Here is a 52,557-nt window from a genome sequence, read left to right as displayed (position 1 = left end):
TTGGTGGTGCTGGTATAGCACGCGGGTATTTAAATCAGCCTGAATTGACGGCTGAGCGCTTTGTGGTCAACCCGTTTGCTACGGACGAAGACAAGGCACGGGGTTATACCCGGCTGTATAAAACCGGGGATTTGGTGCGCTGGCGGCCGGATGGCAAGCTGGAGTATCTGGGACGTCATGATCATCAGGTCAAGATCCGGGGCTACCGCATTGAATTAGGAGAAATTGAAGCCGCACTGGCTGCACATCCACAAGTCAAACAGGCAGTAGTGATTGACCGGGAGCAGGAAGGTCACAAAATTCTGGCGGCCTACCTGGTGAGTGAAAGAAGTGTATCCAATGACACCCTGATTGAGTACCTTTCCGACCGTCTGCCGGAGTATATGATGCCGGCCAGTTTTACCCGCCTGGAATCAATTCCGCTGACTCTGAATGGTAAGTTAGATCGCCGGTTTGAACAAGGCACTTATGCCTACCATATTCCTTATCTGGTGCAACTGAATGAAGGAGTCAAATTATCTCTGCTGGAAAGTGCAATTAACCGAGTGGTTGAGCGTCATAAGGTGTTGAAAACGGTATATCGCAGTGACGATGAAGGATACGGATATCAGCAGGCACTGGAAGATACTCTTCTTATTGAGTCACACCACTGTACGAGTGTTGAAGCCTTGCTGCATACAGTACAGGCTGAATTGAGCACATCATTTAATCTGATGACAGAACCGAGTTTGCGCCTGCGTCATTATCAGGTCGGTCACAACCACTATGTTTTGTTCATGTGGCATCACATCGCCATGGATGGCTGGTCGGTAGATATCTTTATGCATGAACTGGTGGAGGCTTACCATGCCCTGCTCGAAAAGCGTGACAGCCGTCTGCCTGAGCTGGACATCACTTATGGTGATTACGCCCACTGGCAGCGAGAATATTTGCAGGGCGAAGTAGGCGAACGTCAACGGGCATACTGGCGGCAGGTACTGGCGGAGTATGAGCCGTTACTTTTGCCAACCGATCATCCCCGTCCGGCGCAGGTAGATTATCAGGGACGAAATTTTGGCTTTACGTTAGGAAGTGAACTTACCAGTCAACTGAAAGCATTGGCAAAACAGCAGGAAACTACCTTGTTTGCTGTTTTACTGAGCGGTTTTTATCTCATGCTGGCGAGGTTATCCGGGCAAAGCAATATCGTACTGGGGACACCGACCGATAACCGCCATTATGCGCAAACTCAACCCTTAATTGGCATGTTTGTTAATTCACTGGTTCTGCGGACACAGGTGGAACAGGTCGGCAGTGTGGAACGTCTGATTGAACATGTTCATGATGTGATTGCTCAGGCCAAATCCCATCAGGATATGCCGTTTGAACAGTTGGTTGATATTCTTGAGGTTGAACGGGATGCGTCCCGTCATCCTATTTTTCAGGTCATGTTCGGGTTACAAAACTTTGGTGAAGGCCTGCCTGATGGAATGACGTTGCCATTCAGTCCGGTAAAACTGAATGACAATTTGCACAGTCCGGCTAAGTTTGACCTGAGCCTGTTTATTGCTGAGAACACATCTGGTCTGACAGGGGCGATCAATTACGCCGTCAGCCTGTTTAATGAAACGACGATAGCCCGAATGGCGGCAAGTTATCAGCAGGTACTCGCCGCATTTGTGGCAGATCCACAGCAACCCTTAAACCGTATTGATGTATTGTCTGCGCAGGAGCGTCATACCTTGCTGTATAGCTGGAACCAGACGGATAAGCCCTACCCGTCAGAGAAGACCCTACAACAACAATTTGAGGCTCAGGCGGCGGCCACACCGGATAATGCAGCACTGGAATTTGCCGGAGAAACCCTGACCTACCGTCAGCTTAATGAACGGGCCAATCAGTTAGCGGCCGTGATCCGGGCACAGTATCAGCAGCAGCGCCATACCCCGATGCCGGCAGATACGCTGGTGGCTCAGTGCTGAAAGCCGGCGGGGCTTATGTCCCGATATCTCCGCAATATCCGCCTGAGCGTATCCGGTTTATTTTGCAAGATACGGCATCACCTTGTGTTGTGACCCAAACACAATATCTGGCAACACTGGGGGAATATACCCAGACACGGGCTGAACCGCCGGCGTTGATAGCAGCGGATGATCAGGCCGTGACAGAAAACCAGCCGGCAGAAAATCCGGCTCCTGTGAATACAGCGACGGATCTGGCTTACGTCATCTATACGTCGGGCACGACCGGGCAACCGAAAGGCGTGTTGCAGACACATCATAATGTGGTGCGTTTATTTGCGGCCACTCAGGGAGAATATCAGTTTGACCAAAAGGATACCTGGGTGCTTTACCATGCTTACACCTTTGATTTCAGTGTCTGGGAATTATGGGGCGCATTGTTGTATGGCGGGCGTCTGATTATTCCAACAACAGAGTACACGAAGGATTTCGGCAGATTCAGCCGCCTCTGTTCTGATCAGAAAGTTACCGTGTTAAATCAGACGCCGGGGGCATTTTATGCCTTTATTGAAGCATCATTGAACAGGGATGCTGAATTTCCCCATCTTCGCTATGTGATTTTCGGCGGAGATAAACTGAACCCGGTTCAATTAAAACCCTGGTGGAACCGTTACGGCGATCACTCTCCGGCCCTGATTAATATGTATGGGATCACTGAAACAACCGTACATGTTACCTACCGGAAATTAACTCAGGACGACGCGATAACAGCATCCAATATTGGCCGGCCATTAGATGATATGTATGCCTATGTGTTGAATGATGCCGGTCAGCCTGTACCTATCGGTGCACCGGGAGAGTTATACATCGGCGGAGCCGGACTGGCGCGGGGGTATTTAAACCGGCCTGAACTGACCGCCGGGCGGTTTGTGACAAATCCGTTTGCTACGGACGAAGACAAGGCACGGGGTTATACCCGGCTGTATAAAACCGGCGATTTGGTGCGCTGGTTATCGGATGGCAATCTGGACTATCTGGGGCGCAACGATTTTCAGGTCAAAATCCGGGGCTACCGCATAGAACTGGGGGAAATTGAAAGTGCCCTGGCTTCCCACCCACAAGTCAAGCAGGCGGTAGTGATTGATCGCGAACATGAAGGTAATAAAGCACTGGTGGCCTATGGGGTGGCGGAAAGCGAACTTTCAGACGATGAATTATTCAGATACTTATCTGACCGCTTGCCGGAATATATGGTGCCGGCCAGTTTTACCCGTCTTGAGTCCGTGCCGCTGACGCTGAACGGCAAACTGGACCGCCGGGCTTTACCAGAGCCTGTCTGGGTAAATAGAGACAGTTATGTGGCGCCCCGCAATGCACTGGAAACCCAACTCTGTGCCATTTGGCAAGAGGTATTGGGGCTGGAACAGGTTGGCATAGAGGATAACTTCTTCCGTATCGGCGGTAACTCCCTGCCGTGAAATGGAGATTGAGATCCCATTGCATATATTGTTTAGCTACCGATCTGTGTCTTTGCTAGCAGGATGGTTGGAGGATGGGCATTCTCAATGTGAACTGCTTCATCAATTAACACCAAAATCAACAGCGACAGATAAATTGTTTATGGTTCATGCAGCTAATTGCGGTAGTGAGGTATATGCTTCTCTGGCTAATGAATTATCTGATGTCTATCACTGTATAGGTATCAATAATTATAATTTGCTAACGGAATATCACATTAGTTCACTAGAAAAAATAGCTCAAGTCTATTTAGAATTGATTTTAACTGAAACTTCTATTGATAAGCCTATCAGGATATTAGGATGGTCATTAGGAGGACAATTAGCGATGGAAATTGCATTTCAACTTGAACAGAATGGAGCAAAAGATATCGAGTTATTTTTGTTAGATACAATAATAAATACCGATGAGTTGAAAAGAGTAAAAAATCAAATGGATATGTCATATTTTATTAAGAATTTGACAAAAAAACTACAGCAAATGGGGGCTGAGGATACTTATATAAATAAAGTATTGGAAGCTATTCCTTTTGAAAATAAAATTATTAATTGCGACTTAAGTGGTAAATTAACACATACAAAAATTATTCTATTTAAAGCAGGAAAAACTGATCAAAGTTACAAAGGAGAAATTGGGGTATTGATAAATCAGTTAGTAGCCAAGATGCCGGATAATAATATTTCTGCCTGGGTTACTCATCCTTTAATGATTAAATTAATTGAACATTGCTCTCACTCAGATATCATTGAAGCTACTTCCATTATTAAAGATGGAATCATTAATAAAAATTCAGTTAAGGAAGGCGTATCAATATTTACTGAATAAGTTTCAATTAACTGTATGACTACAATTAAATGATCCTCCGGAAGCAACGGTAATCAACTTCTGGGGGATTATCAGGCCAGTTTCTCTGAATGACGCTAGCATTCCTCTATAGAAATATCATCTAACCATATGATTTTAATCTAATGTTTTTTGATTATATTAAGAATTTGTATTTGCAAATATTTTTTGATATATCTGTTCAAAAAATATCACCTTAATAATTGAATAATTATCGAGCAAAAAAAGCGAATTTTTCGTCAGCTCTTAATTCTATACCTCTTTTTATTTAGTTTTTATGCATAAGTATTGCATAAATTGAAGAAAAAACCATTTTTATAAATTGTGAAAAACATCATAAAGTAAATTTATTGTGATTTTATTGTGTTGACTTTGTTAAAGATCAGGGTAATGATTCGATTAATTGTTAACCAAAAGAGGCAATGAAAGGCATTGGAAAATTAATTTGAAGATTAAATGGAATATTGATCGAATGAATTTAATTGGAAATCAATAGAAATAATTAATAGAAAATAAGATTTTATCTATTAATTTGAAGAAATATTCTATTAAATATGAATTCATTATCGCCTTTCTTGTTCATTTTTTCGAGGTAAAACAAATGTCGAAAACGATTCAGAGAAGTTGGTTTGATCAGTATATGGTTCCTTGTTTCTCACCAGCACCCTTTATTCCGGTCAGAGCTGAAGGTTCCAGAGTGTGGGATCAGGATGGAAAAGAATACATTGATTTTGCTGGAGGTATTGCTGTTAACGTATTGGGACATGCCAATAATGAATTAAAAGAAACGTTAAGTGCCCAAATGGAAAATCTCTGGCATATCGGTAATGGTTATACAAATGAACCTGTCCTAAGGCTGGCAAAAGAGCTGGTTGAAACTACCTTTGCTGATAAGGTTTTTTTCTGTAACTCTGGTGCTGAAGCGAATGAGGCAGCGCTGAAAATTGCCAGAAAATATGCCTTAGATAAATATGGCAGCCATAAAAATGAAATTATCTCATTTGAAAACTCTTTCCACGGCAGAACATTATTTACAGTGACAGTTGGGGGACAACCCAAATACTCACAAGATTTTGCCCCGCTTCCACAACAAATTACCCATCTCCCTTATAACGATATTGAAACGATCAAAGCACATATTTCTGAAAAAACCTGTGCGGTTATTGTTGAACCCATTATTGGTGAAGGGGGAATTATCCCTGCTGATCTGACATTCCTGAAGGCTTTAAGGGAGTTGTGTGATCAACATCAGGCTCTGCTGATTTTTGACGAAATACAGACAGGAATTGGCCGCACGGGCTATCTGTATGCCTACGAAGAAGTAGGTATTGAACCAGATATATTAACCAGTGCGAAAGGGCTAGGAGGTGGTTTCCCTATCGGGGCCATGCTGGTTAAACAGCATATTGCGGAGGTTTTCCAACCGGGTTCACACGGTACAACATTCGGTGGTAACCCGTTGGCAGCCGCAATTGCTCATAAGGTATTGAGTATAGTCAATCAGCAGGAATTTCTGGCTGGTGTGCAGGCGCGCCACCATGAATTTATCCGTCAGATGTCCGCTTTGAACCAACGTTACCCGCTGTTCAGTGAAATCCGTGGCAAGGGGTTACTGCTAGGGGCAGAGCTGGAGAAAAAATATCAGGGCAAGGCGAAGACTCTGACCAATATCGCGGCGGAAGAAGGGCTAATTGCTCTGATTGCCGGGCCGGATGTGTTGCGTTTTGCCCCGGCATTAAATATTGAACAACAGGATATCAACGAAGGCTTTGCCCGGCTTGAGAGCGCCCTCAAGCGATTTGTTCAGGAATAAAAGCAGTTTTGAGGTGATACCATGATGCTATTCAGATCCGTTCAACATAAAGATTTGGGGGATATCCTCAATCTCTCATCTTGTGCTGGAGTTGGTTTAACATCGTTGCCAAACAATCAGGAATACTTGGCTTCCCGGATTTCACGCAGTATTGATTCATTTAATGATGCCCGCGGACGCTCGCAGCAGGGATTCTTGTTTACTCTGGAAGACACGGAAAAGCATCGTGTTATTGGGGTGAGTGCGCTGGAAGTTGCAGTTGGGTTAGAGGAGCCTTTCTATAATTACCGGGTACAGAAATCTGTGCGCTCATCCCGCGAATTAGGTGTTTACAACTCCTTTGAAACGCTGATTGTTGGTCAAGATTATACCGGGTGCAGTGAATTGTGTACCTTGTTCCTTGATCCTACTTATCATGGAGGACGCAATGGTGTTTTCCTTTCCAGAAGTCGGTTCTTATTTATTTCGGCTTTTCGTCATCTTTTTCCGAAATCTATTTTTGCGGAAATGCGCGGAGTGGTAAATAAACAGGGAGAATCGCCATTCTGGAATGCTCTTGGGCAACACTTTTTCAACGTCCCTTTTGCACAGGCGGACTATTTAACAGGCATTGGTGCGAAAACATTTATTGCTGAATTAATGCCGTTCCATCCGATTTATGTCCCTTTGTTGCCTGAAGAGGCTCAACGGGCTATTGGTCAAGTACATGAGAATACTGTGCCCGCCCGTATCATTTTAGAAAAAGAAGGTTTTACCTATCACGATTTGGTCGATATTTTTGACGCTGGTGCCATCTTACAGGCTGATATTGATGAGGTACGGGCGGTAAAAGCAAGCCGGCTTGTATCTGTACAAAGATGCGAAAATGTTTCCAGGCAGTGCAGCGGCAGACTATATATTGTTTCTAACCTACATTTTCAGGATTTTAAAGCGTTGCTACTGAATATCCCTGATCCTGCTGGCATTAATGCACTACATAATAATGCACTAAATAGTAATGCATTAAATAGTAATGAACTGAGGCTGACTTCCGCAGAAATGGATGCACTTCAGGTGGAGGAAGGGGAGTCAGTACGCTGTGTTGCTCTTTTTTCAGAGGAAACTTCACAATGAATTATCAGGCAAATTACATTGATGGTAATTGGATTACAGGGCAAGGTGTGCTGCTCGTCAAATATTCGCCCGTTGATCAGACAGTTTTATGGCAAGCACATAGTGCTTCTGTTAATCAAGTGGATGAAGCCTGCCAGGCAGCCCGCAGAGCGTTTCCGGTATGGGCAAAACTGGCAGTTGAAAAGCGTATTGCTATTGTTCAGACGTTTGCTGCTTTATTAGCACAGGAAAAAGAAACAATTGCCCGTGTGATCAGTGAAGAAACCAGCAAACCATTGTGGGAAACCCGGACGGAAGTGCAATCCATGATTGGTAAAGTTGCTATCTCCATTGAAGCATGGCAGCAACGAACAGGTTATTCTGAAACCACTATGCCGGATGGCAAAGCCATATTACAGCATCGTCCTCATGGTGTCATGGCAGTTTTCGGCCCTTACAATTTCCCAGGGCATTTACCTAACGGTCATATCGTTCCTGCATTAATTGCCGGTAACACATTAGTATTTAAACCAAGTGAACTGACCCCAATAACAGCAGAAAAAATCATGGACTTATGGATCAGGGCGGGCTTGCCTGCGGGAGTACTGAATCTCGTTCAGGGAGGCAAAGATACGGGTGGCGCCTTACTGGATAACCGCGAGATTGATGGTGTGTTGTTTACGGGCAGTGCAACAACTGGTTTTCATTTCCACCGTTTACTGGCCGGGCAACCGGAAAAAATGTTGGCGCTGGAGATGGGGGGCAATAATGCCTTGATCGTGGATGATTATGAGGATCTGGATGCAGCAGTGTATACCATTATTCAATCCGCATTTATTTCCGCCGGGCAACGTTGTACTTGTGCCCGCAGATTGCTGGTAAGATGTGGAGAAAAGGGAGATGCACTGATCCGGCGGTTGGTCGAAGCAACGCGTCAGGTAGTTCCATCCCGTTGGGATACCGATCCTCAACCTTTCATGGGAGGCGTTATCTCTTTGACTGCGGCAGAAAGTTTATTGGATGCTCAATCGCGATTATTAGCATTAGGAGGCAACGCGCTGCTCACTTTAACACAGCCCGATCCTCACTCTACATTTATGACCCCCGGTATTATCGATTTGACGAGGGTCAATCAGGTTCCAGATGAAGAATATTTCGGCCCCCTGTTGACGTTGCAACGCTATGACGGTTTTGAGGAAGCTATTTCCATTGCTAATAACACTCGGTTTGGTCTGGCAGCGGGATTAATATCACCTGATGAGAGTCTTTTTCAGCGTTTGTCAGAGGAAGCAAGAGCTGGAATCGTGAACTGGAATAAACCATTGACCGGTGCTTCCAGTCAGGCACCTTTTGGCGGGATTGGCGCATCAGGTAATCATCGCCCCAGTGCTTACTATGCCGCAGATTATTGTGCCTGGCCGATGGCATCTCTGGCGACAGACAAATTAGTTCTGCCTGATACCCCTGTACCAGGACTTGATTTTTTCCGCTCTTAATTTTTCTGATTAACATAATTTTCAATGAACCGCAGGAAGAGCCGAGGTCATTATGTCGGGAATTGAAGCAAACTTTGATGGTTTGGTGGGCATGACGCATCATTATGCCGGGTTGTCGATGGGTAATGAAGCCTCAATGAATCATCGTGGACAAGAGTCTAACCCCCGTAGAGCGGCACTTCAGGGGTTACTAAAAATGAAAGCATTGTCTGATATGGGATTGGTACAGGGGGTTTTACCTCCGCAACAACGTCCTAATCTACCTGTCCTGCGGCAACTTGGGTTTACAGGCAATGATGAGCAGGTATTAAATAAAGCTGCACGTTATTCACCGGTATTATTGTCCAATCTCAGTTCAGCTTCTGCCATGTGGACAGCTAATGCCGCAACTGTTTCACCTTCTGCTGATAGTGCAGATCGGCGAGTTCACTTTACGGTAGCAAATTTAAATAACAAGCTGCATCGCTCACTGGAAAGTGTCACAACATCCCTGGCATTAAAGGCGGTCTTTTCTGATCAGAACTATTTTGTCCATCATGATCCGTTACCCCAACATGCTGACTGGGGCGATGAAGGTGCAGCAAATCACAATCGTTTTTGTGGTGAGTATGATGAAGCGGGAGTGCAGTTATTTGTTTATGGGCGTAGTGCTTTTCAGAATGGGATAACACCAGAACATTATCCTGCGCGGCAGACATTGGAAGCAAGTCAGGCCATCGCACGATTACATCAGCTTGAAGAGGCACACACTGTCTTTGCTCAGCAGAATCCTATTGCTATTGACAGCGGAGTCTTCCATAACGATGTGATTGCTGTCAGTAACCGGAATGTTTTTTTCTACCATGAACAGGCATTTTTAAACCAGCAGTCAGTATTAGCTGAACTTGAGAAAAAACTGGCGCATCTGGGGCAAACGTTGATCACAATTGAAGTACCGGCATTGCAAGTGACCATTCAGGATGCGGTAAGATCTTATCTTTTCAACAGTCAACTCTTGAGCCAGCCTGATGGCAGTATGATGCTGATTTTGCCGGAAGAATGCCGGCAGAATGCCAATGTCTCAGCGTATTTACAGTCTCTGGTTGCGTCAGGGAATTCACCCATCAATAAACTCTATTTCTTTGATTTGCGCGAAAGTATGCGTAACGGTGGCGGGCCGGCTTGTCTTCGGCTTCGAGTTGCCATGAAAGAGAAAGAATTGGCAGCAGTCAATCCGGCTGTACTGATGACCCCAGAGCTGTATTTGCGTTTAACGGATTGGATTGAACGCCATTATCGTGATGCTTTGTATATCGATGATCTGGCTGATCCACAACTGATAACAGAAGTCTATTTTGCTCTGGATGAGTTAACTCAGATCCTCAATATCGGTTCTGTCTATGAATTTCAGCGTTAATCAGGAGGGCAAATGGATTTACTTTCTCTATTGCTTGAAAAGAAGCCACTTGGAAAAAATCTTGAGAACACGCTCAGCTTCCCGCCCTTATTAACAGCAGCATGGTTGGCAGAAGGGGTATTACAGCTAATTCCACAAGAGAGAAAAAACGATACATTGATTCTTTCCGCAGGGATACATGGTAATGAAACGGCTCCTGTGGAGATTCTGCTCCAATTATTATCACAACTGGTGCAGGGAACTTTACCATTACAGCATAATCTATTGCTGATTTTCGGTAATGTGCCCGCCATGCGTGACAATAAGCGCTATATCGACAATGATCTCAATCGCATGTTTGGTGGACGGTATCAGAATTTCCCTATCGGGATCGAATCAGAGCGGGCGGCAGAATTGGAATCTGTGATACAGCGATTCTTTCAGGAGCCTGTGGTTATGGCATCAATGCGACGCTGGCATCTTGATTTGCATACCGCCATACGTGGTTCCTTTCATGAACAATTTGCTTTATTACCTTTCCAACAGCGTGAGTATGCGGCTGATTTATTACAGTGGCTGGAGGGAAGCGATATTGATGCACTGGTTTTCCATAAAAGTGAAGGTAGTACTTTCAGTCAATTTACCAGCCAATATTTCAACATGGACAGTTGTACGATGGAAATTGGCAAGGTGTATCCTTTTGGACAGAATGATCTGACTAAATTCAAAAAAATCACGACGGCATTACATGATCTGGTAGCAGGTTCGTTCTCAGTTAAACGGGAAAAACCAACAATCAAACGTTACCGCGTTATCGATTCAATTATCAAACAAGACAGTAGCTTCCGGCTTCATATTTCAGAAGATACAAAAAACTTCACTGCACTGCCGGATGGTTTTGAAATTGCCAGTCAGGAAAATCAATCTTGGAAAATTATTTCTCCGGCAAACTTTATTTTGTTCCCTAATGCCAATGTTGCCATTGGTCTGAGAGCGGGTCTGTTATTGGAGCAAATAATGTAATCAATTTATGTAAATTCATCATAAACAGAAACCGTGGAGGTTATTGATGACGAATATGGTAAAAACACCTGTAGAACAGCCCATAGGCGCACAGAAACTTCACCGTGGATTAGGAAAACGTCATGTCCAGTTAATAGCCATTGGTGGCGCTATCGGGACTGGGCTATTCATGGGGACAGGAAAAACTATAGCTGTATCAGGCACTTCCATTATTCTAACTTACCTGTTGATCGGTTTTTTTGCTTTCATGGTTATGCGGGCAATGGGAGAACTCTTGCTCACTAAGCTGGATTACCGTACGTTCGCTGATTTTGTTGCTGATTATTTAGGGGAAAAAGCCAGTTATTTTCTCGGATGGACATATTGGATGAGCTGGATAGTGAGCTGTATTGCCGATGTTGTGGTATGTGGTGGCTATATTCAGTACTGGTTTCCTGATATTTCCCTTTGGCTTACCGCGTTGTTTATTTTGGGGTTGATGTGTTTATGCAACTTTTTTACGGTGCGCTTGTTCGGAGAGGCTGAATTCTGGTTTGCTATGATCAAAGTAGTGGCAATAATTGCACTGATTATTGTTGGGGTAGGAATGGTTGTTGTTGGCTGGACTTCACCTAATGGAGTAACAGCATCTGTTCGTCATCTGACTGAGCCAGCAGTCTTCTTGCCCAACGGTATAATCGGGTTTCTGGCAGGTTTTCAAATTGCTATTTTCTCTTTTACTGGCATTGAGCTGGTGGGGACCGTTGCGGCTGAAACGAAAGAGCCGGAAAAAATCTTACCAAAATCCATTAATAGTATTCCTATTCGTATCATTATCTTTTATGTATTTTCCATGATGTGCATCATTGCAGTCACTTCATGGCCGAATATTTCTCCAGAAGTCAGCCCATTTGTTACGTTGTTTGCATTAGCCGGATTACCAGCCGCAGCCGCAATCATCAATTTTGTGGCACTGACTTCAGCGATGTCTTCAGCAAACAGTGGATTATACGCCTGTACCCGCATGTTGTATGGCTTGTCCACGGAAAAGCTGGCGCATGGTAAATTTGGTCTGCTTTCGGTAGGTAATGCAATCCCGATTTTCAGTCTGATATTCTCTGTTGTTTGTATGGCAAGTGGTGTACTTCTGCTGTTTATTATTCCCGATATTATGAAGTTATTTACTATTGTTTCAACGGTGGCAGCCATCATGGTTGTTTATAGTTGGTGCATGATATTGCTTGCTTATCTGGCATACCGTAAGAAAAGGCCTGATTTACATCAGGTTTCTGCCTATAAAATGCCAATGGGCATTCCGATGACATGGTGTACCCTGATATTTTTTGCTTTCACAGTAGTGATTATGATCTTTGATTACGATACACGTATTGCATTGTATGGCACACCTATTTGGTTTGTGATATTGGAAATTTTATGGCGTATGCGGAAAAAAACATAAGTAATATAAAAACAGTGGAGTTTATTGATTAGCTGAGGTTGCCATTTATTTTAATTGAAATTGATTAAATCCCTTGTTTAAAAATAAAGAGTAGAATACAAATAATGGTTGTGAATATAGAAATTCGTGATATTGTGCTTTATTATTCTGCTTTTTGAATCCTCTGAGCAAGAAAATATTTGTTTTTTTGTGGCTTATATTGACGGTACATCTGTAGGTATATTGATATTTTCTTGGAAAGAATAACCTCCTAGAGTTTAAATTTTGTTGACTCATCCCGGTTGTCGTAGTTGTGGTATTTTATTGATGGAAAAGGCTGTCAATAAATCAAAAGAATACGGAAGAAATGGAAAAGTGAGCCTTTCACCTCTTAGTGGTTCAGAGTTAGCTTATTTATCTATGGGGTTTGATTATTGGGAAAATAACGAGATGATACTTGAACCTAATAAAAGTAATCTATGGGTATTGATGGATGGGGAATATACATTCAAGGACACTATATAGTAATTCAAATTGATACTAACAATAAGTTTCAGAACAATTTGGTCATGTTTTGCTGGAAAAGTATTCCCAGGTAGCCCGATTAGGCCGCTTAGAGATGACTTCTGCTATATTATTTTCCCAGACGTATAGTTTGTACGGTCCCCCATCTTTAGCCGAGACCGTACAAGACACGTAAAAATTAGGCGTTTTCTTGTTGAGTTGCCTGAATAGCAGTCAGTGCAACGGTATAAACGATGTCGTCAACCAGTGCGCCACGGGACAGGTCGTTAACAGGTTTACGCATACCTTGCAGCATTGGCCCGATAGAAACCAGATCCGCAGAGCGCTGTACCGCTTTATAAGTGGTGTTACCGGTGTTCAGATCCGGGAAGATGAACACGGTAGCTTGACCAGCAACCGGAGAGTTTGGTGCTTTGGATTTTGCTACGTCTGCCATGATAGCCGCATCGTACTGCAATGGGCCGTCAATGATCAGATCCGGGCGTTTTTCCTGTGCCAGGCGAGTTGCTTCGCGAACTTTCTCTACATCGCTGCCGGCACCAGAGTTGCCGGTGGAGTAGGAGATCATGGCAACGCGAGGCTCGATACCAAATGCTTTGGCAGAATCTGCGGACTGAATCGCAATTTCAGACAGTTGCTCAGCGGTTGGGTCCGGGTTGATTGCACAGTCACCGTAAACCAATACTTGTTCTGGCAGCAACATAAAGAATACAGAAGAGACCAGAGAGCTGTTTGGTGCAGTTTTAATTAACTGCAATGGTGGACGGATTGTGTTTGCCGTTGTGTGAACAGCACCGGAAACCAGACCATCAACTTCACCTTGTTCCAGCATCATTGTGCCCAGAACAACATTGTCTTCCAGTTGTTCACGGGCAACAACTTCGGTCATGCCTTTGTTTTTACGCAGTTCAACCAGACGTGGAACATAGCGTTCACGTACAGAAGCCGGGTTAACGATTTCTATACCAGCACCCAGTTCAACACCTTGAGCGGCTGCCACACGGCGGATTTCTTCTGGATCACCGAGCAGAATACATTCAGCGATACCACGCTCAGCACAGATAGACGCTGCTTTAACAGTACGTGGCTCGTCACCTTCCGGCAGAACGATACGTTTGCCAGCCTGACGTGCCAGTTCAGTTAACTGGTAACGGAATGCTGGTGGAGACAGGCGATTCGGGCGTTCAGAAGCGGCTGCTAGGGAATCAATCCACTCGTTGCTGATGTGCTGTGCAATGTAGTTTTGCAGTTTTTCGATACGCTCATGGTCATCCGCAGGAACTTCCAGACTGAAACTTTGCAGGTTCAGGGAAGTCTGCCAGGTATTGGTGTTCACAGTAAATACAGGCAGACCAGTGCTGAAGGCACGTTCACACAGTTCACGGATAGAGTCATCAATCTTATAACCACCAGTCAGCAGAACCGCACCAACTTCAATGCCGTTCATGGCTGCCAGACAAGCAGTGATCAGAACATCAGGACGATCTGCTGAAGTCACCAGCAGAGAGCCAGGACGGAAGTATTCCAGCATGTTTGGAATACTGCGGGCACAGAAAGTCACAGATTTAATACGACGGGTCTGGATAGCCCCTTCGTTGATAATGTCTGCTTTCAGGTGTTTTGCCATGTCAATCGCACGGGTGGCGATCAGATCGAAATTCCAGGGAATGCAGCCGAGAATTGGCAATGGGCTATTTTTGAATGCAGTTTTCGGATCAACATGAGTAACAGTGGCTTTTGTTGCTTCGTCGAAAATTTCGGACAGGTCAGGACGAGTACGGCCTTGCTCATCAACCGGGGCATTCAGCTTGTTGACAATGACACCGATAATGTTCTTGTTCTTGCTTCCACCGTATTCTGCGCGGCTTAGTTCAATCTGTTCTTTTAATTGTTCCGGGGAGTGAGTACCCAGAGCAGTAACGAAGACAATTTCAGCATTCAGTGTCTTGGCAATTTCATAGTTCAGAGACTGCGCAAATGGATGCTTACGAGTCGGAACCAAACCTTCGATCAGAACCACTTCTGCGTCTTTAGTGTTAGCGTGGTAACGAGCCACGATCTCTTCCATCAGCACATCTTTTTTATTGGTGGTCAGAAGAGATTCCACATAAGCCATTTCCAATGGCTCAGCAGCGTGAATGCTGGAATGAGAGCGAATAATTGTTGTGGTTCTGTCTTGGGAACCGCTACTGCGTTGTTGCGCGATAGGTTTAAAGACACTCAGGCGAACGCCTTTTTGCTCCATGGAGCGGATTACCCCCAGGCTGACACTGGTTAAACCAATGCTGGTGCCAGTAGGGATCAACATAATTGTACGGGACACGGAAACCTCTTTAACGGTTGCTCGTTAGTCAATCAACATGATTTAAATGCGGTAAACAACCACCAGCAATGCTGGCGGTTATAAGAAGTCATATTACTTATGCAGTCAGGCGCGCTGAGTCCTGAGCGATCACCAATTCTTCATTAGTTGGGATCACCAGAGCAGGACGGCTGTTATCAGTTGTGATCACGCCATCTTTACCGAAACGAGCAGCAAGGTTACGCTCATGGTCGTATTCAAAACCTAGCAGAGCAACTTTTTTCAGAGTCAACTCACGAACCAGAGCAGAGTTTTCACCGATGCCGCCAGTGAAGATGACCGCATCCAGACGACCTTCCATCAATGCACCGTAAGCACCGATATATTTTGCCAGACGATGGCAGTAAACATCCATTGCACGTTTTGCATCTGCTTTGGTTTCGTAGTTATCTTCTACATAACGGCAATCGCTAGTGACTTCAGTCAGACCCAGGAAACCGGATTCTTTGGTCAGCAGAGTATTGATCTGGTCAACGCTCATGCCCATTGCGTCATGCAGGTGGAATACGATAGCTGGGTCGATGTCACCGCTGCGAGTCCCCATAACCAGACCTTCCAGTGGGGTCAGTCCCATAGAAGTATCAACACACTTACCATTGACAATAGCAGAAACAGAGCCACCATTACCCAAGTGGCAGGTGATAACATTCAGTTCTTCAACTGGCTTGTTCAACATCTTAGCTGCTTCACGGGAAACATAGAAATGGCTAGTACCGTGCGCACCGTAACGGCGGATGCCATGCTCTTTGTACAGATTATATGGCAGTGCATACAGATACGCTTCTTCAGGCATAGACTGGTGGAATGCGGTATCAAATACAGCAATATTTTTCTCAACCAGATGAGGGAAGGCTTTTTTCGCTTCTGCGATACCGATCAGGTGCGCAGGGTTGTGCAGTGGTGCAAACGGGATCGCTGCTTCAATACCTTTGATAACTTCATCAGTGATGATCACAGAAGAAGTGAATTTTTCACCACCGTGAACGATACGGTGACCGATGGCTGAAATTTGCTCAGAAAGTTCTGGCTTTTCAGACAAAATCGTATTAACAATGAAGTTCAGAGCTTCACTGTGTGCTGCGCCGGCACCTAAAGCAGCTTCGTTTTTCGCTCCATCTATTTTCCATTTAATACGAGCTTCTGGCAGACCGAAACATTCAGCCAAACCAGAGAGATATTCTTCACCATTGGCAGGATCGATGATAGCGAATTTCAGAGAGGAGCTACCGCAATTAAGAACCAGTACCAGCTTACTTGACATGGAATTACCTATTATCTTGTTGTGATCTAATCTTAAAGAAGAAAAGTGTTAAAAAAATGAAGCAATTTATTAACAAACGAACCAAAATGTTGCGAAAACAGGCGGTCTTTCTGTTTTGTTGCTGCAACAACACAAAAGTCTGTGTAGGATACCGTTTGCCAGCAATAAAGACAAAATATACTTAATACTACAAAAAAGATTTTATCTTTTGTAGGGATTTTTTAAAAACTATGCTTTTAATTGATTGAGGTCATGATGAATATGACGCCACCTGTTAACCAAGGTTGGTTTAAAAGAGTCCAATTAGGGCAACAATATCTAAAAATATGGCCACTGGAAAAACAGCTTGCTCCTGTGTTTCCTGAAAACCGCGTTATTAAAGCGACTCGCTTTGGTATTCGCTTTATGCCGCCATTAGCGATCTTTACCTTAACCTGGCAAATCGCATTGGGTGGGCAATTAGGGCCATCTGTTGCAACAGCACTGTTTGCCTGTAGTCTGCCATTACAGGGGTTATGGTGGCTGGGAAAACGAGCAGCAACACCTTTGCCTGAAAGTTTGCTGAAATGGTTTTACGAAATTCGTGAGAAATTTGCTGAAGCCGGGATCGCAATGATGCCAGTAGAAAGCACGCCGACTTACTTATCACTGGCTGAATTGCTGAAACGGGCGTTCAAACAGTTGGATAACTCTTTCCTTGATGATATTTAAACCGTCAGAGTCCATTTTGACCTGACGGTGTTTGAATCAGTTGACTAATAAATTCCCCATTCAGAATTTTTTCGCTATTTTGCCTATGTGGATTTTCATTCAGGTTCTTTGCTTTTGCTTACTATCACCTGAATATTGTTGAAATATACCAGATGATTAACAGATGACTGCATTTGAAGGAGTTGGGCTTTGGTACTGAAATGTAGAGGTTTTTTATTTGATTTGGATGGCACGCTGATTGATTCATTACCTGCGGTTGAGCGGGCATGGATTCAGTTCGCTGATAAAATGGGTATCGACCGTGATGAAGTCCTGAACTATGTTCATGGTACGCCGGCGATATTATCATTACGCCATTTTATGCCTGATGCCACGGAAGAAGAGATTGAGAGTACTTTCAAGTGGATTGAAAAACTTGAAACGGAAGATACGGAAGGTATTACCGCTTTACCCGGTGCCATTGCTCTGATTGATAAACTGAATGCTCTGGATATTCCGTGGGCAATTGTGACATCGGGAACGGTTCCTCTTGCTTCTGCCCGCCATAAAGTGGCGGAGTTACCAGAACCGGCTCATTGGGTAACGGCTGAGTCCGTCAAGATCGGCAAACCAAATCCTGAACCTTATTTGTTGGGGGCGCACAAATTGGGGTTGTTGCCGGAAGAGTGTGTGATTTTTGAAGATGCAGCGGTGGGAATTCATGCCGGGTTGGATGCAGGCTGTCAAGTTGTTGTCGTTCATGACTCACCGGATATTCCACGCAGAGATGAGATTCGTATGATTATCACAAATCTGGAAGATATCGAAATTGTTAAATCTGGTGGTTATGTAACGATTTATGCTATGAATCAGGAAGTTTGTTGATCCACACCGAGGATTTTTTCTGACAAAACGGGTCTACTTACTCTATTCATACCCTATGTTGATAGGTTTTTGTTGATAATACCCGGCCTGCCTGTTGGCAGGTCGGCTTTTCTGATAGAGGCCGTATTGAATAGCGAACTGTTGTGGGTATTGACCCTGTTATTGATAGCCATTGTTCTTTTCACGACCAATAAAGTCAGAATGGATGTAGTGGCTTTACTGGTGATTATTGCTTTTGTCCTGAGTGGTACGCTTTCCTTAAATGAAGCTACAATGGGTTTCAGCGATCCCAATGTCTTATTGATTGCAGCGCTGTTTGTTATTGGCGAAGGGCTGGTAAGGACAGGTGTTGCTTATCAGATGGGAGATTGGCTGGTTCGGGTTGCAGGTAATAGCGAAACCAGAATGCTGGCTTTGTTGATGTTGTCGGTTGCAGGACTAGGGGCTTTTATGAGCTCCACAGGTGTTGTTGCTATTTTCATCCCTGTCGTTTTAAGTGTCGCGGCCAGAATGCAGACTTCACCGGGTCGGTTAATGATGCCATTAGGGTTTGCTGGCCTGATCAGTGGCATGATGACACTGGTTGCGACTCCTCCCAATATGGTGGTGAATAGTGAGTTAGTACGTGAAGGGTTACACAGCTTTGGTTTTTTCTCCATTACACCCATCGGTATTTTAGTTTTGTTGGCGGGGATCGTTTATATGCTGATTGTCCGCCGTTGGTTGGGAAGCAAAACTCCCCAGAAAACTGATAAGCGTTACCACCGTTCATTTCGTGATCTTATCCGTGACTATAAATTATCCGGGCGTGCCCGTCGTCTTGCTATCCGGCAACATTCGCCATTGATTGGTCATTCACTGGATGAGTTGGGATTGCGTGCGCGTTATGGGGCTAATGTTATCGGCATTGAGCGTTGGCGGAAATTCCGTCGGGTGATGGTCGCTGCAACCGGCGAAACGGAATTACGGCAACAGGATGTTCTGCTGGTGGATATGTCTGATAGCGATGTGGATTTGCGGCAATTTTGTAGCGAACAACAATTAGAACCTATGATATTGCGCGGGGAATATTTCTCTGATCAATCCCGCGATGTCGGCATGGCAGAAATATCTGTGATCCCTGAATCGGATTTGTTGGGACAATCGTTGCGCAGTATGAAATTCCGTACGCGCTACGGGCTTAACGTAGTCGGCATCCGACGCAGTGGTAAGGCATTGGTCGGTAAGTTGGTAGATGAGCCGCTGCTGCTTGGTGATACGTTGCTGGTCATTGGTGACTGGAAGTTAGTACGGGAACTGAAAACCAAAGCGCCTGATTTTATCGTGCTGAATTTGCCCGTTGAAGTGGAAAGCGCTGCACCGGCAGCATCTCAGGCACCTCATGCGTTGTTTTGTCTTGTTTTAATGGTGGCAATGATGTTGACCAATGAAATTCCCAATTTTATTGCCGCTTTGATTGCCTGCCTGTTAATGGGAAAATTTCGTTGTATTGATATGGAAAGTGCTTATCGTGCTATCCATTGGTCAAGTCTCATTCTGATTGTTGGTATGATGCCATTTGCATTGGCACTACAAAAAACCGGTGGGATTGATTTAATTGTCAGTGGATTAATGGATATCGCCGGTAATATGGGACCACGAGCCATGTTGATATGCCTGTTTGTGCTTTGTGCCATTGTTGGATTATTTATTTCCAATACCGCAACAGCCGTGCTGATGGCACCTATTGCTATTGCTGCCGCGAAAGAGATGTCGGTCTCTCCTCTGCCTTTTGCGATGATCATTGGAGTAGCGGCTTCAGCGGCGTTCATGACTCCGGTTTCTTCTCCCGTCAATACATTGATACTGGGGCCGGGAGGATATCGATTTGCTGATTTCTTGAAACTGGGTATACCTTTTACATTCATTGTACTGGGGATCAGTGTGGCAATTATTCCCGTTCTTTTTCCATTCTGATGTCGTATCTGGCAGCTTCGCGAAAACGTGAAGCTGCCCAGTTGTTTTTACAGGCTAATTTCATCAAGAGAAAGGTTGAAACTTGGAACAAATACGGTTATGAAATAATCCATTTCCTGACTATGACGTTTTTCCAATGTTTTCTCTAACCTGATTTTTGCTTGATTAAATTCAGAATTTCCCGCCGATAATTCTTCCAAACATTTTAAATAAGCACATAACGCATCAGCTTGTTTAATAATATTAGTTTCTTCTTCAGTATGATATTGATCGTCTAAAATAGGGCGAAAATCATTTTGTAATTCAATTGGTAACATATCTAATAATTTATGTTGGGCGATCTTTTCTATTTTTTTATATTCATGGGCAATTTGAGGATTGTAGTATTTTATTGGCGTTGGCAAATCACCAGTAATAACTTCACTGGCATCATGATACATTGCTAATATTGCGATCCGTTCAGCATTAATATTACCACCAAATTTACGGTTTTTTATTATCGCTAGTGCATGTGCGACAAATGCAACCTGTAAACTGTGTTCTGAAACATTTTCTGTACGTATGTTTCGCATAAGAGGCCAACGATTAATCAATTTCATGCGAGATAATTGGGCGAAAAAATGACTCATAATCTTCTCTTACTATGGAACAACATGATTATGATTGTGGGTGTTGGCTGGACGGAAGTAAACCATTTGTGGCTGAAAAAAACAGCATTATACATTTTAGGCTTCAAGTTGCAGCTTTGTTAGCTGCATCTTGAAATCCATTGGCTTTAGTCATTTTTTTTATGTTTATTGATGATATTTACCGATGAAACGGGCAAATTTCTCAATAGCCATTTGCAGATCTGCAATATGTGGCAGAGTGACAATGCGGAAATGATCTGGTTCTGGCCAGTTAAATGCAGTTCCCTGAACCAGTAACACTTTTTCTTGTAGTAAAAGATCCAAGACCATTTTCTGGTCATCATAAATATTGAAACGCTTGGTATCAATTTTAGGGAACATATATAAAGCACCCATGGGTTTCACACAGGAAACTCCTGGGATCTGGTTAATCAGTTCCCAGGCATGATTGCGTTGTTCATAGAGACGTCCTCCCGGAAAAATGAACTCACTGATGCTTTGATAGCCACCTAATGCAGTTTGAATTGCATGTTGCATCGGGACGTTGGCGCAAAGGCGCATAGATGCCAACATTTCCAACCCTTCAATATAGCCTTTTGCCTGTTTTTTCGGGCCATTCAGTACCATCCAACCCTGACGGAATCCCGCAACACGATAGGTTTTTGACAAGCCGTTAAAGGTAACGGTAAAAAGATCTGGCGCTAGTGCGGCGATGGAATGATGTTGAGCATCATCGTATAGGATCTTGTCGTAAATTTCGTCGGCGAAAATAATCAGATTATGCTGGCGGGCAATTTCCACAATTTCCAGCAAGATTTCTTTACTGTATACCGCCCCTGTCGGGTTGTTCGGGTTAATAATGACAATACCGCGGGTACGTGGTGTGATTTTACGGCGGATATCATCTAAATCAGGGAACCAGCCTTGTTGTTCATCACATAAATAGTGGACAGATTTGCCGCTGGAGAGAGAAACGGCGGCTGTCCAGAGTGGATAATCAGGAGCCGGAACCAGCATTTCATCGCCGGTATTGAGCAAGGCCTGCATAGATTGAACAATCAGTTCAGAAACACCGTTACCAATAAAGATATCTTCAACGGTAACATCCAGCATATTTCGGGCTTGATAGTGTTGCATGATTGCCTTACGCGCAGAGTACAGACCTTTTGAGTCAGAATAGCCCTGGGCTGTTGGCAGGTTGCGGATAACATCAACTAAAATTTCATCAGGTGCTTCGAAACCAAATGGTGCCGGATTACCAATGTTTAATTTCAGTACCTTATTCCCTTCTTCTTCAAGCCGTCTGGCTTCTTTGAGTGTATTACCTCGGATGTCATAGCAGACATTATCTAATTTGCTGGATTTATTAATGGAAAACATACGGTGCCTTAACCTTTCTCTGGGCAAAAAGTGGATCTTATCCGGCCTACAAAATGTGATGTTCAATGTACTCCTCTCTGTCAATCTTTTGAAGAGCCTCTGATATCTTTGGTGAAAATGGTTGTTTTAAAGTCTAATGCATAAGTCTGCTATCTAAAAACATCCGTTTAATTGGGGTGTAATTTCAGTTGTTTTTGTTATGTTAGAGTTTAATGCTGGATAATCAGGTGTTTTTAGTTGGCTGACTGAGATAAGAGAGTCTCTGGTACTGATTTTTTAACCTAAAAACAGAAATGCAAGCTAAATTGTCAATAAAAGTAATATAATTTGTATAATGTATTCTTATAATTTATCTTTGCCGACATAAAATTAATTAAGGGTTTTATCTTAGATACTTTGACAATGTTTTTGAATTTTTACCCGTAACATTTTCATGACTTTTCGATAAAAGTATTAATTCATTAAAAATACTAATATTGCTTGGTTTGGTTAAGTTTTCCCAATTGAAGTTATGTTATTCTTTGAGGCAAGTCAGAAAAAGACTATTTGTACTGGAAATTGGTGGTTATGTGAGGTAAATAGGTTTTTGTTTGTGTATTAATTTAGAGATTGCATAAATTTTGTTAAGAAAGGAGAAAATAAAACCCATGAAGATATAAATAGTAAAAAAATGCAGTAAACCTTTGCCCTCTTTAATAGAGTAGAGTAATGTCAGAATCGGTATTATTTTATTTGATACTGCTGAAGTAAAAACACCAGGTTAGTTAGTAATTAAAATCAAAAAAAAGTGATGAATAAACAATGATAAATGCAAATCGTCAGATAATAAACCTCGATCTCGATCTGCTAAGAACTTTCGTTGCCGTTGCTGACTTAAATACTTTTGCAGCAGCAGCAGCAGCAGTTTGTAGAACGCAGTCGGCTGTCAGTCAACAAATGCAACGTTTGGAGCACCTTGTGGGGAGAGAATTATTTGCTCGCCACGGTCGTAATAAGCTTCTTACTGAGCACGGGCTTCAACTTCTTGGTTATGCGCGCCAAATCCTGCGTGCTAATGACGATGCTACCGCATCATTAACATACAATGATGCAGACGGTGAGCTCAGGATAGGAGCGTCTGATGACACAGTTGATACTCTCCTGCCTTTCCTGTTGAACCGCATTGCTTCTGTCTATCCGCGTATAGCTGTTGATGTGCGTATTAAACGTAGTCAGTTTATTGAGAGTATGCTGGATAACCATGAAATTGATTTAGCATTAACCACAGCAAAAATTAATCATCATCCTAGCACTGTATTACGTTCTTCACCTGTACTGTGGCATTGTGCACCAGATTTCCAGTTACAGATGAATGAGCCTGTACCTTTAGTCGTAATGGATGAAACCAACACATTCCGTCAGATTGCTCTTGAAACACTGGATATAAGTGGTATTCTATGGCGTATTGCCTATGAAGCCGCTTCTTTATCTGCTGTTCGTTCTGCTGTCAATGCAGAGGTTGGCATTACTGCCCGTCCTTTGGAAATGCAGAACGCAGATTTAAGAATTTTGGGTGAAAGTGAAGGGCTACCACGTTTACCTGAAATACAATTCTTCTTGTATCGCAACAGTAACGAGCAAAATGAATCTGTCCTGACTGTTTTTGATGCTATACAAAATAAGAAAACACCTTATACCGTGACATCAATTGAATCCGATGAAACAGATGATATAGATGAGCCTGTTGAATCTACTGAAGAGTCTTCGGTCGAAAATATAAACGAGTAATATTACGTGTGTTTTATAGGCTAATATTTCCATTTTATTTGTGGAAATATTAGCCTGTTTCTAATTTACTATTAATAGTCTTTTCACGTTTTCATTCCAATTTCTGATATTTACTACCAGAAATATCCTCTATTAATTTTCTTATCCCTTTCGAATTTTAGTTAAAACAATGTTGTTTTGTTAACAACTTTCGTTTTTTAAATTGATAAGATAAATCTATTTTCAGAAATAGTTGTGTTATTGAACTTCTATCGTTTCTTTTTGAAACAATTTATTAAGATTTGAATAAAATACGTTCCGTTGTTTAATGTTTTTCAATGAAATTGTGCACTTGATCATAAAAATATCCCAATCGATACAGTGGAAAGACAGGTTTTTCCTGAGATAATAGTGTAGTAAAGTCGAGTTATCGGTTAAACTAGTTATAGTGTGTTGATATTTTTTTGTACTACTGACACGTTTTAGCGATATACAAGCACAATCTGTTAATCAAAGGTTTGTGCTTTGTAAATAAATAAGCAGGCACTTTTGTCATGACAGATAAAAGTGTTGAGAGGAATAAAAACCAAAACGATCCATGCCATCAAAAAAATTGATTAGCACTGTTTCAGATTTGGTTGTTATCCCTTCCCATGAATCGATGTGGTGCAATACTGCCGGCAAAAAGAGCAGACCCTTGACACCACTTTTGATGAGTAAGCAACGAGTATGTCTACATCTACTGGAGTTTTGGCCCACCACTGGGCGTTTGCGATTTTCCTGATAGGTGCTCTTGGTTTGTGTGCACTCATGTTATTGGGTGCGTACTTTCTTGGGGGCAGAGCGAAAGCCAGAGCAAAACATATACCTTATGAATCGGGTATCGATTCTGTCGGCAGTGCCCGTCTCCGTCTGTCGGCAAAGTTTTATCTGGTTGCCATGTTCTTTGTCATCTTCGACGTTGAAGCCCTTTACTTATACGCATGGTCAGTCTCTATCAAAGAGAGTGGCTGGTTAGGCTTTGCCGAAGCAAGCATTTTCATTTTGGTGTTACTAGCAGGCTTGGTTTATCTGGCACGTATTGGGGCATTGAATTGGACACCCGCGCGTTCAAGGCGTCAGGTCAGTAAACCCAGTGTTGATGTTCATACCGCTAATGTTAATACCAACAACAGTCACATGCAGTAATAGCGAGGCATTAAAGATGGATTATACGCTCACCCGCATAGATCCGAACGGTGAGAATGACCGTTATCCCCTGCAAAAACAGGAGCTTGTCAGCGATCCCCTTGAGCAGCACGTCCACCGTAGTGTCTATATGGGTAAATTAGAACATGCTCTGCATGACATGGTGAATTGGGGAAGGAAAAATTCATTATGGCCTTATAACTTTGGCCTTTCCTGTTGTTATGTAGAAATGGTGACGTCTTTTACCGCCGTTCATGACGTAGCTCGCTTTGGTGCAGAAGTACTGCGAGCATCTCCCCGTCAAGCTGATTTCATGGTGATTTCAGGCACGTGTTTCGTCAAGATGGCCCCTGTGATCCAGCGTTTATATGACCAAATGCTGGAACCGAAGTGGGTCATTTCAATGGGAGCTTGTGCAAACTCAGGCGGTATGTATGACATTTACTCTGTTGTTCAGGGAGTTGATAAGTTTATTCCTGTTGATGTCTACATTCCGGGCTGTCCACCCCGCCCTGAAGCCTATATGCAGGCACTGCTATTATTGCAGGAATCTATTGGCAAAGAACGTCGCCCACTGTCATGGGTTGTTGGTGATCAGGGGGTTTACCGCGCAAATATGCAGTCAGAAAGAGAACGGAAGCGTGGTGAACGTATTGCAGTGACAAACCTGCGTACCCCAGATGAAATTTAAGGCTTTTAGCCATTAAGAATAACCAGAGCAATGTCGTAACTCAAAAATGTGTTGCGATCACATTAAACCCTGATCAAGCGTTGTGGTGAAGAATGATGACAGATCAGATAGCACAAGAAAGCGTACGGCCTGCTTGGGAAACAAGGGATCACACGGATGATCCGGTCGTAAGCGAGCTTAATCGCCAATTTGGCCTTGATGCGTTTACCGTCCAGCCTACCCGAACCGGCCTACCGGTTGTCTGGGTAAAGCGGGAACAATTGCTGGAAGTAATTACATTCCTGAAGAAGTTACCCAAACCTTATGTCATGCTGTTTGACTTGCATGGTATTGATGAGCGTCAGCGTTCTCACCGACAAGGTCTGCCTGTGACGGACTTTTCGGTGTTTTATCACTTGATTTCCATTGAGCGTAATCGTGACATTATGCTGAAAGTTGCGCTCAATGAAAAAGACCTGAATATCCCGACCATCACATCAATTTTTCCGAATGCCAATTGGTATGAACGTGAAACGTGGGAAATGTTTGGCATTACATTTAATGGTCATCCGAATTTACGTCGTATCCTGATGCCACCAACTTGGGAAGGCCATCCGCTGCGTAAGGAATATTCTGCGCGCGCCACAGAATTTGATCCTTTCATGTTGACCAAGCAGAAAGAAGATCTGGAAATGGAAGCGCTGACTTTCAAACCAGAAGAGTGGGGGATGAAACGCGGCACTGAAAATGAGGACTTTATGTTCCTTAACCTTGGGCCAAATCACCCCTCAGCTCACGGTGCATTCCGCATTATTCTTCAGCTTGATGGTGAAGAGATTGTTGATTGTGTTCCCGATATTGGTTATCACCACCGCGGTGCGGAAAAAATGGGGGAACGTCAGTCATGGCACAGTTATATTCCTTATACCGACCGGATCGAATATCTGGGGGGATGTGTTAACGAAATGCCTTATGTGCTTGCCGTTGAGAAACTGGCCGGTATTGAGGTGCCTGAACGCGTGAAAGCTATCCGCGTCATGTTGTCTGAACTGTTCCGTATCAATAGCCACTTGCTCTACATCAGTACCTTTATTCAGGACGTTGGTGCAATGACACCTGTGTTCTTCGCCTTTACTGATCGTCAGAAAGTTTACGATGTTGTTGAAGCTATTACTGGTTTTCGTATGCATCCGGCCTGGTTTCGTATCTGGTGTTGCCCATGACCTGCCGCGAGGCTGGGATAAACTTCTGCGTGAGTTGTTGGACTGGTTACCGAAGCGTTTGAATTCCTATGTCAAAGCGGCATTGAAAAATAGTGTCCTGAAAGGACGCTCTGTCGGAGTGGCGGCTTACAATGCTAAGCAGGCACTGGATTGGGGTGTAACAGGCGCTGGTTTGCGCGCAACAGGCATTGGTTTCGATGTACGTAAATGGCGTCCTTATTCCGGTTATGAAAACTTCGATTTTGAAGTACCGACTGGCTATAACGGCGACTGTTATGATCGTGTGATGCTGAAAGTGGAAGAAATCCGTCAGAGTATGCGCATCCTTGAACAGTGCCTCAAACATATGCCCGAAGGGCCGTTTAAGGCTGATCATCCACTGACCACCCCCCCTCCCAGAGAGCGTACCCTGCAACATATCGAAACCATGATTAACCACTTCCTTCAGGTGTCATGGGGGCCCGTCATGCCTGCCAATGAATCATTCCAGATGATCGAAGCGACTAAAGGGATCAACAGTTATTACCTGACCAGTGATGGTAGCACGATGAGTTACCGCACCCGTATCCGCACACCGAGTTTTGCTCATCTACAGCAGATCCCCTCGGTGATCCGCGGTAGTCTGGTTTCTGATCTGATCGTTTATCTGGGTAGTATCGATTTTGTTATGTCTGATGTGGATCGCTAACGATGCAAAGTGAATTTAACGCAAACAAGCAAGCACGTCTTGATGTGGTTAACGTAACGGACGCTCAGACACCGAATGAGTTTGTACTGAGTGCCGGAGAACGTGATGCCATTGAGCAGGAAAAACACCACTACGAAGATCCGCGTGCAGCGTCAATTGAGGCACTAAAAATTGTGCAAAAACAGCGTGGTTGGGTGCCGGATGGTGCGATCTCAGCCATTGCTGAGGTTTTAGGTATTCCTGCCAGTGATGTGGAAGGTGTGGCGACATTTTACAGCCAGATTTACCGTCAGCCAGTAGGGCGTCACATTATTCGTTATTGTGACAGTGTTGTTTGTCACATCACAGGCTATCAGGGGGTTCAGGCAGCAATAGAAAAACACCTGAACATTCGTCCGGGTCAAACCACCACAGATGGGCGTTTCACATTATTGCCAACCTGCTGTCTGGGTAACTGTGATAAAGGGCCAACCATGATGATTGATGATGATACTCACAGTTATGTGAAACCCGAAGAAATTGAGAAATTGCTGGAGCAGTATCAATGACAACGCATTCAGGAGTGAAAGAAATTATCCGCTCGGCGGAAACTCATCCCCTGACATGGCGGTTGCGTGAAGACCAACAACCTGTCTGGCTGGATGAATACCGTAGCAAGAATGGTTACAAGGGAGCCGAAAGAGCACTGAAAGGCATGGCTCCTGATGAAGTCACCACATTAGTAAAAGATGCTGGTTTGAAGGGGCGCGGTGGTGCAGGTTTCTCCACAGGGTTGAAGTGGAGCCTGATGCCAAAAGATGAAAGCATGAATATCCGCTACCTGTTGTGTAATGCTGACGAAATGGAACCGGGCACGTATAAAGACCGCTTGTTGATGGAGCAATTACCGCATTTGCTGGTGGAAGGAATGCTGATCAGTGCTTTTGCCCTGAAAGCATACCGTGGCTATATTTTCCTGCGTGGTGAATATGTTGAATCTGCGGTTCACCTGCGTAAAGCAATTGAAGAAGCGAAAGCGGTGGGGTTGCTTGGCAAAAATATTCTGGGCAGCGGTTTTGATTTTGAGTTATTTGTTCATACCGGCGCGGGACGTTATATCTGCGGTGAAGAAACTGCACTGATTAACTCCCTTGAAGGGCGTCGTGCGAACCCTCGTTCTAAACCTCCATTCCCGGCAACCGCGGGTGTCTGGGGAAAACCAACTTGTGTCAATAACGTTGAAACGCTGTGTAACGTTCCGGCCATCCTCGAATATGGTAAAGAGTGGTACATCGGTTTAAGTGAAGGCAAAAGTAAAGATGCTGGCACCAAACTGATGGGGTTCTCTGGCCGGGTCAAAAATCCGGGCCTTTGGGAACTGCCTTTTGGCACTACGGCCCGTGAAATTCTTGAAGATTATGCTGGTGGTATGCGTGATGGGTTGAAATTCAAGGCTTGGCAGCCCGGTGGAGCGGGAACCGATTTCCTGACGGCAGATCACCTTGATTTACCAATGGATTTCGAAAACATCGCTAAAGCTGGCAGTCGTTTGGGAACGGCTCTTGCAATGGCAGTTGACCATGAAATCAATATGGTTTCCCTGACCCGTAACCTTGAAGAGTTCTTCGCCCGTGAATCCTGCGGCTGGTGTACACCATGCCGTGATGGTCTGCCCTGGAGTGTGAAAATTCTCCGCGCCATTGAAGAGAGAAAAGGGCAGCCTGGTGATATCGAAACTTTAGAACAACTCTGTCGTTTTCTTGGCCCTGGTAAAACTTTCTGTGCTCATGCCCCTGGTGCTGTAGAACCTTTGCAGAGTGCGATCAAATACTTCCGCGAAGAATTTGAAGCGGGGATTGTCACCAAAGATTACGGAAATACCAGCCTGATTGCGGGCATTCAGCCGAACCTGCTCAAGCAACGTTGGTAAGGTGGGTTTGCAGGGATAACCTGTAAGAATGGCGCGTAAGAACGGTTTGTTAAAGCAGAATTTTTGATTAACGCCTGCCACGGCAGGCCATTGGGAAGCATGCTGACTATGGCTACGATACATGTAGACGGCAAAGATTATGATGTAAACGGGGCTGATAACCTGTTACAAGCCTGCCTCTCATTGGGGCTTGATATACCTTATTTTTGCTGGCATCCAGCGCTAGGAAGCGTTGGCGCTTGCCGCCAGTGTGCGGTTAAGCAATATCAAAACGCGGAAGATACACGTGGTCGTCTGGTAATGTCTTGTATGACACCGGCTTCAGATGGCACATATATCTCCATTGATGATGAAGAAGCAAAACAGTTCCGCGCAAGTGTCGTGGAATGGTTGATGACTAACCATCCCCATGACTGTCCTGTCTGTGAAGAAGGCGGAAATTGCCATTTGCAGGATATGACAGTGATGACGGGACACTCGTTCCGTAAGTATCGTTTTACCAAACGTACTCACAGAAATCAGGAACTGGGGCCATTTATTGCTCATGAAATGAACCGTTGTATCGCTTGTTACCGCTGTGTCCGCTACTACAAAGATTATGCGGATGGAACGGATTTGGGCGTTTATGGTGCTCATGACAACGTTTATTTTGGCCGTCCTGAAGATGGCACGCTGGAAAGTGAATTTTCCGGTAACCTGGTTGAAATCTGCCCGACAGGTGTTTTCACTGATAAAACGCACTCAGAGCGTTATAACCGTAAATGGGACATGCAGTTTGCACCGAGTGTCTGTCAACAATGCAGTATTGGTTGTAACACCAGTCCGGGGGAACGTTATGGAGAATTGCGCCGGATCGAGAACCGCTATAACGGTACGGTTAACCACTATTTCATGTGTGACCGTGGTCGCTTTGGTTATGGGTATGTCAACCGTAAAGATCGTCCTCGCCAACCACAACAGCTTCGCGGCGATCAATGGATTTCGCTGAATGCTGAGCAGGTTATGCAGGGTGGAGCGGATATTTTGCGTCAGGCGAAAAATGCGATTGGTATTGGTTCACCACGTGCCAGTATTGAAAGTAATTTTGCACTGCGTGAATTGGTTGGTGCACAGAATTTTTACAGTGGCATTTCAGCAGAAGAGCAATATCGTCTTGATATGATACTGGAGATTCTGCAACAAGGTGGTGTTTATACTCCGTCTCTGCGTGAAATTGAAGATTATGACGCAGTGTTAGTGCTGGGTGAAGATTTGACCCAAACAGCAGCCCGTATGGCATTGTCAGTTCGCCAGGCAGTCAAGGGCAAAGCTCGTGAGATGGCGGCAGCTCAGAAAGTGGCAGACTGGCAGATTGCGGCTGTAATGAATATCGGCCAACATGCCAAGTATCCTCTGTTCTTAACCAGCGTCGATAGTACCCGACTGGATGATGTCGCGGCATGGAATTACCACGCGCCGGTTGATGATCAGGCTCGCTTCGGTTTTGCTGTGGCACATGCCCTGAACAAGATAGCACCTGCTGTCAATGACTTGTCGGATGAGCTAAAAGCGAAAGTAGAACTCGTTGCTCAAGCCCTGCGTGAAGCGAAAAAACCATTGATTATCAGTGGCAGTAATGCAGGCAGTGACACCCTGATTCAGGCAGCCGCTAATATTGCGTGGGCGCTGAAAGATAATGGCGCTAATGTCGGTCTTTCCTATGTTGCAGCGTATGCGAATAGTCTTGGTTTGGCGATGATGGAAGCACAATCGCTGGATGTCGCCCTACAGCGCATTGCCAAAGGGGACTCAGATACTGCTATCGTGATGGAAAATGATCTCTACCGTCATGCTCCGGCCGATAAAATTAATAGTGCTCTGGATAGCCTGAAAAACCTGATTGTTGTTGATCATCAACGCACTGCCATCATGGATAAAGCACACTTGATCCTGTCAGCGTCCAGTTTTGCTGAAAGCGACGGTACTCTGATTAATCAGGAAGGTCGTGCTCAGCGTTACTTCCAGGTGTATGAGCCTGCGTTCTATGACAAATCTGTTGTTATGCTGGAAAGCTGGCGCTGGATGCACTCTTTATATACAACCTACACACAACGTCAGACGGACTGGACTCAGCTTGATCATGTGATTGAAGCATGTGTCAAAGAGATGCCGCAATTCAAAGGCATCGTTAATGCAGCGCCGGATGCCACATTCCGTATCCGTGGTCAGAAACTGGCTCGTTCACCTCATCGTTATAGTGGTCGTACCGCGATGCTCGCCAATATCAGTGTTCATGAACAGCGTCAGCCACAGGATATCGACACCGCATTTGCTTTCTCAATGGAAGGTAACAACAACCCGTTTGCTGAACGTCAGCAAATTCCATTTGCATGGGCTCCGGGTTGGAACTCACCACAAGCATGGAACAAATTCCAGGCAGAAGTGGGTGGTAAACTGCGTTTCGGTGATCCTGGAGTACGCCTGATTGAGACGGTCGATGGAGGGTTGAATTACTTTGACAGTATTCCGGCCACTTTTACTGCGCAGAAGAATGAATGGTACATCGCACCTTATTTCCATCTGTTCGGTAGTGAGGAATTGTCTCAGCGTGCAGATGTCATTCAGGAACGTATGCCTGAGCCATATGTGATGATAAATCGTCAGGATGCTGAAAAGCTGAATGTGAAGGAAGGTTCCATGATGGCATTTGATTGTGCGGGGCAGCAATTACGTTTAGCTGTGCGTTTAAGCGGCAATCTTGCTCAGGGGCAGATTGGCCTGCCGTTGGGAATGCCGGGCATTCCACCCGTTCTGGCAGGCAAATCCGTTAATAACTTACGGGAGGTTGCATAATGAATTGGATTACTCCCGAATTAATTGAGATTTTGATTTCTGTTCTGAAAGCGGTTGTCATTTTGCTGGTCGTGGTTGCCTGTGGGGCGTTTATGAGTTTTGGTGAGCGTCGTCTGCTTGGGCTGTTCCAGAATCGCTACGGGCCAAACCGTGTAGGGTGGGGCGGATCATTACAGCTTGTTGCTGACATGATCAAAATGTTTTTTAAAGAGGACTGGGTACCACGTTTTTCTGATCGGATGATCTTTACTTTGGCGCCTGTTATCGGGTTCTGTTCCCTGTTACTGGCCTTTGCCATTGTACCGGTAAGTCCGACGTGGATGGCGGCAGATCTGAACATCGGTATCCTGTTTTTCATGATGATGGCGGGCTTGGCTGTTTACGCTGTGTTATTTGCTGGCTGGTCAAGTAATAACAAATATTCCTTGTTGGGAGCCATGCGTGCGTCAGCACAGACACTGAGTTATGAGGTGTTCATCGGGCTATCCATGATGGGGGTAGTGGCACAGGCTGGCTCTTTCAACATGGTGGACATTGTTAATTCACAGCAACATTTGTGGAATATCATTCCCCAGTTCTTTGGTTTCTTGACCTTTGCCATCGCCGGTGTTGCGGTGTGTCACCGTCATCCCTTTGACCAACCGGAAGCAGAGCAAGAGCTGGCAGATGGTTATCATATCGAATATTCCGGCATGAAGTTCGGTATGTTCTTTGTCGGGGAATATATCGGTATTGTGACGGTATCCGCTTTAATCGTCACAATGTTTTTTGGTGGCTGGCATGGGCCTTTCCTGCCTCCATTCGTCTGGTTTGCGTTGAAAACAGCATTCTTCATGATGATGTTCATCCTGATCCGTGCTTCGTTACCGCGTCCGCGTTATGACCAGGTGGTGTCATTCGGCTGGAAAATCTGTCTGCCGTTAACTTTACTCAACCTGCTGGCGACTGCCGCAGTGATTTTATACAACGCTCAATAAAGGGGTGATTGAACCATGACATTAAAAGAGTTATTGGTTGGTTTTGCCACCCAGGTACGCAGTATTTGGATGATAGGGCTTCATGCCTTCCATAAACGCGAAACAAAAATGTATCCGGAAGAGCCGGTTTATGTGCCACCCCGTTACCGTGGGCGCATCGTTCTGACGCGTGATCCTGACGGCGAAGAGCGTTGTGTTGCCTGTAACCTGTGTGCAGCAGTGTGTCCTGTAGGGTGCATCTCCCTGCAAAAAGCCGAACATAGAGATGGCCGCTGGTATCCTGAGTTTTTCCGTGTCAATTTCTCGCGTTGTATCTTCTGCGGATTGTGTGAAGAAGCCTGCCCGACTACCGCTATCCAATTGACACCAGATTTTGAGTTGGGTGAATTTAAACGTCAGGATTTGGTGTATGAGAAAGAAGACCTGATGATTTCCGGGCCGGGTAAATACCCTGATTATAACTTTTACCGTAAGACAGGTATGGCGATTGATGGCAAAGATAAAGGTGAAGCCGACAATGAAGCCAAACCCATCGACGTTAAAAGCCTGTTGCCATAAGGAACGATATTCATGGAATTCACATTTTATATCGCAGGGCTGGTTGCCATTCTTGCAACACTCAGGGTAATAACGCACACCAATCCAGTACACGCGTTGCTGTATCTGGTTATCTCCCTGCTGGCACTTTCAGTTGTGTTCTTTTCACTGGGTGCTTACTTTGCTGGTGCATTGGAAATCATCGTTTATGCGGGGGCGATCATGGTGTTGTTCGTCTTTGTCGTGATGATGCTGAACCTGGGCAAATCTGTTGTTGAACAAGAAAGGGGATGGTTGAAACCGAGAGCCTGGATTGGCCCAGCTATTCTTTCAACCATATTACTGATTGTCTTGATCTTTGCCATTAACAGTCTGCCGGAGGCTGAAATTAGTGGTGAAGTAGTCAGTGCCAAAGAGGTGGGCATCAGCTTATTTGGGCCTTATGTACTGGCAGTAGAACTGGCATCCTTGCTGTTACTGGCCGGGCTTGTGGTGGCTTATCACGTTGGTCGTGAAAGCCGTCAGGGTGAAGTGATCAGCAATCGTGTGGAGGACTAACAATGATACCTTTGGAACATGGTCTGATTCTGGCGGCTATTCTATTTGCATTGGGCTTCACTTGCCTGATTATCCGCCGCAATCTGTTGTTTATGCTGATAGGTCTGGAAATCATGATCAATGCTTCAGCGCTGGCATTTGTCGTTGCTGGTAGCTACTGGCTCCAGCCTGATGGTCAGGTGATGTACATTTTAGCCATTACTTTGGCAGCAGCCGAGGCGAGTATCGGTCTGGCACTGTTACTACAGTTGTACCGTCGTCGCCAGAACCTGAATATTGATATAGTCAGTGAGATGCGCGGATGAACTTACTCTATTTAACAATTCTATTGCCACTGTTGGGATTTTTGCTGTTGGCATTCTCCCGTGGCCGCTGGTCTGAAAATCTGTCCGCGTCCATTGGCATTGGTTCTGTCGGGCTGGCAGCACTGGTCACACTTTGGGTTGGAATGGACTTTCTCTCCCAGAACAGCATGGCTCAAAATGAAACAGGTGGGTTTGTTTACAGCCAGACATTGTGGAACTGGATGAGCGTGGATAGTTTCAGCATTCCAATCAATCTGGTATTGGATGGACTATCATTAACCATGTTGAATGTAGTAACCGGTGTCGGTTTCCTGATCCACATTTATGCTTCATGGTATATGCGTGGTGAAGAAGGTTACTCTCGTTTCTTCGCCTATACCAACCTGTTTATCGCCAGTATGGTGGTTTTGGTTCTGGCTGATAACATGCTGCTGATGTATCTCGGTTGGGAAGGCGTGGGGTTGTGTAGTTACCTGTTGATCGGTTTTTACTATAAAACACCTGCTAATGGCGCTGCGGCAATGAAAGCTTTTATCGTGACACGAGTGGGTGACGTTTTCCTCGCTATTGGCATGTTTATTCTCTACGACCAGCTTGGTACATTGAGTTTCCGCGAACTGGCGGTACTGGCACCACAATATATCGAAGCGGGTTCTACTGCAATCACATGGGCAACCTTGATGATTCTGGGCGGTGCTGTAGGTAAATCGGCTCAGTTACCACTGCAAACATGGTTGGCAGATGCGATGGCAGGCCCAACACCAGTGTCTGCTTTGATCCATGCGGCGACCATGGTTACCGCAGGTGTCTATCTGATTGCTCGCAGCCATGTTCTATTCTTAATGGCACCTGATATTTTGCATCTGGTTGGCATTATTGGTGCGATTACCTTGCTGTTGGCAGGTTTTGCAGCACTGGTTCAGACTGATATCAAACGTGTACTTGCCTATTCCACTATGAGCCAGATTGGTTATATGTTTCTGGCATTGGGCGTACAGGCATGGGATGCGGCTATCTTCCATCTGATGACTCATGCGTTCTTTAAGGCACTGTTGTTCCTTGCCTCTGGCTCGGTAATTCTGGCTTGCCACCATGAGCAGAACATTTTCAAAATGGGGGGATTGAGTAAACGTATTCCATTTGTGTATCTCTGTTTCCTGGTGGGGGGCTCGGCGTTATCTGCTCTGCCTTTGCTGACAGCAGGTTTCTACAGTAAAGATGAAATTCTGTGGGGCGCACTGGCAAATGGTCACATGAATCTGATGCTTGCGGGGCTGATTGGTGCACTAATGACCTCACTGTATACCTTCCGCATGATTTTTATCGTGTTTCATGGAGAAGAAAATACCAAAGCACATTCAGTTAAAGGAATTACTCATACCTTGCCACTGTCAGTGCTGTTAGTACTGTCCACTTTTGTGGGAGCGCAGATTGTACCACCTTTGGTGGGTGTTCTACCGTCGGAAAACAGTATCACAGGACATGATGGCAAAATGACACTAGAAATTGTTTCCGGTGTGGTTGCCGTGCTTGGCATTTTACTGGCCGCAGCCTTGTATCTTGGCAAACGTGGTTTGGTTAATGCGACAGCAAATAGTGCTCCGGGGCGTTTCTTTTCCACATGGTGGTTCCACGCCTGGGGATTTGATGCTCTGTATGACTGGATATTTGTAAAACCATTCAAAGGTATTACACAACTGTTGCGGAATGATCCTCTGAACTCATTGATGAATATCCCTTCCGTATTGTCACGTTGGGGCAATAAAGGGCTTGGTTTAAGTGAGAACGGACAAATCCGTTGGTACGCTACCTCTATGGGGTTGGGTGCAGTGCTGGTTTTAGCTCTGCTGCTTTTGATTTAATTAAGGGACACATTGCGCCATGCTACTACCTTGGCTAATTCTTCTGCCCTTCATCGGAGGCCTGCTGTGTTGGCAGGCAGAGCGCTTCGGCACCCGTATGCCGCGTTGGATAGCGCTTCTGGCGATGGGGCTGACTCTGCTGCTTTCTCTGTACCTCTGGTTGCAGGGAGGCTATACGCTGACCAACCCACAAGGCATTCCACAGTGGCAATCAGAGTTCCTGCTGCCGTGGATACCACGTTTTGGTATCTCCATCCATTTGGCTCTGGATGGCCTGTCACTGTTGATGGTGGTCTTGACTGCACTGTTAGGTTTAATGGCAATCCTCTGTTCGTGGAATGAGAACCAGCCATATCAGGGTTTTTTCCATCTAAACCTATTGTGGATCCTTGGTGGAGTGATGGGCGTATTCCTTGCCATTGACCTGTTCCTGTTCTTCTTCTTCTGGGAAGTGATGCTGGTGCCGATGTACTTCCTGATCGCACTATGGGGTCACAGAGGTTCACAAGGCAAAACCCGTATTACGGCCGCGACGAAATTCTTCATTTATACTCAGGCCAGTGGTCTGGTGATGTTGATTTCGATTTTGGCACTGGCTTTCATCTACCACGATGCAACCGGAGAATGGTCATTCAACTATGAAAAACTGCTGGATACGCCGATGTCGCATACTGTCCAATATCTGTTGATGTTGGGATTCTTCATCGCATTTGCCGTGAAAATGCCAGTTGTGCCTTTGCACGGGTGGTTACCGGATGCCCATAGTCAGGCACCGACTGCGGGCTCTGTTGACCTTGCGGGGATCTTGCTGAAAACAGCGGCATATGGTCTGCTGCGTTTCAGTCTGCCTTTGTTTCCACAAGCTTCTGCGGAATTTGCACCAATTGCTATGTGGTTGGGGGTCATCGGCATCTTCTACGGAGCATGGATGGCTTTCAGCCAGACCGATATCAAACGTCTGATTGCTTATACCAGTGTTTCACACATGGGCTTTGTTCTGATCGCTATTTATACCGGCAGCCAATTGGCTTATCAGGGAGCGGTGATCCAGATGATTGCACATGGATTGTCAGCCGCAGGGCTATTCATCCTGTGTGGTCAGTTGTATGAACGCCTGCATACCCGTGATATGCGTCAGATGGGTGGCCTGTGGGCAAGAATTCAATTGTTGCCAGCGATATCTCTGTTCTTCGCTGTGGCGACATTGGGTATGCCGGGAACCGGTAACTTTGTTGGTGAATTCATGATCCTGTTTGGCAGTTTCAGTAAATTCACTTTAGTTACTACAGTATCTGTGTTTGGTTTAGTTTTTGCTTCTGTGTACGCCTTATACCTGATGCAGAAGGCTTATTACGGAACGCCGAAATCAGATGAACCATTGCCACGGATGGATGCGCGAGAAATTTCTATTTTGCTGCTGCTGGTTGTCTTGCTGGTTATTCTGGGTGTTTACCCACAACCCATCCTTGATACCTCGGCTGCGGCGATGAGTAACATCCAGAATTGGTATTCAGCTTCACTTTTAACTACAGGGCCGTAATTCGCCATGACAATAACTTCTGAACAATTGATCGCACTGTTGCCGCTATTGATCGTCGGATTGACGGTGGTGATTGTGATGCTGTCCATTGCATGGCGACGCGATCATTTCACCAATGTCACCTTGACAGTGATTGGTTTAAACCTAGCCCTGCTTTCTCTCTATTTTGTTGGATTGCAGGAGCCGATGGATGTCACTCCACTGATCCATGTGGATCGTTTTGCAATGTTCTATATTGCACTGGTGCTGATTGCGAGCCTTGCAACGACGACATTCGCCTACTCATGGTTGGAAAATTATCCCGATAACAAAGAAGAGTTTTATCTGCTGGTGTTGATTGCGGCTGCCGGAGGCATTCTGCTTGCTTCTGCAAACCACATGGCATCATTGTTTATCGGTATTGAGCTGATTACTTTGCCACTGTTTGGTTTGATCGGTTACGCATTCCGCCAAAAACGCTCACTGGAAGCGAGCATCAAATATATGCTGCTGTCTGCGGCGGCATCCTCGTTCCTGTTATTCGGTATTGCTCTGCTGTATGCTGAATCAGGTGATCTGTCCTTTGCATCACTGGGCAGAAGCCTGAGTGACAGTAAACTGCATGAACCTCTGATTCTGGCTGGATTGGGGATGATGATTGTGGGTCTGGGTTTCAAACTTTCCCTCGTTCCTTTCCAGCTTTGGACACCTGACGTTTATCAGGGCGCGCCAGCGCCAGTATCGACCTTTCTGGCAACGGCAAGTAAAGTCGCTATCTTTGCCGTAGTAATGCGTCTGTTTATTGAAGCACCGGTGACCGACAGTGAGACCTTGCGCACTGTGTTAACTGTGATTGCAATCTCCTCTATCCTGTTTGGTAACTTGTTGGCACTGACGCAGAGCAATATCAAACGACTGCTCGGTTACTCATCCATTGCACATTTAGGTTATTTGCTGGTGGTATTAATCGCCATTAAAGACCATACCCTGGCAGAAGAGACCGCGGGTCTTTACCTGGCTGGTTATCTGCTTGCCAGCATTGGTGCATTTGGTGTAGTCAGCCTGATGTCCAGCCCATACAGAGGCCCTGATGCTGAATCACTATTCTCCTATCGTGGTCTGTTCTGGCATAAACCAATTCTGTCGGCTGTTATGACGATCATGATGTTGTCACTGGCGGGAATTCCGTTAACATTCGGTTTCATCGGTAAATTCTATGTTATTGCAACAGGTGTTGAGGCCAGATTGTGGTGGCTGACCGGAGCAGTGGTAGTGGGAAGTGCGATTGGCCTTTATTACTACCTGCGTGTGATGGTGAGTTTATACCTGCCCGCCCCGAAAGCACTGAATCGCGATACGCCAAGAAACTGGGCGTTAACCTCCGGTGGTATTGTTGTGTTGCTTACCGCATTACTGGTGTTGCTCCTTGGTGTTTGGCCACAGCCATTGATTGATATTGTCCAACAGGCGAAAAGTGTTATGTAAGGCATAGTATTAATTAATATTATTAGAGACCCAGCCATGATTAGCTGGGTCTTTGTTTATGTAAAATAAACCAAAAGAGAGAAAGGAACGATCAGTAACGAGATGATAACTATTGTTCAGTAAGGTTGATAGAATGGGTGCCCTTTTCTTGAAGCTATAGCCAACCATGACATGCAAGGTAAGTTAATTAGCATGGTTATAACTGTTTCATATCCTCAAAAGTTGGGCCCTGAAAATAAATTGCACTAATATGGCAACTGCGAGGTTGGGTCAAAACAAATCGTATGGATTCCCAGACTGATCGTCCATTCAGTCGTTGTTTACCCATTGTTTTGTGGTCATCCAGATCTTCATCAAAACCATTAATTTCAAAATCAGGAGGATAGATTCCGGTTACACGAATATTATCTTTGCTTAATTGATGGGAAATAGTCTGGCAAAAGCCACTCATCGCATGTTTGGCAGCAAAAAATACCGGATGCGCGACAGAGCAGACAAAGTTTGGAATGCCGCAGACTGACACCATCGCAATAATATCGGCATCTTGAGACTTACGCAGGCTTGGTAATAACATTTTGGTCAATAGCATGGAACCCGTCGCACCGGAATTCATCGTGCTGATAATATCTTCATCACTGTCATCATCATTCAGATTGCCTTCCAGCCATTGGGCTGCACTTAGTATTAGAATATCGATGGGCTTACTGTCTTGCAGTAATTGATTGGCAAAGTTGCGAACTGATTGTGCATCGCTGATATCACATTGATAACTTCTTGCAATCCCACCTTCACCCTGAATGATTTCACGAGTCTCTTCAGCACGTTCTAATTGACGAGCACAGAGGTCAACATGTGCACCTTCCCGTGCTAACCAGACAGAAATGGCCTGCCCAAAATCACGGCCTCCGCCTGTCACCACAACTCGTTTACCTTTTAATCCATCTAACTTATCTAATCTATTTAACATGGTGTTAACTTCCTTATGTCAGTTATTAACCTGAGTGAGAGATCATTGTACTATCGGTTATATGCTATTAATAAATCACACGGAAAAATGAGGTTAATGTTTTTTATTGTTAATTTATTAACCATTAATGTTATTTATTTGTTAATAATGGTGATTGTCTACCTCGCTGTAAGTACAGTTGCTCTGATTTTTATGTTAAGGTGACCATGAACGTAGATTGAATGAATTATGGGCGCAAAAGATCTACAGAATGGGTAACCTTTAATTGGGTTATATTTATTTCATTGAAATTTCGACAAAATATTTTTTGGATTGATATAGGAGATAGTGTCGGACACTAATTTTGAAGGATGAGTATGAGTCAAGATAATACTGGACAGGTAAAGACGAAAACTTACATTAACCCACCAGTCTTTTTCTTCTCGGCATTTTTGATCATTGCATTGGTCGCATTTGCTGGTTTGAAACCGGAGCTTGCCGATAGGTGGTTTAAATCTTTGCAGCAAGACTTGTTTGTTAATGCTAGTTGGTTTTATATCCTTGCCGTTGCGTTGATTTTACTTTCAGTTACCTATTTGGGTTTATCCAGATACGGCAATATAAAGCTTGGCCCTGACCATGCAGAACCTGATTTCAGTTATTTTTCCTGGTTTGCCATGCTTTTTTCTGCCGGGATGGGGATTGGATTGATGTTCTTTGGTGTGGCTGAGCCTGTCATGCACTATCTGTCACCCCCCGTGGGCACACCTGAAAGTATTGCTGCGGCTAAACAGGCTATGAAGTTAACTTTCTTTCATTGGGGGCTTCACGCCTGGGCAATCTATGCCATTGTGGCTTTGATTCTGGCATTTTTTAGCTATCGGCATGGTTTGCCTTTAACACTGCGCTCTGCGCTGTATCCGATTATTGGTGATAAAATTTATGGGCCGATTGGTCATGCTGTCGATATCTTTGCGGTTATTGGTACAGTATTTGGCGTAGCCACGTCTTTGGGTTATGGCATTCTCCAAGTGAATGCTGGTCTTAATCATCTATTTGATTTACCTATCAATGGGACGGTACAGGTTGTATTGATCATTACAATCACCGCTCTGGCAACCATTTCGGTTATTTCTGGTTTAGAGAAAGGTATCCGTGTTCTATCTGAGTTGAATTTAGGGCTGGCATTTTTATTGTTGATTCTGGTTGTTACTTTGGGGCCAACGGTGCTGTTGTTAAAGTCCTTCGTGGAAAATACGGGCGGCTACCTTTCGGAAATTGTCAGCAAAACATTTAACCTGTATGCCTATGAACCTAAGTCCAGTAATTGGTTAGGAGGATGGACATTACTGTATTGGGGATGGTGGTTATCCTGGTCTCCGTTCGTTGGGATGTTTATCGCCAGAGTTTCACGAGGCCGGACAATCAGGGAATTTGTCACTGGAGTTTTGTTTGTACCCAGTGGTTTTACTCTGATGTGGATGACGGCATTTGGTAATAGTGCGATTGATATGATTGCCAATCAGGGAGCCAAAGAATTAGCTAATATCGTACAGTCAGATGTTTCCCTGGCACTGTTCAATTTTCTGGAGCATTTTCCACTGCCTACCGTTTTATCGTTCATTGCAATGATCATGGTCGTGATGTTCTTTATCACTTCTGCTGATTCTGGTGCCATGGTGGTTGATACATTGGCTTCTGGTGGAGTTCATCATACACCTATCTGGCAGCGGATTTTCTGGGCAGGTTTGATGGGAGCAGTTGCCATTGCTTTATTGATTGCAGGGGGCTTATCTGCTTTGCAAACAGTAACGATCGCCAGTGCGCTTCCTTTCTCGATAATTTTGTTGATATCGATATATGGTTTGCTTAAGGCATTACGAATTGACGCTTATAAGAAAGACAGTCAGCAGATGACCACAATAGCGCCTCCGGCCAGCCGTAATCCAATACCATGGCAGCGAAGATTAAGAAATATCGTTTATTACCCTAAGCGCTCACAGGTAAAACGTTTTATGAGCGAAGTCATCCAGCAAGCAATGAGTATGGTGGCTGGAGAATTGGCAAAGCAGAATAAAATCGTTGTCATCAATGATGAGATGGACGACAGAATTCATCTGGAAGTGGATTTTGGCGAAAATCTTAACTTTGTCTATGAAGTTCGTCTGCGAGGTTATATTCAACCAGCGTTTGCTATTGTAGGTCTGGAAGATGATGAGAGAAGTGAGGAACAAAAATATTATCGTGCTGAAGTTTACCTTAAAGAGGGGGGACAGGATTACGATCTGATGGGATGGACTCAGGAACAGATCATCCACGATATTTTGGATCAATACGAAAAGCACATTCACTTTTTGCATTTGGTTCGTTAACCAATATGTCCTGTTAACAGAAAATTCCAATCCCTGGGCTTACAATCCGGGGATTTTTTATGCATATAATTTTATATAAATATCTATCTCTTCATTTCGGTCTGTAATGTGACTTACTCCGTATTATTGTGCTTTTTCTCTTTTTCCATCGGTATGTTTGATTTGCAGTGACTATGCTTGTATTCAGTGACGTACTTTTGAAAGCATTTTTAGAAGTACTGTTGGCGGAAAACACGTTAAATCAGGAGCATTCAATGTTAAAAACACTACTGAATCGTGATGTTATTCAATGGATTCCTGGTGTTAAAGATTGGCAAGAGGCCATTGAATTAGCTTGTCAGCCGCTTATCGATAACGCAGCGATTCAGCCGAGTTATGTCGATGCCATTTATCGTGCTCATGAAGAGTTTGGCCCTTACTACGTGATTGGCTCAGGTATTGCGATCCCCCATGCGAGACCGGAGCAGGGAGTTAATCGTCTTGCTCTGAGTCTGACGTTTATAAAACAGGGTGTCATGTTTGGGTCTGTAGAAAATGATCCGGTCAAGTTACTGTTCGTATTTGCCACAACAAGCAGCGATAGCCATATCGAAGTGATCGCTGAACTTGCAGGATTATTTGATGACCAGCCAAAAATTAATCGATTAATGCAGGCTAAAAACCAAGACGAGATTTTTTCTATTGTTCAAGGTTATTAACCAATATTTTTATTTAACAGGAAAATAAAATGAAAATTACAGTTGTTTGTGGTCATGGTTTAGGGACCAGCCTGATAATGGAGATAAGTATTAAAAATATTTTGCAGGAATTAGGCGTTGAAGCCAGTGTTGAACATACAGATTTAGGTTCAGCAAAAGCGGCCAAGAGCGATATTTTCATGGCGACAAAAGATATTGCAGAACAACTGATTAAACAGCAGATGGCTGGGAAAATCATTGTATTGGAAAATATGTTAGATAAATCTGCCATGAAAATGCGTTTATCTGCGGTATTACAAGAACTCGGTAAATTGTAATTGGAGAAGAATATGGATTTCTTCCGCTTTTTGATGAACGACGTACTGGCAGAGCCTGCGATTTTAGTCGGGCTGATTTCATTAATTGGTTTAGTAATGCAGAAACAGCCTGTGACGGAGTGCATCAAAGGAACAGTAAAAACTATACTCGGATTCGTCATTTTAGGTGCAGGAGCGGGCCTGATAGTGACTTCATTAGGTGGATTTGCCACTATCTTTCAAGATACCTTTGGTATTCAGGGAGTTGTACCAAATAATGAAGCTATCGTATCGATAGCGCAGAAGAGTTTTGGTAAAGAGATGGCGATGATTATGTTCTTCGCTATGGTGATTAACATTCTAATTGCCCGTTTCACGCCATGGAAATTTATATTCTTGACCGGACATCACACTTTATTTATGTCGATGATGGTGGCGGTTATTCTTTCTGTAGCAGGAATAAAGAGCACAATGCTGGTTGTGATCGGCTCAATTGTTGTTGGTATTTCAATGGTATTTTTTCCAGCGATTGCTCATCCTTATATGAAAAAAGTGACAGGCTCTGATGATGTGGCACTTGGTCATTTCTCAACACTTTCTTACGTTTTGGCGGGATTTATTGGCAGCAAATTGGGTAATAAAGCACATTCTACGGAAGAGATGAATGTACCCAAAAGTTTATTATTTCTGCGCGATACTTCTGTCGCCATCGCTTTAACTATGGCGATTATTTTTATTATCACCTGTTTATTTGCTGATCAGGAATTAGTCCGGCAAGTCAGCGGTGGAAAAAACAGAGTAATGTATTCACTGATGCAATCAATCACATTTGCAGCGGGTGTTTATATCATTTTGCAAGGCGTCAGAATGGTGATTGCTGAGATCGTGCCTGCATTTAAGGGTATTTCCGACAAATTAGTACCGAATGCCAAGCCTGCACTGGATTGTCCGGTGGTTTTTCCCTATGCACCAAATGCCGTTCTGATTGGCTTCTTGAGCAGTTTTATTGCCGGTGTTGCTGGCATGTTTATTCTCTACTTATTGAACATGACAGTGATTATTCCCGGTGTTGTCCCTCATTTCTTTGTTGGTGCAACCGCAGGTGTTTTCGGCAATGCAATGGGAGGAAGACGAGGGGCGATCCTTGGGGCATTTGCTCAAGGATTATTGATTACATTTTTGCCTGTATTCCTGTTACCTGTTCTGGGAAGTATCGGTATTGCTAATACCACATTCAGTGATGCGGATTTTGGCGTAGTAGGGATTTTATTAGGGATAATTGTTCGTTAATTTTCTAACTTTGAATCAAAAATACCCATGTTCATGCTGCTAAAATAGAGTTTTAGACTCACTTGGTGAATATTTATTTGTGATATTTGTAATTGGGAAGATGATCCTGTGAAATCCACAAATCCTGATCTTACCGGAGGTGCTAATTCCATGAGTTTAAATGAAGCCAAAAATGCCTTTAAATAAGGTGGAAGAGCAGAATAATTTTATGTATTGTTAAATGATATTAAACAATATGAAATAAAGGCTGGAGAATGGAGAACTATAAAAAATATACTATGGATAAAGCCGATCGAATGTTACAACCTGCCATTGGCGGCGAGTTAATATTATTAAGTTATATAGGATTTTCGCAAGAAGGTAGATTTGAACTCTTGGAAAAGATAGATGATTGGGAAAATCGGGGTGATGCTGAAATACTAGAACATACTCACTTCAAAAAATATCTTGCAAATAATGTATTTATAATAACTGATAACTCTTATATAAAAGACGAAGTTTATTTCATGGATATCAATCACGTTGAGCCATTTGTTAATAATTATTTAAATCAAAATTCAGAATGTTTTTTTAATGGTGATACTTTTTTTATCTCGCCTTCAACGAAATCTTTAATTGAATTTCAACATGATGGATATATATTTTCACATAGATTACCAATTGTGATAAATGAGCATGGAAAGAGGGTCATAGCAAGAAAGGTGTGATACAAATCCAGATTGGATTAATGTGTGACTATTATGACAATTTAGTATAGTATTTTCCATATAATTGCTATTATAGTGACACAAGAGGTTGCCATGCTTTCATTCTACACAGCTTATGATGTGCAGCATGAATTAAAAGACTTTATCAAGCGACAGCGTAAACAACAAAAAATCACCGTTGAAAGTTTGTCCAAACGTTCTGGTGTGCCATATAGCACCATCAGGAAATTTGAGCGTACAGGTAACATTTCCCTGCGACAGTTTTTAATGTTAATGGAAGCGATTGGTGAATTGTTCCCACTCCATGAATTAACTAAAGAGCGTGAACAAGAACCAACGACCATTGCCGAGGTGCTTAAAAATGCTTAAGACACCACTTAATGTCAAAAGAAAACTTTCTGATGGAAATCAGATAATTGTAGGTCAGTTGGCAGAAAACAGGAATGGTGTTTATTTCCAATATGCTGATTCATATCTCGCAGCTCATCCTAAATCACTCTCTCCTTTCTTATTGAAATCAGATAATTCACTACAGAAGGCACCAAAAGAGCCTCATTATGGCTTACATGGTGTTTTCGGCGATAGTTTGCCGGATGGATGGGGGCTTTATTTAATGGATCGGGTATTTCGCGAAAATGGTTTTAACCCGCGAATGATAACGGCCTTAGAACGGCTTGCTTATATCGGTGAACATTGTTCTGGTGCCCTCTATTATGAACCAGAAATGTCCTTTGCCAATACTGATGAAAGAGACCTCGATCTTATTACTCTCGGCCAAGAAGCCGTTAAGGAATTTGAAGGAACAAATTCTGATTTTATTGAGTATTTAATGAATGCCAGTGGCTCCGGTGGTGCGCGTCCTAAGCTTAATCTGACAAAATATAGTGATGGTCGGTTTACAACTCGCACTGATGCTGTTGGTGAAAAACTGATTGTTAAATTGACATCAGATAAATTTTTCCTGAAGCACTCTGAAAGCCTTATTGAATATGTTTATATGAAAATAGCGGCGAATGCAGGTATTGAAGTACCTGACTTTAAGTTACTCGATGCAGGAAAAGGGCGATTCTGGCTACAACAAACTCGGTTTGATTGTACCGATAAAGGGCGCTATCACATGATTTCTGCCTGTGGATTATTGGATGCCCCATTTAGGGAGCCATCTTTAGATTATGTTGATTTGGTTAAAGCAACACGGCATTTTTGTGGTGTAGAAGAAGCACAGAAACTGGTAAAACGTGCGTTATTTAACTATCTAACAGTTAATCAGGATGATCATGCCAAAAATTTTGCTTATCTGGCTGATGATTCAGATAACTGGCGGATTTCTCCATTCTATGATGTGGTATATACCCCATCACCTTATAATGAGCATATGACATCTTTTAATGGTAATGGAAAAATTATCACACCTAAGGCATTGGAACTGCTAGCTGCACAGGCCGGGTTTACCAGTAAGAATCCGTTAATTGATATGTTAGCAGAGATTTATCATGCCACTCGCCAATTTAAGTTTTTTGCCAATGAGTTGGGGATAGATCAATCATTGGTAACAATGATTGATCTACATATGCAACAGAAATGGATGGCATTAAAATTGTAATACCAAATACCATAGTAGCAATATGGCCTGATATATATCATTAATTGCTACTATGGTAATAATTCTTAAGGGAGTATTGGAATGAGTGCTTTAATCTGAATACAGATATCTTTTCAAGTTATTTTCTATAGACTTAAGAATAGTTGTATTATTTACTTCAACCATTTATTAACAAATTCCTCCAGCGACACGGGACGATCAAAATAATACCCCTGCAAATAGTTTATGGAATGGTCTCTTAGTTGATCCACCTGTTTTTGGTTTTCAATGCCTTCTGCCACAATTTCTAAATTCAGTCGCAATGCTAAGTCAATGATATTTTCAACAATATGTTTCGAAATCATATCCGTATTCATTTTGCTGATGAAGTTATGACCTATCTTCACCATATTAACATTCAATTTTTGTAAATATGTGTGGTTTGAATAACCTGTGCCGAAATCATCTAAAGCGATTAATACACCTAATTCATCTAATTTATTAAATAGTTTAATCGAGTACTCATCCGGCTCCAGTAATTCTCTTTCTGTAATTTCTAATATCAACCGGACAGAATTCTCAGGGAATGCTCGTAGAAAATCACGACAATCATCTAATAAGCTGGCTTCTTTATAATGTTTTGCACTGATATTGAAACTAAAATGAAAGTTTTTAGGTAGCTGATGGGTAAGCGGAACAAAGAAATTCCGTACTTGCGTGATTAAATTACGTGTTAGAGGAACAATCAAATCTGATTTCTCAATTTGTGCGATAAAATCTTTTGGTGTCAATAGCCCCTGTATTGGATGTTGCCAGCGTACAAGGATCTCACATCCAATGATGGTGTTACTTTTGCTACAAATAATAGGCTGTATATAAGGGATAATTTGTTTATTTTTAATGGATTTCTTTAATTGATATGTTGGGATAGTGATATTTTTAGTGTATTGATATAAAAAGATGGCGGATAAGAGCATGAGTATTGCCAATGAAGGCAAAACCCCTTCCAGTTCCATATCAGGCTTGATATTATTCTGATAATTGGAAAATATTTTCCATAATATATTACCAACACTTAAGGTGATGACGATGAATAATACCACAAATACCCGATATAACATTCGGTATGATTTAAAATTCAGCCCCATCATTTCTCCTTTTTGATAAAGCCCATTATCCAACAGTAGACCTACCGTCTAATTTTGTAAAATTCTGTGAGCTTGTTGTTTATGAAAAATGGCTTTCTGTTTGAAAAAACAGCGTCGGCTATCTTACAGGAAGATATTGAATACAGGAAATATATATAGTTGTATAGCGAGGATCGGCTAATAAATTGCTAAATTGCGTAATTGATGGATTATTATTGCCATCCTTGGCGAAATAATTAAATTATTTTATTGATTAATGCCAATCTTTTATCAGATTATTCCTTACCTTATTTATATTCGTCATCTTCCAAGTCGCCGCTTTGTTGGCTGCATCCTGCAATCCATAAGGTATATAAGTTATTTACTGAGCTGTAATCACAATCGCTACACGGCGGTTTTCTGCCCGGCTTTTTGAGCTGCGGTTATCTGTAATAGGCTGGCTTGGCCCTAAACCACGGGTTTTCAGGTTGGATCTTTGCATTCCTCCACGAGTCAGAGCATCCGCAACAGTGTTAGCCCGCTTTAGTGAGAGCTGATTGTTATAGCTCAATTCACCATAATTGTCTGTATGACCATCCAGACGTGCGTGATGAATGCCGACTTTAGATAAAGCCGCGGCCAGTTCTATCAGCTTTGCTTCACCTTCAGGACGTAAATGATATTGATTATTACCGAAGAGCACTTTTTCTGACATGCCAAACAGCCATCCTTCATCGGTTTGATGAAATCCTTGCTGTTTAAGGATTGTGATCTGTTTTGCCGTTAGGTTTCCTTTATTCTGGCAGGCATTCAGGAGAAGAGGGGTAATAATTGCAATCACAAATATAAAAACACGGTTTTTTATCATGATGAATTCCTGGATAAGTAGTTTATTTTTGTTGTATCAGCGGAGTACCAGCCACCACCTCGTTGTTTGATGTGATACATGGCAGCATCTGCTTCAGAGAGTAGTTGTTCTGCTGTCAAATCCCCATTTGACAGAGCGATACCAATACTGAGAGTGATACGCAGGTGTTGACCACTGGGGAGCTGAATTGGAGTGTCCATGGCGTGGATAATATTTTTTGCGATTCTTTCTGCATCTTCCAAATTGGCTGAAGGTAATAAAATAGCGAACTCATCGCCACCAAGACGGGCGACAGTATCGGTTTTTCGGACTTTCATTTTTAAGGTATCAGCGATTGTGATCAGGACGTGATCACCGGCTGCATGGCCATAGACGTCATTGACATATTTCAATCGGTTGCCATCAATAAATAAGATCACTGCGCTTTCACGCATGAATTTATCATTCATCACAGTCGATAATACGCGTTCAAAAGTGGCTCTATTGGGTAATCCTGTAAGAGAATCATGTTGAGCCTGCCATGCCAATGCTGCTTTTTCAGTTTGTAAATGGTGTTGCCACTCTTCCAATTCTTCAAGCAGATGGTTAAAAACCTGACTTAATTCATGAAGTTCTGCAATTTTTGCGGAAGGAACACGTTGTGAAAAAGCACGTCGTTGCCGGACATCATGGGCAACACCAGCAATGTTTTGTAATGTCCTGACAATACCATCGTGCATACGCAGGGAAAGATAGAGTGAAAGTATGGCGCTAATCAGTAAACAAGCAAAGAGTACCAATAAGGCTTGATAGATAAATTTGATGATGTGTTCACTATTGCCGATTAACCAAACCGACCCCACCTGTTGTTGATGGTGATATATGGGAAAAGTGATTAGCTCAGGAAAAATCCAATATTCAACCAGTTTCTTGAAATTACTGGTTCGGGTTGTTTTATTGGCTTGCCAGCTCGCCAAAATTTGATTTTTGGCATCGAAAATTTTCGCTTCTGTAAAATTATTATGAACCGCAATCATTTCCAATATTTCGTTCGCGGCTGTCTTATCATTAAATACAACCGCAGCCTGAACGGTATGGGCTATTGTTGATGAGGTCTGCTTTAAGTTATTTTCAGCATATTTCTGCATGGCAACTAGCGCCAGTAATGAAAGAAGTAGGCCGACAACGGATAATGTAACAAAAGTAATGATCAAATGGATACGATGAACAGCTTGACGTAAGGTCGGGCGTGATGGAATTAGCGAATAACGTTTTTTCATACAGTTATTCCGCCTTGCGAGCCAATTGCAGGACATTTGGATCTACGCGTACACCACTGCGTGTCAAAATATCGAGATTAAGGTTAAAAGTCGTTTGTGTACTGTCAATATTAAGACAAAATGCACTACCGATTTCACAATGTTGATTCTGTTCAGAAATTGTGAGAAGTGGTTTGTCATTTTTTTGACTAATCACTTGATGTTGAAGTATAGGGTCAATTTGACCGTAATAAACAATATCACATTGCTCTAATAATTTTTCTGCGTTGAAGTTCAGAATTTCTACTTGTAATTTTGTATCGCCAGTGGGCATATTGATGTTGGCTAAGACATCAATGTAATTAGATGGTGCTACCAGACACAAATGTAGCGTTGAACGTGTGACTGGCCAGTGTGTATAACTGATAATACCAGAAACGACACGTGCAACGTTTTCATTGAGTTTTATTTTTTCTTTAGCATCAGGCATGGCTGTTACTATTGAATTACATATCACAATGGTTAAGCAAAAAATCGTTAGTACCCGTAGAAATACTTTGGAAACGTAACGTCTAACAATACAATGAGTCCATTCAGTCAAGCACATAACAAGTTCCAGTATTTGCCTTTCATTTAATCCAGAGAACAAAATTATTGATGGAATATATCCTCAATTAGAACCTATCTCATCATGGTGTTTTTGCAAGTGTTATTAATTATCAGACACTAGTCGCATTGGTTGAGATAGGTTGCAAAATGTTTAAGCGATAGGAAGTTTTAATTTCCTTGCTCATTATTTGCTAGCTAATTGATTTGATTTTTCAGTTATTCCTATTATATGTCCATGGTTATTATAAGTGATACTGGAAACTTTGCCTTGATTTAGCCTGTTCATTAATTGCTGTTCTAAAGAAAAACTCTTTGCCAATTCTTCATTACTTAATGCAGGTCGATGGCGGCGACGTTCTATACGGAAGCGGATTTGATTGTATTTCGCCCACCCGATCAACAGGAGTGAATTAAATATGGCGATAATAATATAAAGTACAATTGAGCTTACTTCTGAGGTAAATACAGACATAACAGGTTTAGGGCCATGATGGGGCGAATTAAATAGCCCCACAATGAATAAATAGGCAAATCCAGCCCACGCTATAATGGTGAGTATAATATCAATAAGACAAGGTAATAATCTTTGTTCTGTAAATATCAATGGATCTTTCATTATTCTATTCTCTCTATTCCACGATCAGGGCTTTCCCAACGGGCACGTTTTTGGCGTACTTTAAGCATGACTTTGGGGAAAGATACAAGTGTAGTGAACAGATTTAGCATCCAGTACACCACAGGATACCAAATCACCCAGAAAAGTGATGATGCAACGTGTTTCTCATAACGTCGTTCAATGACCAGACTGACAATAAATTGGATCAGGCAAGTTACAGCTAATACCAACCCTGTATACCCAGGCGGGAAAAGTGTATAGACGCGGATATTTTCGGGTAATGTGATAAACATGCCGAGGAAAAACAAAATAATTGAGAGGGCAAAGGTAAATGACCAGATTACGGAACAGCAGAATTCCGTAAATAATACCCACATGCGGCGATATTCCCATGACCAGAGTTTACGCAGGTTTTTGAGGAATACTTCAGCCCCACCCTGTGCCCAGCGTAGCCTCTGTTTCCATAACCCCCGGAGAGTTTCGGGCATTAGGATCCAACAGACA

The 52,557-nt window shown here is 43.5% G+C and carries 45 protein-coding genes and 1 pseudogene (1 of these 46 cut by a window edge); 35 read left to right on the top strand and 11 right to left on the bottom strand.

Translation table 11 applies throughout. The annotated features are described in order from the left end of the window. The 10 genes from AAC852_RS20135 to AAC852_RS00840 form a co-directional block, all read left to right on the top strand. Nucleotides 1–1,961: condensation domain-containing protein (locus AAC852_RS20135; RefSeq protein ID WP_340619397.1), on the top strand; the 1,961-nt coding region annotated here is incomplete at its 5' end. Next, nucleotides 1,955–3,418, top strand: coding sequence for a non-ribosomal peptide synthetase (locus tag AAC852_RS20130; RefSeq protein ID WP_340619396.1), 1,464 nt, complete (start codon nt 1,955–1,957; stop codon nt 3,416–3,418). The genes AAC852_RS20135 and AAC852_RS20130, both read left to right, overlap by 7 nt. Nucleotides 3,419–3,464: 46 nt before the next feature. Then, on the top strand, nt 3,465–4,283 hold the full coding sequence (locus tag AAC852_RS00875) for a thioesterase domain-containing protein (RefSeq protein ID WP_340619395.1): 819 nt from the start codon (nt 3,465–3,467) through the stop codon (nt 4,281–4,283). Nucleotides 4,284–4,902: 619 nt separating this feature from the next. Further along, entirely contained in the window at nt 4,903–6,114 is a 1,212-nt protein-coding gene (locus AAC852_RS00870; RefSeq protein ID WP_340619394.1) for an aspartate aminotransferase family protein, read from the top strand. Nucleotides 6,115–6,135: 21 nt separating this feature from the next. Continuing rightward, complete coding sequence (astA, locus tag AAC852_RS00865; RefSeq protein WP_340619393.1) at nt 6,136–7,227, top strand: arginine N-succinyltransferase; 1,092 nt, start codon at nt 6,136–6,138, stop codon at nt 7,225–7,227. After that, nucleotides 7,224–8,702, top strand: a complete 1,479-nt coding sequence (gene astD, locus AAC852_RS00860; protein WP_340619392.1) for a succinylglutamate-semialdehyde dehydrogenase — start codon at nt 7,224–7,226, stop codon at nt 8,700–8,702. The genes astA and astD overlap by 4 nt, the downstream gene beginning before the upstream one ends. Before the next feature lie 52 nt (nt 8,703–8,754). Continuing rightward, entirely contained in the window at nt 8,755–10,098 is a 1,344-nt protein-coding gene (gene astB / locus AAC852_RS00855; RefSeq protein ID WP_340619391.1) for an N-succinylarginine dihydrolase, read from the top strand. 12 nt (nt 10,099–10,110) lie between these two features. Then, the gene (gene astE / locus AAC852_RS00850) at nt 10,111–11,100 is read left to right on the top strand and encodes a succinylglutamate desuccinylase (RefSeq protein WP_340619390.1); all 990 of its coding nucleotides are present in this window, start codon (nt 10,111–10,113) and stop codon (nt 11,098–11,100) included. Between the two features lie 46 nt (nt 11,101–11,146). Then, the gene (locus AAC852_RS00845) at nt 11,147–12,538 is read left to right on the top strand and encodes an amino acid permease (protein WP_340619389.1); all 1,392 of its coding nucleotides are present in this window, start codon (nt 11,147–11,149) and stop codon (nt 12,536–12,538) included. 306 nt (nt 12,539–12,844) lie between these two features. Next, nucleotides 12,845–13,042: a hypothetical protein gene (locus AAC852_RS00840; protein ID WP_340619388.1), complete on the top strand. Its 198-nt coding sequence runs from the start codon at nt 12,845–12,847 to the stop codon at nt 13,040–13,042. 178 nt (nt 13,043–13,220) lie between these two features. On the opposite strand, the gene pta is transcribed toward AAC852_RS00840, so the two are convergent. Together pta and ackA are read right to left on the bottom strand one after the other, a co-directional pair. Beyond that, complete coding sequence (gene pta / locus AAC852_RS00835) at nt 13,221–15,365, bottom strand: phosphate acetyltransferase (RefSeq protein WP_340619387.1); 2,145 nt, start codon at nt 15,363–15,365, stop codon at nt 13,221–13,223. 97 nt (nt 15,366–15,462) lie between these two features. Next, entirely contained in the window at nt 15,463–16,665 is a 1,203-nt protein-coding gene (ackA, locus tag AAC852_RS00830) for an acetate kinase (protein ID WP_340619386.1), read from the bottom strand. 255 nt (nt 16,666–16,920) lie between these two features. On the opposite strand from ackA, the gene yfbV reads away from it, so the two are divergent. The 3 genes from yfbV to AAC852_RS00815 all read left to right on the top strand — a co-directional run bounded on the left by yfbV (nt 16,921) and on the right by AAC852_RS00815 (nt 20,196). Continuing rightward, nucleotides 16,921–17,376, top strand: a complete 456-nt coding sequence (gene yfbV / locus AAC852_RS00825; protein WP_340619385.1) for a terminus macrodomain insulation protein YfbV — start codon at nt 16,921–16,923, stop codon at nt 17,374–17,376. 189 nt (nt 17,377–17,565) lie between these two features. After that, nucleotides 17,566–18,240 (top strand): sugar phosphatase, encoded by a 675-nt coding sequence (locus AAC852_RS00820; RefSeq protein WP_340619384.1) that lies wholly within the window; start codon nt 17,566–17,568, stop codon nt 18,238–18,240. A 126-nt stretch (nt 18,241–18,366) separates the two neighbouring features. Then, nucleotides 18,367–20,196 carry an SLC13 family permease gene (locus AAC852_RS00815; RefSeq protein WP_340619383.1) on the top strand — a complete coding sequence of 610 codons (1,830 nt, stop codon included), beginning with the start codon at nt 18,367–18,369 and terminating at the stop codon, nt 20,194–20,196. 47 nt (nt 20,197–20,243) lie between these two features. On the opposite strand, the gene yfbR is transcribed toward AAC852_RS00815, so the two are convergent. Together yfbR and AAC852_RS00805 are read right to left on the bottom strand one after the other, a co-directional pair. Continuing rightward, on the bottom strand, nt 20,244–20,825 hold the full coding sequence (gene yfbR, locus AAC852_RS00810; protein ID WP_340619382.1) for a 5'-deoxynucleotidase: 582 nt from the start codon (nt 20,823–20,825) through the stop codon (nt 20,244–20,246). A 165-nt stretch (nt 20,826–20,990) separates the two neighbouring features. Next, nucleotides 20,991–22,205, bottom strand: a complete 1,215-nt coding sequence (locus AAC852_RS00805) for a pyridoxal phosphate-dependent aminotransferase (protein ID WP_340619381.1) — start codon at nt 22,203–22,205, stop codon at nt 20,991–20,993. Nucleotides 22,206–23,006: 801 nt separating this feature from the next. Between AAC852_RS00805 and hexA the strand changes: the two genes are divergently transcribed. From hexA to nuoN, 14 genes and pseudogenes are all read left to right on the top strand, one after another. After that, nucleotides 23,007–23,972, top strand: coding sequence for a transcriptional regulator HexA (gene hexA / locus AAC852_RS00800; RefSeq protein ID WP_340619380.1), 966 nt, complete (start codon nt 23,007–23,009; stop codon nt 23,970–23,972). A 708-nt stretch (nt 23,973–24,680) separates the two neighbouring features. Further along, nucleotides 24,681–25,139, top strand: a complete 459-nt coding sequence (locus tag AAC852_RS00795; protein WP_047682314.1) for an NADH-quinone oxidoreductase subunit A — start codon at nt 24,681–24,683, stop codon at nt 25,137–25,139. A gap of 16 nt (nt 25,140–25,155) precedes the next feature. Then, nucleotides 25,156–25,830, top strand: a complete 675-nt coding sequence (locus AAC852_RS00790; protein WP_047682317.1) for a NuoB/complex I 20 kDa subunit family protein — start codon at nt 25,156–25,158, stop codon at nt 25,828–25,830. Nucleotides 25,831–25,922: 92 nt separating this feature from the next. Continuing rightward, nucleotides 25,923–27,720, top strand: a pseudogene (gene nuoC, locus AAC852_RS00785) (NADH-quinone oxidoreductase subunit C/D). A gap of 2 nt (nt 27,721–27,722) precedes the next feature. Beyond that, a complete protein-coding gene (nuoE, locus tag AAC852_RS00780; RefSeq protein ID WP_047682321.1) occupies nt 27,723–28,268 on the top strand; it encodes an NADH-quinone oxidoreductase subunit NuoE in 546 nt (181 codons plus the stop codon). Beyond that, complete coding sequence (nuoF, locus tag AAC852_RS00775; protein WP_340619379.1) at nt 28,265–29,629, top strand: NADH-quinone oxidoreductase subunit NuoF; 1,365 nt, start codon at nt 28,265–28,267, stop codon at nt 29,627–29,629. Before nuoE ends, nuoF begins: the two co-directional genes overlap by 4 nt. A 108-nt stretch (nt 29,630–29,737) precedes the next feature. Beyond that, nucleotides 29,738–32,461: an NADH-quinone oxidoreductase subunit NuoG gene (gene nuoG, locus AAC852_RS00770; RefSeq protein ID WP_340619378.1), complete on the top strand. Its 2,724-nt coding sequence runs from the start codon at nt 29,738–29,740 to the stop codon at nt 32,459–32,461. Continuing rightward, nucleotides 32,461–33,438, top strand: a complete 978-nt coding sequence (nuoH, locus tag AAC852_RS00765; protein WP_047682327.1) for an NADH-quinone oxidoreductase subunit NuoH — start codon at nt 32,461–32,463, stop codon at nt 33,436–33,438. Before nuoG ends, nuoH begins: the two co-directional genes overlap by 1 nt. A gap of 15 nt (nt 33,439–33,453) precedes the next feature. Continuing rightward, a complete protein-coding gene (gene nuoI, locus AAC852_RS00760; RefSeq protein WP_340619377.1) occupies nt 33,454–33,996 on the top strand; it encodes an NADH-quinone oxidoreductase subunit NuoI in 543 nt (180 codons plus the stop codon). A 12-nt stretch (nt 33,997–34,008) separates the two neighbouring features. Then, complete coding sequence (gene nuoJ / locus AAC852_RS00755; protein ID WP_187650439.1) at nt 34,009–34,533, top strand: NADH-quinone oxidoreductase subunit J; 525 nt, start codon at nt 34,009–34,011, stop codon at nt 34,531–34,533. A gap of 2 nt (nt 34,534–34,535) precedes the next feature. Further along, nucleotides 34,536–34,838 carry an NADH-quinone oxidoreductase subunit NuoK gene (gene nuoK, locus AAC852_RS00750; RefSeq protein ID WP_038268170.1) on the top strand — a complete coding sequence of 101 codons (303 nt, stop codon included), beginning with the start codon at nt 34,536–34,538 and terminating at the stop codon, nt 34,836–34,838. Continuing rightward, complete coding sequence (nuoL, locus tag AAC852_RS00745; RefSeq protein WP_340619376.1) at nt 34,835–36,700, top strand: NADH-quinone oxidoreductase subunit L; 1,866 nt, start codon at nt 34,835–34,837, stop codon at nt 36,698–36,700. The genes nuoK and nuoL overlap by 4 nt, the downstream gene beginning before the upstream one ends. A gap of 19 nt (nt 36,701–36,719) precedes the next feature. Then, on the top strand, nt 36,720–38,240 hold the full coding sequence (gene nuoM, locus AAC852_RS00740) for an NADH-quinone oxidoreductase subunit M (RefSeq protein ID WP_340619375.1): 1,521 nt from the start codon (nt 36,720–36,722) through the stop codon (nt 38,238–38,240). A 6-nt stretch (nt 38,241–38,246) separates the two neighbouring features. Continuing rightward, nucleotides 38,247–39,704, top strand: a complete 1,458-nt coding sequence (gene nuoN, locus AAC852_RS00735) for an NADH-quinone oxidoreductase subunit NuoN (RefSeq protein ID WP_340619374.1) — start codon at nt 38,247–38,249, stop codon at nt 39,702–39,704. A 196-nt stretch (nt 39,705–39,900) separates the two neighbouring features. Here nuoN and AAC852_RS00730 read toward each other — a convergent pair whose 3' ends face one another. Beyond that, the gene (locus AAC852_RS00730; RefSeq protein WP_340619373.1) at nt 39,901–40,671 is read right to left on the bottom strand and encodes an SDR family oxidoreductase; all 771 of its coding nucleotides are present in this window, start codon (nt 40,669–40,671) and stop codon (nt 39,901–39,903) included. A 356-nt stretch (nt 40,672–41,027) separates the two neighbouring features. On the opposite strand from AAC852_RS00730, the gene betT reads away from it, so the two are divergent. From betT to AAC852_RS00690, 8 genes are all read left to right on the top strand, one after another. Continuing rightward, nucleotides 41,028–43,022: a choline BCCT transporter BetT gene (gene betT, locus AAC852_RS00725; protein ID WP_340619372.1), complete on the top strand. Its 1,995-nt coding sequence runs from the start codon at nt 41,028–41,030 to the stop codon at nt 43,020–43,022. Between the two features lie 254 nt (nt 43,023–43,276). Next, nucleotides 43,277–43,720 (top strand): PTS sugar transporter subunit IIA, encoded by a 444-nt coding sequence (locus AAC852_RS00720; protein ID WP_340619371.1) that lies wholly within the window; start codon nt 43,277–43,279, stop codon nt 43,718–43,720. A 29-nt stretch (nt 43,721–43,749) separates the two neighbouring features. Beyond that, nucleotides 43,750–44,037 (top strand): PTS sugar transporter subunit IIB, encoded by a 288-nt coding sequence (locus AAC852_RS00715; RefSeq protein WP_340619370.1) that lies wholly within the window; start codon nt 43,750–43,752, stop codon nt 44,035–44,037. A 12-nt stretch (nt 44,038–44,049) separates the two neighbouring features. Then, entirely contained in the window at nt 44,050–45,306 is a 1,257-nt protein-coding gene (locus AAC852_RS00710) for a PTS ascorbate transporter subunit IIC (RefSeq protein ID WP_340619369.1), read from the top strand. Nucleotides 45,307–45,414: 108 nt separating this feature from the next. Next, on the top strand, nt 45,415–45,492 hold the full coding sequence (locus tag AAC852_RS00705) for a hypothetical protein (protein ID WP_340619401.1): 78 nt from the start codon (nt 45,415–45,417) through the stop codon (nt 45,490–45,492). 68 nt (nt 45,493–45,560) lie between these two features. Next, on the top strand, nt 45,561–46,013 hold the full coding sequence (locus AAC852_RS00700; protein ID WP_340619368.1) for a hypothetical protein: 453 nt from the start codon (nt 45,561–45,563) through the stop codon (nt 46,011–46,013). 93 nt (nt 46,014–46,106) lie between these two features. Continuing rightward, nucleotides 46,107–46,382, top strand: coding sequence for a helix-turn-helix domain-containing protein (locus AAC852_RS00695; protein ID WP_340619367.1), 276 nt, complete (start codon nt 46,107–46,109; stop codon nt 46,380–46,382). Next, nucleotides 46,375–47,616, top strand: a complete 1,242-nt coding sequence (locus tag AAC852_RS00690) for a type II toxin-antitoxin system HipA family toxin (protein ID WP_340619366.1) — start codon at nt 46,375–46,377, stop codon at nt 47,614–47,616. Before AAC852_RS00695 ends, AAC852_RS00690 begins: the two co-directional genes overlap by 8 nt. Nucleotides 47,617–47,768: 152 nt before the next feature. Here AAC852_RS00690 and AAC852_RS00685 read toward each other — a convergent pair whose 3' ends face one another. From AAC852_RS00685 to pgaC, 6 genes are all read right to left on the bottom strand, one after another. Further along, nucleotides 47,769–48,776: an EAL domain-containing protein gene (locus AAC852_RS00685; RefSeq protein ID WP_340619365.1), complete on the bottom strand. Its 1,008-nt coding sequence runs from the start codon at nt 48,774–48,776 to the stop codon at nt 47,769–47,771. Nucleotides 48,777–49,104: 328 nt separating this feature from the next. Further along, on the bottom strand, nt 49,105–49,590 hold the full coding sequence (gene yfiB, locus AAC852_RS00680; protein ID WP_340619364.1) for an outer membrane lipoprotein YfiB: 486 nt from the start codon (nt 49,588–49,590) through the stop codon (nt 49,105–49,107). After that, the gene (dgcN, locus tag AAC852_RS00675) at nt 49,587–50,849 is read right to left on the bottom strand and encodes a diguanylate cyclase DgcN/YfiN (RefSeq protein WP_340619363.1); all 1,263 of its coding nucleotides are present in this window, start codon (nt 50,847–50,849) and stop codon (nt 49,587–49,589) included. The genes yfiB and dgcN overlap by 4 nt, the downstream gene beginning before the upstream one ends. A 4-nt stretch (nt 50,850–50,853) precedes the next feature. Further along, a complete protein-coding gene (gene yfiR / locus AAC852_RS00670; RefSeq protein WP_340619362.1) occupies nt 50,854–51,318 on the bottom strand; it encodes a regulatory sequestration protein YfiR in 465 nt (154 codons plus the stop codon). 303 nt (nt 51,319–51,621) lie between these two features. Then, complete coding sequence (pgaD, locus tag AAC852_RS00665) at nt 51,622–52,053, bottom strand: poly-beta-1,6-N-acetyl-D-glucosamine biosynthesis protein PgaD (protein ID WP_340619361.1); 432 nt, start codon at nt 52,051–52,053, stop codon at nt 51,622–51,624. After that, on the bottom strand, nt 52,053–52,557 hold the end of the coding sequence (gene pgaC, locus AAC852_RS00660) for a poly-beta-1,6-N-acetyl-D-glucosamine synthase (protein ID WP_340619360.1). The gene runs 821 nt beyond the window's last position; 505 of the gene's 1,326 nt are visible here — the last part of the coding sequence; its start codon lies off the right edge, out of view; its stop codon occupies nt 52,053–52,055. Before pgaC ends, pgaD begins: the two co-directional genes overlap by 1 nt.

The sequence above is a fragment of the Xenorhabdus siamensis genome (assembly GCF_037996745.1).
GTDB classification, from domain to species: domain Bacteria; phylum Pseudomonadota; class Gammaproteobacteria; order Enterobacterales; family Enterobacteriaceae; genus Xenorhabdus; species Xenorhabdus indica.
Note: the sequence above shows the minus strand (reverse complement) of the source record. Positions and strands in the feature narration are given on the sequence as shown.

Excerpts from the sequence above, each read along its gene's own strand:
- astB (WP_340619391.1), top strand. The coding sequence starts at position 8,755 with ATGTCGGGAATTGAAGCAAACTTTGATGGTTTGGTGGGCATGACGCAT.
- nuoE (WP_047682321.1), top strand. The coding sequence starts at position 27,723 with ATGCAAAGTGAATTTAACGCAAACAAGCAAGCACGTCTTGATGTGGTT.
- yfiB (WP_340619364.1), bottom strand. The coding sequence starts at position 49,590 with ATGATAAAAAACCGTGTTTTTATATTTGTGATTGCAATTATTACCCCT.
- yfbV (WP_340619385.1), top strand. The coding sequence starts at position 16,921 with ATGAATATGACGCCACCTGTTAACCAAGGTTGGTTTAAAAGAGTCCAA.
- nuoG (WP_340619378.1), top strand. The coding sequence starts at position 29,738 with ATGGCTACGATACATGTAGACGGCAAAGATTATGATGTAAACGGGGCT.
- AAC852_RS00695 (WP_340619367.1), top strand. The coding sequence starts at position 46,107 with ATGCTTTCATTCTACACAGCTTATGATGTGCAGCATGAATTAAAAGAC.
- AAC852_RS00870 (WP_340619394.1), top strand. The coding sequence starts at position 4,903 with ATGTCGAAAACGATTCAGAGAAGTTGGTTTGATCAGTATATGGTTCCT.
- AAC852_RS00845 (WP_340619389.1), top strand. The coding sequence starts at position 11,147 with ATGACGAATATGGTAAAAACACCTGTAGAACAGCCCATAGGCGCACAG.
- nuoL (WP_340619376.1), top strand. The coding sequence starts at position 34,835 with ATGAACTTACTCTATTTAACAATTCTATTGCCACTGTTGGGATTTTTG.
- AAC852_RS00715 (WP_340619370.1), top strand. The coding sequence starts at position 43,750 with ATGAAAATTACAGTTGTTTGTGGTCATGGTTTAGGGACCAGCCTGATA.
- dgcN (WP_340619363.1), bottom strand. The coding sequence starts at position 50,849 with ATGAAAAAACGTTATTCGCTAATTCCATCACGCCCGACCTTACGTCAA.
- AAC852_RS00710 (WP_340619369.1), top strand. The coding sequence starts at position 44,050 with ATGGATTTCTTCCGCTTTTTGATGAACGACGTACTGGCAGAGCCTGCG.
- AAC852_RS00690 (WP_340619366.1), top strand. The coding sequence starts at position 46,375 with ATGCTTAAGACACCACTTAATGTCAAAAGAAAACTTTCTGATGGAAAT.
- AAC852_RS00805 (WP_340619381.1), bottom strand. The coding sequence starts at position 22,205 with ATGTTTTCCATTAATAAATCCAGCAAATTAGATAATGTCTGCTATGAC.
- yfbR (WP_340619382.1), bottom strand. The coding sequence starts at position 20,825 with ATGAGTCATTTTTTCGCCCAATTATCTCGCATGAAATTGATTAATCGT.
- astE (WP_340619390.1), top strand. The coding sequence starts at position 10,111 with ATGGATTTACTTTCTCTATTGCTTGAAAAGAAGCCACTTGGAAAAAAT.
- astD (WP_340619392.1), top strand. The coding sequence starts at position 7,224 with ATGAATTATCAGGCAAATTACATTGATGGTAATTGGATTACAGGGCAA.
- astA (WP_340619393.1), top strand. The coding sequence starts at position 6,136 with ATGATGCTATTCAGATCCGTTCAACATAAAGATTTGGGGGATATCCTC.
- nuoM (WP_340619375.1), top strand. The coding sequence starts at position 36,720 with ATGCTACTACCTTGGCTAATTCTTCTGCCCTTCATCGGAGGCCTGCTG.
- betT (WP_340619372.1), top strand. The coding sequence starts at position 41,028 with ATGAGTCAAGATAATACTGGACAGGTAAAGACGAAAACTTACATTAAC.
- AAC852_RS00720 (WP_340619371.1), top strand. The coding sequence starts at position 43,277 with ATGTTAAAAACACTACTGAATCGTGATGTTATTCAATGGATTCCTGGT.
- AAC852_RS00790 (WP_047682317.1), top strand. The coding sequence starts at position 25,156 with ATGGATTATACGCTCACCCGCATAGATCCGAACGGTGAGAATGACCGT.
- nuoF (WP_340619379.1), top strand. The coding sequence starts at position 28,265 with ATGACAACGCATTCAGGAGTGAAAGAAATTATCCGCTCGGCGGAAACT.
- nuoH (WP_047682327.1), top strand. The coding sequence starts at position 32,461 with ATGAATTGGATTACTCCCGAATTAATTGAGATTTTGATTTCTGTTCTG.
- nuoN (WP_340619374.1), top strand. The coding sequence starts at position 38,247 with ATGACAATAACTTCTGAACAATTGATCGCACTGTTGCCGCTATTGATC.
- AAC852_RS00795 (WP_047682314.1), top strand. The coding sequence starts at position 24,681 with ATGTCTACATCTACTGGAGTTTTGGCCCACCACTGGGCGTTTGCGATT.
- hexA (WP_340619380.1), top strand. The coding sequence starts at position 23,007 with ATGATAAATGCAAATCGTCAGATAATAAACCTCGATCTCGATCTGCTA.
- pgaD (WP_340619361.1), bottom strand. The coding sequence starts at position 52,053 with ATGAAAGATCCATTGATATTTACAGAACAAAGATTATTACCTTGTCTT.
- nuoJ (WP_187650439.1), top strand. The coding sequence starts at position 34,009 with ATGGAATTCACATTTTATATCGCAGGGCTGGTTGCCATTCTTGCAACA.
- nuoI (WP_340619377.1), top strand. The coding sequence starts at position 33,454 with ATGACATTAAAAGAGTTATTGGTTGGTTTTGCCACCCAGGTACGCAGT.
- AAC852_RS00730 (WP_340619373.1), bottom strand. The coding sequence starts at position 40,671 with ATGTTAAATAGATTAGATAAGTTAGATGGATTAAAAGGTAAACGAGTT.
- nuoK (WP_038268170.1), top strand. The coding sequence starts at position 34,536 with ATGATACCTTTGGAACATGGTCTGATTCTGGCGGCTATTCTATTTGCA.
- yfiR (WP_340619362.1), bottom strand. The coding sequence starts at position 51,318 with ATGCCTGATGCTAAAGAAAAAATAAAACTCAATGAAAACGTTGCACGT.
- AAC852_RS00840 (WP_340619388.1), top strand. The coding sequence starts at position 12,845 with ATGGAAAAGGCTGTCAATAAATCAAAAGAATACGGAAGAAATGGAAAA.
- AAC852_RS00700 (WP_340619368.1), top strand. The coding sequence starts at position 45,561 with ATGGAGAACTATAAAAAATATACTATGGATAAAGCCGATCGAATGTTA.
- ackA (WP_340619386.1), bottom strand. The coding sequence starts at position 16,665 with ATGTCAAGTAAGCTGGTACTGGTTCTTAATTGCGGTAGCTCCTCTCTG.